This is a genomic window from Rhodococcus wratislaviensis (genome assembly GCF_900455735.1).
GTDB classification, from domain to species: domain Bacteria; phylum Actinomycetota; class Actinomycetes; order Mycobacteriales; family Mycobacteriaceae; genus Rhodococcus_F; species Rhodococcus_F wratislaviensis.
Map to the genome: position 1 here is coordinate 1 of NZ_UAUI01000026.1, position 57,671 is coordinate 57,671.

At 67.1% G+C, this 57,671-nt stretch carries 50 protein-coding genes (1 of these 50 running past the window's edge); 31 read left to right on the top strand and 19 right to left on the bottom strand.

Annotated elements, in window-relative coordinates; translation table 11 throughout:
• The 4 genes from treS to DTA22_RS30520 all read right to left on the bottom strand — a co-directional run.
• Window positions 1–1,950: maltose alpha-D-glucosyltransferase (gene treS, locus DTA22_RS30505; RefSeq protein WP_112301924.1), on the bottom strand; the 1,950-nt coding region annotated here is incomplete at its 3' end.
• A 98-nt stretch (window positions 1,951–2,048) separates the two neighbouring features.
• A complete protein-coding gene (locus DTA22_RS30510) occupies window positions 2,049–2,429 on the bottom strand; it encodes a DUF1937 family protein (protein WP_037241906.1) in 381 nt (126 codons plus the stop codon).
• A 47-nt stretch (window positions 2,430–2,476) separates the two neighbouring features.
• Window positions 2,477–3,265 (bottom strand): alpha/beta fold hydrolase, encoded by a 789-nt coding sequence (locus DTA22_RS30515; protein WP_112301925.1) that lies wholly within the window; start codon window positions 3,263–3,265, stop codon window positions 2,477–2,479.
• 1 nt (window position 3,266) lies between these two features.
• Window positions 3,267–3,785, bottom strand: coding sequence for an RbsD/FucU domain-containing protein (locus DTA22_RS30520; protein WP_037241914.1), 519 nt, complete (start codon window positions 3,783–3,785; stop codon window positions 3,267–3,269).
• 255 nt (window positions 3,786–4,040) lie between these two features.
• Here DTA22_RS30520 and DTA22_RS30525 point away from each other — a divergent pair, with 255 nt between their 5' ends.
• From DTA22_RS30525 to DTA22_RS30595, 15 genes are all read left to right on the top strand, one after another.
• Window positions 4,041–4,799, top strand: coding sequence for an SDR family NAD(P)-dependent oxidoreductase (locus DTA22_RS30525; protein WP_112301926.1), 759 nt, complete (start codon window positions 4,041–4,043; stop codon window positions 4,797–4,799).
• Window positions 4,800–4,924: 125 nt separating this feature from the next.
• Window positions 4,925–6,562 (top strand): GMC family oxidoreductase, encoded by a 1,638-nt coding sequence (locus tag DTA22_RS30530; protein WP_037241917.1) that lies wholly within the window; start codon window positions 4,925–4,927, stop codon window positions 6,560–6,562.
• Window positions 6,559–7,068: a hypothetical protein gene (locus DTA22_RS30535; protein WP_112301927.1), complete on the top strand. Its 510-nt coding sequence runs from the start codon at window positions 6,559–6,561 to the stop codon at window positions 7,066–7,068. The genes DTA22_RS30530 and DTA22_RS30535 overlap by 4 nt, the downstream gene beginning before the upstream one ends.
• 60 nt (window positions 7,069–7,128) lie before the next feature.
• Window positions 7,129–7,914 carry a GntR family transcriptional regulator gene (locus DTA22_RS30540; protein ID WP_037241922.1) on the top strand — a complete coding sequence of 262 codons (786 nt, stop codon included), beginning with the start codon at window positions 7,129–7,131 and terminating at the stop codon, window positions 7,912–7,914.
• Window positions 7,907–9,727 carry a putative nucleotidyltransferase substrate binding domain-containing protein gene (locus DTA22_RS30545; RefSeq protein ID WP_112301928.1) on the top strand — a complete coding sequence of 607 codons (1,821 nt, stop codon included), beginning with the start codon at window positions 7,907–7,909 and terminating at the stop codon, window positions 9,725–9,727. The genes DTA22_RS30540 and DTA22_RS30545 overlap by 8 nt, the downstream gene beginning before the upstream one ends.
• Window positions 9,706–10,368 (top strand): 3'-5' exonuclease, encoded by a 663-nt coding sequence (locus DTA22_RS30550; protein WP_112301929.1) that lies wholly within the window; start codon window positions 9,706–9,708, stop codon window positions 10,366–10,368. Before DTA22_RS30545 ends, DTA22_RS30550 begins: the two co-directional genes overlap by 22 nt.
• 199 nt (window positions 10,369–10,567) lie before the next feature.
• Window positions 10,568–12,031, top strand: coding sequence for an APC family permease (locus DTA22_RS30555; RefSeq protein ID WP_112301930.1), 1,464 nt, complete (start codon window positions 10,568–10,570; stop codon window positions 12,029–12,031).
• Window positions 12,032–12,075: 44 nt separating this feature from the next.
• The gene (locus tag DTA22_RS30560; protein ID WP_112301931.1) at window positions 12,076–13,515 is read left to right on the top strand and encodes an aldehyde dehydrogenase family protein; all 1,440 of its coding nucleotides are present in this window, start codon (window positions 12,076–12,078) and stop codon (window positions 13,513–13,515) included.
• Entirely contained in the window at window positions 13,512–13,760 is a 249-nt protein-coding gene (locus tag DTA22_RS30565; protein WP_037241945.1) for a hypothetical protein, read from the top strand. The genes DTA22_RS30560 and DTA22_RS30565 overlap by 4 nt, the downstream gene beginning before the upstream one ends.
• Window positions 13,761–13,795: 35 nt before the next feature.
• Window positions 13,796–15,229, top strand: coding sequence for an FGGY family carbohydrate kinase (locus DTA22_RS30570; protein ID WP_112301932.1), 1,434 nt, complete (start codon window positions 13,796–13,798; stop codon window positions 15,227–15,229).
• Window positions 15,222–16,661, top strand: a complete 1,440-nt coding sequence (locus tag DTA22_RS30575) for an NAD(P)/FAD-dependent oxidoreductase (RefSeq protein ID WP_112301933.1) — start codon at window positions 15,222–15,224, stop codon at window positions 16,659–16,661. The genes DTA22_RS30570 and DTA22_RS30575 overlap by 8 nt, the downstream gene beginning before the upstream one ends.
• Window positions 16,658–17,992: an NAD(P)/FAD-dependent oxidoreductase gene (locus tag DTA22_RS30580; protein WP_112301934.1), complete on the top strand. Its 1,335-nt coding sequence runs from the start codon at window positions 16,658–16,660 to the stop codon at window positions 17,990–17,992. The genes DTA22_RS30575 and DTA22_RS30580 overlap by 4 nt, the downstream gene beginning before the upstream one ends.
• Before the next feature lie 70 nt (window positions 17,993–18,062).
• Entirely contained in the window at window positions 18,063–19,403 is a 1,341-nt protein-coding gene (locus DTA22_RS30585; protein WP_112301935.1) for an MFS transporter, read from the top strand.
• Between the two features lie 180 nt (window positions 19,404–19,583).
• The gene (locus DTA22_RS30590) at window positions 19,584–20,483 is read left to right on the top strand and encodes a dihydrodipicolinate synthase family protein (protein ID WP_037241964.1); all 900 of its coding nucleotides are present in this window, start codon (window positions 19,584–19,586) and stop codon (window positions 20,481–20,483) included.
• Between the two features lie 187 nt (window positions 20,484–20,670).
• On the top strand, window positions 20,671–21,705 hold the full coding sequence (locus DTA22_RS30595; protein WP_037241965.1) for a proline racemase family protein: 1,035 nt from the start codon (window positions 20,671–20,673) through the stop codon (window positions 21,703–21,705).
• A 39-nt stretch (window positions 21,706–21,744) separates the two neighbouring features.
• On the opposite strand, the gene DTA22_RS30600 is transcribed toward DTA22_RS30595, so the two are convergent.
• On the bottom strand, window positions 21,745–22,629 hold the full coding sequence (locus tag DTA22_RS30600) for an LLM class flavin-dependent oxidoreductase (protein ID WP_112301936.1): 885 nt from the start codon (window positions 22,627–22,629) through the stop codon (window positions 21,745–21,747).
• A gap of 43 nt (window positions 22,630–22,672) precedes the next feature.
• Window positions 22,673–23,734 carry a LacI family DNA-binding transcriptional regulator gene (locus DTA22_RS30605; RefSeq protein WP_112301937.1) on the bottom strand — a complete coding sequence of 354 codons (1,062 nt, stop codon included), beginning with the start codon at window positions 23,732–23,734 and terminating at the stop codon, window positions 22,673–22,675.
• A gap of 203 nt (window positions 23,735–23,937) precedes the next feature.
• Between DTA22_RS30605 and DTA22_RS30610 the strand changes: the two genes are divergently transcribed.
• From DTA22_RS30610 to DTA22_RS30620, 3 genes are read left to right on the top strand one after another with little or no spacing between them, the layout of a single operon-like run.
• A complete protein-coding gene (locus tag DTA22_RS30610; protein ID WP_005244749.1) occupies window positions 23,938–24,603 on the top strand; it encodes a ThuA domain-containing protein in 666 nt (221 codons plus the stop codon).
• A 20-nt stretch (window positions 24,604–24,623) separates the two neighbouring features.
• Window positions 24,624–26,411: a thiamine pyrophosphate-binding protein gene (locus DTA22_RS30615; protein WP_112301938.1), complete on the top strand. Its 1,788-nt coding sequence runs from the start codon at window positions 24,624–24,626 to the stop codon at window positions 26,409–26,411.
• Window positions 26,408–27,994, top strand: coding sequence for a GMC oxidoreductase (locus DTA22_RS30620; RefSeq protein WP_112301939.1), 1,587 nt, complete (start codon window positions 26,408–26,410; stop codon window positions 27,992–27,994). Before DTA22_RS30615 ends, DTA22_RS30620 begins: the two co-directional genes overlap by 4 nt.
• 57 nt (window positions 27,995–28,051) lie before the next feature.
• Here DTA22_RS30620 and DTA22_RS30625 read toward each other — a convergent pair whose 3' ends face one another.
• The 3 genes from DTA22_RS30625 to DTA22_RS30635 all read right to left on the bottom strand — a co-directional run bounded on the left by DTA22_RS30625 (window position 28,052) and on the right by DTA22_RS30635 (window position 32,469).
• Window positions 28,052–29,287 (bottom strand): MFS transporter, encoded by a 1,236-nt coding sequence (locus DTA22_RS30625; protein ID WP_112301940.1) that lies wholly within the window; start codon window positions 29,285–29,287, stop codon window positions 28,052–28,054.
• 114 nt (window positions 29,288–29,401) lie between these two features.
• A complete protein-coding gene (locus DTA22_RS30630) occupies window positions 29,402–30,691 on the bottom strand; it encodes an MFS transporter (RefSeq protein ID WP_112301941.1) in 1,290 nt (429 codons plus the stop codon).
• Window positions 30,692–30,927: 236 nt separating this feature from the next.
• Window positions 30,928–32,469 (bottom strand): PucR family transcriptional regulator, encoded by a 1,542-nt coding sequence (locus tag DTA22_RS30635; RefSeq protein ID WP_112301942.1) that lies wholly within the window; start codon window positions 32,467–32,469, stop codon window positions 30,928–30,930.
• 132 nt (window positions 32,470–32,601) lie between these two features.
• On the opposite strand from DTA22_RS30635, the gene hisD reads away from it, so the two are divergent.
• From hisD to DTA22_RS30670, 7 genes are all read left to right on the top strand, one after another.
• Window positions 32,602–33,927, top strand: a complete 1,326-nt coding sequence (gene hisD / locus DTA22_RS30640; protein ID WP_037241989.1) for a histidinol dehydrogenase — start codon at window positions 32,602–32,604, stop codon at window positions 33,925–33,927.
• Entirely contained in the window at window positions 33,924–35,318 is a 1,395-nt protein-coding gene (locus tag DTA22_RS30645) for an aspartate ammonia-lyase (protein ID WP_112301943.1), read from the top strand. Before hisD ends, DTA22_RS30645 begins: the two co-directional genes overlap by 4 nt.
• 171 nt (window positions 35,319–35,489) lie before the next feature.
• Window positions 35,490–37,076 (top strand): GMC oxidoreductase, encoded by a 1,587-nt coding sequence (locus DTA22_RS30650; protein ID WP_112301944.1) that lies wholly within the window; start codon window positions 35,490–35,492, stop codon window positions 37,074–37,076.
• Between the two features lie 35 nt (window positions 37,077–37,111).
• The gene (locus DTA22_RS30655) at window positions 37,112–38,911 is read left to right on the top strand and encodes a thiamine pyrophosphate-binding protein (protein WP_112301945.1); all 1,800 of its coding nucleotides are present in this window, start codon (window positions 37,112–37,114) and stop codon (window positions 38,909–38,911) included.
• Window positions 38,912–38,923: 12 nt separating this feature from the next.
• A complete protein-coding gene (locus DTA22_RS30660; RefSeq protein ID WP_112301946.1) occupies window positions 38,924–39,763 on the top strand; it encodes a sugar phosphate isomerase/epimerase family protein in 840 nt (279 codons plus the stop codon).
• 175 nt (window positions 39,764–39,938) lie between these two features.
• The gene (locus DTA22_RS30665) at window positions 39,939–41,321 is read left to right on the top strand and encodes an NAD(P)/FAD-dependent oxidoreductase (protein ID WP_112302100.1); all 1,383 of its coding nucleotides are present in this window, start codon (window positions 39,939–39,941) and stop codon (window positions 41,319–41,321) included.
• Window positions 41,322–41,393: 72 nt separating this feature from the next.
• On the top strand, window positions 41,394–42,458 hold the full coding sequence (locus DTA22_RS30670; RefSeq protein ID WP_037242004.1) for a LacI family DNA-binding transcriptional regulator: 1,065 nt from the start codon (window positions 41,394–41,396) through the stop codon (window positions 42,456–42,458).
• Between the two features lies 1 nt (window position 42,459).
• On the opposite strand, the gene DTA22_RS30675 is transcribed toward DTA22_RS30670, so the two are convergent.
• A complete protein-coding gene (locus DTA22_RS30675) occupies window positions 42,460–43,353 on the bottom strand; it encodes a LysR family transcriptional regulator (RefSeq protein WP_112301947.1) in 894 nt (297 codons plus the stop codon).
• 112 nt (window positions 43,354–43,465) lie between these two features.
• On the opposite strand from DTA22_RS30675, the gene DTA22_RS30680 reads away from it, so the two are divergent.
• Window positions 43,466–44,956, top strand: coding sequence for a CoA-acylating methylmalonate-semialdehyde dehydrogenase (locus DTA22_RS30680; RefSeq protein WP_112301948.1), 1,491 nt, complete (start codon window positions 43,466–43,468; stop codon window positions 44,954–44,956).
• Between the two features lie 12 nt (window positions 44,957–44,968).
• Window positions 44,969–46,129 carry an iron-containing alcohol dehydrogenase gene (locus tag DTA22_RS30685; RefSeq protein WP_112301949.1) on the top strand — a complete coding sequence of 387 codons (1,161 nt, stop codon included), beginning with the start codon at window positions 44,969–44,971 and terminating at the stop codon, window positions 46,127–46,129.
• Here DTA22_RS30685 and DTA22_RS30690 read toward each other — a convergent pair.
• The 3 genes from DTA22_RS30690 to DTA22_RS30700 all read right to left on the bottom strand — a co-directional run bounded on the left by DTA22_RS30690 (window position 46,126) and on the right by DTA22_RS30700 (window position 48,826).
• On the bottom strand, window positions 46,126–46,947 hold the full coding sequence (locus DTA22_RS30690; protein WP_112301950.1) for a PhzF family phenazine biosynthesis protein: 822 nt from the start codon (window positions 46,945–46,947) through the stop codon (window positions 46,126–46,128). The genes DTA22_RS30685 and DTA22_RS30690 overlap by 4 nt on opposite strands.
• A gap of 74 nt (window positions 46,948–47,021) precedes the next feature.
• Window positions 47,022–47,516, bottom strand: coding sequence for a DUF3830 family protein (locus DTA22_RS30695; protein ID WP_009477605.1), 495 nt, complete (start codon window positions 47,514–47,516; stop codon window positions 47,022–47,024).
• A gap of 68 nt (window positions 47,517–47,584) precedes the next feature.
• Window positions 47,585–48,826 carry an aspartate aminotransferase family protein gene (locus DTA22_RS30700; RefSeq protein WP_112301951.1) on the bottom strand — a complete coding sequence of 414 codons (1,242 nt, stop codon included), beginning with the start codon at window positions 48,824–48,826 and terminating at the stop codon, window positions 47,585–47,587.
• A gap of 114 nt (window positions 48,827–48,940) precedes the next feature.
• Here DTA22_RS30700 and DTA22_RS30705 point away from each other — a divergent pair, with 114 nt between their 5' ends.
• The gene (locus DTA22_RS30705) at window positions 48,941–50,389 is read left to right on the top strand and encodes an NAD-dependent succinate-semialdehyde dehydrogenase (RefSeq protein ID WP_112301952.1); all 1,449 of its coding nucleotides are present in this window, start codon (window positions 48,941–48,943) and stop codon (window positions 50,387–50,389) included.
• Window positions 50,390–50,392: 3 nt separating this feature from the next.
• Here the strand turns inward: DTA22_RS30705 and hsaB are convergent, their stop codons facing one another.
• Genes hsaB through hsaA form a run of 4 tightly spaced genes read right to left on the bottom strand, consistent with a single transcriptional unit; the run spans window position 50,393 to window position 53,941 of the window.
• Window positions 50,393–50,980, bottom strand: a complete 588-nt coding sequence (gene hsaB / locus DTA22_RS30710; protein WP_005244804.1) for a 3-hydroxy-9,10-secoandrosta-1,3,5(10)-triene-9,17-dione monooxygenase reductase subunit — start codon at window positions 50,978–50,980, stop codon at window positions 50,393–50,395.
• Window positions 50,977–51,879: an iron-dependent extradiol dioxygenase HsaC gene (gene hsaC, locus DTA22_RS30715; RefSeq protein ID WP_112301953.1), complete on the bottom strand. Its 903-nt coding sequence runs from the start codon at window positions 51,877–51,879 to the stop codon at window positions 50,977–50,979. Before hsaC ends, hsaB begins: the two co-directional genes overlap by 4 nt.
• The gene (gene hsaD / locus DTA22_RS30720) at window positions 51,879–52,757 is read right to left on the bottom strand and encodes a 4,5:9,10-diseco-3-hydroxy-5,9,17-trioxoandrosta-1(10),2-diene-4-oate hydrolase (RefSeq protein ID WP_037242030.1); all 879 of its coding nucleotides are present in this window, start codon (window positions 52,755–52,757) and stop codon (window positions 51,879–51,881) included. The genes hsaC and hsaD overlap by 1 nt, the downstream gene beginning before the upstream one ends.
• A gap of 8 nt (window positions 52,758–52,765) precedes the next feature.
• Window positions 52,766–53,941: a 3-hydroxy-9,10-secoandrosta-1,3,5(10)-triene-9,17-dione monooxygenase oxygenase subunit gene (hsaA, locus tag DTA22_RS30725; RefSeq protein ID WP_005244809.1), complete on the bottom strand. Its 1,176-nt coding sequence runs from the start codon at window positions 53,939–53,941 to the stop codon at window positions 52,766–52,768.
• 190 nt (window positions 53,942–54,131) lie between these two features.
• Here hsaA and DTA22_RS30730 point away from each other — a divergent pair, with 190 nt between their 5' ends.
• The 3 genes from DTA22_RS30730 (at window position 54,132) to DTA22_RS30740 (ending at window position 56,184) form a co-directional block, all read left to right on the top strand.
• A complete protein-coding gene (locus tag DTA22_RS30730) occupies window positions 54,132–55,316 on the top strand; it encodes a Rieske 2Fe-2S domain-containing protein (protein WP_112301954.1) in 1,185 nt (394 codons plus the stop codon).
• A gap of 2 nt (window positions 55,317–55,318) precedes the next feature.
• Window positions 55,319–55,666: a hypothetical protein gene (locus DTA22_RS30735; RefSeq protein ID WP_037242045.1), complete on the top strand. Its 348-nt coding sequence runs from the start codon at window positions 55,319–55,321 to the stop codon at window positions 55,664–55,666.
• A 140-nt stretch (window positions 55,667–55,806) separates the two neighbouring features.
• Window positions 55,807–56,184, top strand: coding sequence for a VOC family protein (locus DTA22_RS30740; RefSeq protein WP_005574864.1), 378 nt, complete (start codon window positions 55,807–55,809; stop codon window positions 56,182–56,184).
• A 39-nt stretch (window positions 56,185–56,223) separates the two neighbouring features.
• Here the strand turns inward: DTA22_RS30740 and dmpG are convergent, their stop codons facing one another.
• Both dmpG and DTA22_RS30750 read right to left on the bottom strand, forming a co-directional pair.
• Window positions 56,224–57,261, bottom strand: a complete 1,038-nt coding sequence (gene dmpG / locus DTA22_RS30745; protein WP_112301955.1) for a 4-hydroxy-2-oxovalerate aldolase — start codon at window positions 57,259–57,261, stop codon at window positions 56,224–56,226.
• Window positions 57,258–57,671, bottom strand: partial view of an acetaldehyde dehydrogenase (acetylating) gene (locus tag DTA22_RS30750; RefSeq protein WP_112301956.1) — the end only. It continues 489 nt past the right edge of the window; 414 of the gene's 903 nt are visible here — the last part of the coding sequence; its start codon lies beyond the right edge, outside the window — the gene reads right to left on this strand; it ends in the stop codon at window positions 57,258–57,260. Before DTA22_RS30750 ends, dmpG begins: the two co-directional genes overlap by 4 nt.

A 57,671-nucleotide genomic window follows, 5' to 3' on the forward strand; every position in this document is an offset into this window, starting at 1 on the left:
GTGCGACACTGTGGGCACGTCGAGCTGGACCGCGGTGGCGATGCCGAACCGGTTGCGGACGTCGATGATGCGGGCGAGACCACGAGCGAAGGACGCCGGATCCTGCAGCTGCACCGGCAGACTCCCGTACAGGCTGGTACCCCGGGGGATGCCCGACTCCGACCGGGCGGCTTCGGGATTGACCCCCATGAGGTCGTGGGCGCCGCGGTTGATCCAGCGGGTGTCGCCCTCGGCCAGAAGGTCGGCGACGTCCTCGGACGGCACGGGCAGCAGCCCGCACAGATCCCAGCCCGACAGGGCGAACACACCGGGCTGGAGCGCATTGAACATCGCCAGGAGCAGATGCGCCTGCTTGACGGTGTCGATGTCGGCGGCATCCATCCTGTCGAGGTCGCGGATGCCGAGCGCAGCGGTGATGACGCTGGCGGTCGTGCAGGCGATCCCGTTCGTCGTGAACGTGCGGTTGTACGGGGCCCAGCGTCCGGTGAGCCGCTCGCACAGATCCTTCCGGATGCGGTCACCGAGATCGGACCCCGTGATCGACTCACCGCCGTACACGAATTCGTCGTCCTTGTGCAGCGTCGCGAAGTGGACCAGTTCGAACGTCAGCTCGTCGTGGTTCTGCAGGGCATGGACGAGCGATGCGGCATCGACACCGTGATCGCGGGCGAGGTTCATGGTGAGCCGGAGAAATTCGGTGTTCCCCATGACTAGGGCGTGGTGGTAGGCGGGACGATTGATGAAGTCGTAGGACAGGTCGGCTCCGGTCGTCCCCATCGCCTTGATGTCGTCGATCGTGAGGTTCAGTTCCTGGAACGTGAATCCCCCCATCTTCCGCACGATGCTGGCGATCAGGTGATTCGCCGCCTCCGACAGTGGATGTCCCTCCGACCAGCCGGGCAGTCCTTCGGTCCGGCGTTCGACTCCGAGGAAACCGTTGGCGTCCAGTCGAAGCGCGCCGGCACCGAGGTCCGCGATCGAGTGGCAGGCGTCCCCGATGACGAGGCGCATGCCCGCGAACGACGGATCCAGCCAGTTGATGGAGGGCTGCCCCGCCTTGAAATAGTGCAGGTACACCCACCTCCGCTCGATGCCGTCCACCCCCTTCACCGCGGGGGTGACACTCCAGTTGGTTTCCTTGACACCGAGTTCGTAGAAGATGACGCGCTGGAGTTGACCGATGATGTACCCGGCCCGGGCGAGTTGCGCCTCGGTGTCGGCGTCGATGTTGACCGAGTCCCGGCCTTCCGGCACACGGGGAAGCAGGTGCCAGTCCTGCTGTTCGATCTCCACCATGTGATAGATGCCGGGGTAGTCGGCGTACGCCATCTCGGCGAGCCGGAAGTCGGCGCCCTTGCCGGTGTGACCGGGGACGATGTCGTCGATGACGATGCCGTCGTACGCTGACGCGACGACGCAGAGCTTGCGGAACTCCTCCTCGGTTCCGAAGGCCGAGTCGATCTGCATGCTGATGCGGTCGAAATGGCCGTCCACCGAGGGCGTGGCCCGCCACCCGTTGATGCCGCCTGCCTGCTTCACCGGCCCGGTGTGGACCGCGGTCACCCCGATCTCGGAGAAGGCCTGCCACAGGGACTCGTCGCCGAGCGAACTCAGGAAACTCGCGCGCGGCGCCGTGATGATCGAAATCGGGTACGCCGTGAACCACACCGATCCCCGTTCCACCGCGGCGCGCGGATTCGGGTCGGCATACGGGTTCTGCCACATGCTGCCCTTGCCGGACAACTGCTCCGCGATCAACTTCGCATCGTGCAGGATCGACTGATTGATCAGCCATTCCACATAGTTCGGGTTGTCCGGCACCGGCTCACCCGTCTGCGCATCGACCCTGGTCGCACGGCGGACCGACGGTTTCAACGGCCGAGGGCGCGCCGGGTAGAACTGCTCGTCGTAGCTGATCTCGCTGGGCTCGTGATGGATCTCGGGGTTCATGGTCCTCCGTCGTCATCTCGTCTGCTCCGCCGCACCGGTCGGCTACCCGTCCACCGTCCCACGGAAACGACCGCCCGGCATGCGGAGTTGGATGACTGTCAGCGAACCGCGGACCTTTCGGGTGCGACGAACTCGGCGGAGGCCTCGGACCACAGGCTCACCCGCCTGTCCCGGCTCTCGAAGAACTCGATCTCGCGTCTGATGCCGGAACTCTGATCCCATCCGGGGAGGTCGAGGATGATCAGCTCCTCCATCGCGTCCATGAACACCCGGTCGACGGGTCCCCACATCGTGCCGATCGCGGTGGTGTCCTTTCCGGTGAAAGTCAGGTTGACGGGATGTGACATCGACACCTGGCTGAACACCGCATGGCCGGATTCGACGATGTATCCCGCTACTTCGTTGCTGGCGAGAAACCGCTCGTGTGTCACCGCCGGGTCGGCATGGCTGTAGGGGCAGGCCAGAAAGATCTTTCGCATGGTTCCTCGTGATTCGTGGGGCGCAGGCCCCGGTGCAGGGCGGCCGCTCATCGAGACCCCGCCGGCAGTGGATGCACGGTTGGGCACCATCCCGAGATCGCCTCGATCATCAGCGACGCGACCTCCCGGTGGGCGACGTCGTTCGGAATGTCGTGGTAGCCGCCCGGGATGACGACGCTCTGTCCGTGCTGCAGTTCTCGTGCGAATTCGGCGGCCCGGTCCGGAGTCGCGAACGCGTCGAATTCGCCGTTGACCAACAGGATCGGCATCGTCATCGCGGGCAGACACGCCCGCACTTTTCCTCCGGCCACGGTGAGCGCCTGCCAGAGGTTCGGTTCGGCGGGAGCTGTGTCGAAGCCGAGCGGATCGTTCTCGAGTGCATCGAGGTACGACCGGTCCTTCGCCATGACAAGGTCCGTCCGGCCCTCCGCCTCACGCGGCAGACCCCAGAGGGGTGCTCCCGTCATGATCAATCCGGTGCGCAGGGACGGGGTGCGAACCGAGAGAAGGGCCCCGGTCAGTGCGCCGAGCGAGTGGCCCAGGACGACCACCGGCAGGTCGGGCTCGTCGTCAGCCATGATGTCGACGAGAACTCCTGCATTGGAAGCGAGTTCGTCCACCGAGGGGAAGATCCCTGCCGGTCCGCCGGTGTGACCGTGGCCGAGATGATCGGGTGCCCACACGTCCAGACCGGCCGAATTCAACTGTCCCGCCAGCCGATGATAATGACCGGAGTGCTCACCGAATCCGTGCAGGAGCAGGATCTGCGCCCACGGCTGCGCGACTTCCCACTGCCGGTAGTAGATCTTGTTCCTGACACCGTCGAAGAAGGGCATGTCAGGCCTCCGGGCTTCCCGGATCGGTCGACGGCGGCGCGGCAGGCAGGTCCTCGAACCAGGTCGGTGACGTGAGCCAGTTCAGCGGAATCGGCGGGCTCGGGTAGCCCGCGACGAGAACGACGTTGCCGTGCACCGAGTAGTCGCCGGTCTGGACGAAGACCTTCACGCGGTCGCGGAGGTTGTAGAACTCGGGGAGGTACCGCAGCTCGTGGACGTTCTCCTCCCCCACCAATTCGGAGACGAACTTCCGGGCTTCGGGGTTGGCGGTCACCATGTCCTCGGTGACGATGGCAGCTTCGAAGTCGCCCACCTCGCACAGCACCGACAGCAGATCCCCGACCGACGGCAATCCTGGTGCGATGCCGAGATCGATGGTCTCGACCTGCGGTGACAGGGGAACGAGGCTCGCGGAAGACGTGCCGCTGCCCGCGTCCGCGACGTAGATCATCTCGCCGTGCCGGAGCTGGCTCACGACAGCGGCCAGGCGTTCGTGCAGCAATCGGGTTTTCGGTGCCATGGGATTCGTCCTTCGATCGAGGCCGTGAGGGATGTGCGGTGCGACGCACCGGGCACAGAATGTGCTCTAGTCGACAATCGACTAAAAATCTAGGACGCTCCCGCCCTGAGGTCAAGCGCTGAACGAATCCCGACTCGGCGCTTGACCGATCGTCGTGAATGGGCGCACACTGGCTTGGTCGATTGTCGACAAAGAGTCAATCGATTCCCCACGTCTACGCGCTTCCACATCCACACGACCCTCGAGGGAGAAACCATGGGCCAGCTGCTGCAGGGCAAGACAGTCATCGTTACGGGCGCAGGCGGAGGCATCGGCCTCGCCACGGCCTTGCATCTCCACGACGAGGGGGCACAGGTGGTCGCCACCGTGCACTCCGAGTCCAGCCTTCCCCAGCTGAAGGTCGACGACGATCGCCTGATCGGCCGCGTCGTCGATGTCACCGAAGAAGAGCAGGTCAAGGACCTCGTCGACTTCACGGTGGCGACGTTCGGCAAGCTCGACGGCATCGTCAACAACGCCGGCATCCTCAAGCCCGGCACCATTCTGGACGCGTCGGTCGCGGACTACCAGAAGACGTTCGACGTCAACGTGAAAGGCGTGTTCCTAGGGTCGAAGTATGCGATTCCCGAGATGCTGAAAGCAGGCGGCGGGTCGATCGTCAACTTCGGTTCCATCAACTCGATCGGCGCGGAGAAACTGCTCACGACGTACACGGCGAGCAAGGGCGCCGTGCTCACGTTGACCAAGGCCATCGCCCTGGACTTCGGCGCGCAGGGCATCCGCGCGAACACCCTCTGCCCGGGCTTCGTCGATACCCCGCTGAACGTGCCGCACTACACGGCACTCGGCGGCCGCGAGGAACTCGAGGCCGGGCTCCCCGACTTCCAGCCGATCGGACGCGCCATCCTCCCCATCGAGATCGCGCACTCCGTCGCCTTCCTCCTGTCGGACCACTCCACCGCCATCACCGGGACGGCATTCGTCGTCGACGGCGGCGTTCTCGCCGGGGCCTGAGCACCCAGTCTTGCGGCGGGGGCCCTGTCGCCTCGGGCTCCCGCCGCAACCCCATTTGACAGCCGACGTGACTCCCATCACTATTGATGTAATGTCGACAATTAGACGAAATGAGGTCGACCCCGATGACTTCCACTGACTCCGATGTCACCCAGCACGACGTTGTCGACGTGTTGGTGATCGGCGCGGGTCCGTCCGGCGCGGTGGTCACGCACACTGCCGCCACGGCGGGACTGAGCACCCTCTGCCTCGAGCAGGGTGACTGGGTCAACCCCAGCGACTTCCCCGCCAACCACCCCGAGTGGGAACTGCTCATCCAGCACGACTGGGCGCACGATCCGAATGTCCGGGCCCTGCCGTCCGACTACCCGGTCGACGTGACGGAATCCGACATGTGGCCGGTGATGTTCAACGCCGTCGGGGGAAGTTCCATCTTCTACGGCGCGGAGTGGCCACGGCTGCTGCCCTCGGACTTCCGGGTCAAAACGCTCGACGGTGTCGCGGACGACTGGCCGATCAGCTACGACGACCTCAAGCCGTACCACGACGAGGTCGACGAATTCATCGGCGTCTCCGGAGTCGACGGCGACACCGCCTACCCCGAGGGACTCGAATACCCGTTGCCGCCACACCCGTTGGGCAAGCCCGGCATGAAGGCGGCCGAAGCCGCGAACACGCTCGGCTGGCACTGGTGGCCGGGCACCAACGCGATTCCCAGTCAGAAGAACAAGACACTCGAGCAGTGCGGTCGCTGGGGCGTCTGCGAATGGGGTTGTCCGCAGGGCGCGAAGGCCTCGTTCGACTTGATCTACATGCCGCAGGCGCAGCAGGCCGGCGCCCGCGTGGAGACCGGTGCGCGTGTCCGCCGGATCGTCACCGGAGACGACGGCCGCGCCGCAGGCGCCGAATGGGTGGACCGCACCGGCGCCGTCCATTTCCAGCCGGCCCGGGCAGTGATCGTCTGCGCGAACGGCATCGGAACACCACGACTTCTCCTGCTGTCGGCCGACGAGAAGCATCCGGACGGCCTGGCGAATTCCTCGGGTCAGGTGGGCCGGAACCTCATGCTGCACCCCAACTGCACCGCCATCGGGTACTACGAGGACAACCTGGAGAGCTGGCGCGGTCCGGCCGGACAGCTCATCCACTCCATGCAGTTCTACGACACGGACACCTCCCGCGGATTCGTCCGCGGCGCCAAGTTGCACGCCCTCCCGACTCCGGGACCGCTGAACACGATCGAGACCCACCGGCAACTCGATTTCGACGACCTGTGGGGACCGGCCATCCACGACGTCGCGCGCGCGGCGTCCAACGGCATTCTCTGGGCGGCCAACGTGGAGGATCTGCCCGAGGAACACAACCGGGTCACCCTCTCCACCGAGGAGTTCGATGCCGACGGTCTGCCGGCGCCGAAGGTCGAGTACCGGGTCAGCGAGAACACCCGGAAGATCCTGAAGTACACCGTCGACCGGATGGTCGAACTCCACGAGGCGGCGGGCGCGAAGCAGATCTTCACGCAGGAACTGTGGGTCGACCAGCCAGGGCACCTCCTCGGGACGGCCCGGATGGGCGACGACCCGACGACGTCCGTGGTCGATTCGTACGGCCGCGCCCACGATGTCGACAACCTCTACATCGCGGACGGCAGCATCTTCGTCACGTCCGGCTCCGCCAACCCGACCTGCACGATCAGCGCCCTCGCCCTGCGCGTGGGCAAGAAGGTCGTCGACGACGTCACCGCACGGAAGGCATCGGCATGAGCACCACACCCCTCGACCCGCACTCGGCGCCGAAGCGGCGTCTGTCGGTGCCCGGCAGGCACACGGCTCCGCCGCGGCCGCTCACGGACTCCGAGCTGACGACGCTCCTGCGGATCGCGGACTGTCTGATCCCCGCGTCCGGTGAGAATCCCGCCGCCAGTGAGGCCGACGAGTACCTCCGCTATCTGAATCTGGCACTGGCCGCCCGGGCCGACGTCTTCGACGCGGTCCTCTCCGCGGTCGACAAGGCGGCCGGTCTCCGCGGTGACGACCTGCGCGCGGAGATCAAGCGGATGTGGGCCGAAGACAAGTTCACGTTCGATCCGCTGTCCTCGATCCTCGCCGGTGCCTACTTCATGACTCCCCAGGTCAAAGCGCTGATCGGGTATCCCGGCCAACATCGGGACGCCGCCGGTTTCGAGGATGCGGCCAACGAACTGGAAACCGGGATACTCGATCCGGTGCTCGAACGCGGCCACTTCTACGTGTCCGCGAACGGCGAATAGCCTGCTCGGACGCTCCCCCGTTCCGCGCTGTTGATCTATTGTCGACAAGAGGCTCCCGGCGTGGTCAACGTCGAATCAACCACCATCAGAAAGGACAACCCGATGACTCTGTCACCGAACCGTCCACCGGGATCGACTGTGGGTCGACGCGAGGACGGCGACATCTCCCTCGGACGGATCCATCAGCGCACCACTCCGGGCACGGTCGCGGGCGTCCTGCGCACGGCGATCCTCGACGGCACCCTGGCCCCCGGCAGTCAGCTCCGCGAGGCACACATCGCCGCCGACCTGGGCGTGAGCCGGGCGCCGCTGCGGGAGGCGCTGAGCATCCTCGCCGACGAAGGCCTCGTGGTGAAGATCGCGTACAAGGGGGCGTTCGTCGCCGAGGTCAGCGCGAAAGGGATGGCCGAGATCGCCAGCCTGCGCAAACGGCTCGAGCCCTACGCGATCGAGCTGGCACTGCCCCGATTGTCGGGTGCCGGCCGGACCAGGATCGTGCGGACCCTCCAGGACATGGCCCGGGGCGCCGACGACGGTGACCTGACCCGGACCATCGACGCGCACATGAGCTTCCACCGGGTGATCTACGAACTGTCCGAGCACGGCCTCCTGCTGGACCTGTGGCGCAGCTGGGAATCCCAGCTCCAGCTGTTCCTCTCGGCGGATCATCAGTCGTTCCCCGACCTGCACGACGTCGTCGCCGAACACGAGCGCCTGCTCACCATCATCGATACCGGCGACCTCGAGGCGATCACCCGCGAGATCGACCGGCACGTCCACGGTTCGACCGACGCTGCCCCGGCCGCAACCGCTGCAGTCGACGGTTCTCAGCCGTCGAATGCGTGAATACGTCGACTTCCTCGGCAGTCAGCCGCCCTACGACGCGCTGGATTCCGCCGACCTCGACGCCCTGGCGCGGACGGTGGAGGTCGAGTACTTCGTCGCAGGCGCACGGATCGTCGAGGCAGGCGAGGCCCCACTCGATCACTTCTTCGTAGTCCGCACCGGAGAGGTCGAGGTGATCGACCGCGGCCGGGTCGTCGATCTTCTTGGGCCCGGCGAAACCTTCGGGCAGATCTCGGTGCTGTCCGGTCTGCCGCCGCCTCTCGCGATCCGCGCCTCGGAAGACACACTCTGCTACCGCTTCCCGGACCCGCGGCCGGTGCTGCGGCACCCGCAGCGACTCCAGTTCGGGCATTACGGCACCCTCGTCACGCGGGAACGGTTGGCCCGCTCGGGGTTGGTCGATCAGGCGTTGCGTGCGGCCCGTCATCAGATGCGCCCCGTCGTCTGGTGCCCCGCCGATGCGACCGTGGGCGAGGCCGCGTCCGTGATCACGGAGGCAGGCCAGTCGTACGCGTTGATGGACCGGGGCGGCGCGATCGGGATCGTCACCGACAACGACTTCCGGCGGGCGTTCGCCGACGGGCACGTCGACGCGCACAGCCCGGCATCGGTCATCGCCTCGTTCCCCGCCCGGTCCGTCCCCGCCGAGACGCTCGTGGGCGATGCGTTCCTGACGATGGTCGAGTCGGGGGTACATCACCTGGTCGTGACCGGCACCGGTGAAAGACCGGTGGGGATTCTCCGCGTCGTCGACCTCGCTTCGGCCGAAGTGCGCAATCCCCTGGTCGTCCGCCGGGCGATCGACGACGCGACCTCGGTGGACGACCTGGCGTCCGCGGCGGCCCTGCTCCCCGGAACCTGGGTCGAGTTGTACGACACCGGTGCATCCGTCATGCACGTCGCGGGCCTGATGTCCGCGGTGATCGATGCGATCATCAGGCGGCTCGTCGAGCTGACCGACGTCGGCGCCGATCACGTTCCTCACCGGACGTCCTGGCTGCTTCTCGGGTCGGTGGCCCGGCGCGAACCACTCCCCAGGTCGGACGTCGATACCGGCCTGGTCTGGGAGGATCTGCCCGGCACGGACTCGCCCGCCCGGAAGTTGCAGAACTGGGCCGGGCGCGTCCTGGACAACATGGAACGCTGCGGCCTGCCCCGCTGCGCCGACGGCGCCAACGCGACCAACCCCCTGTTCGCGCGCTCGCGCACCGACGCGGTCGCCGCCGCGACGTCGTGGATCACGAACCCCACCCAGAAGAACGCTCTGCTGCTGTCGTCGATGATCGCCGACAGCCGACCCGTCAGCGGGATGTCGCTCGGACGTTCGGTGTCCGACGCCATGCTCGCGACCACCCGCAGTCGCGAGTATCTGTCGGCCCTGCTGCGCTTCACCACGTCCCGGCGACCTCCGGTCGGGTTCGTGCGCAACTTCGTGGTCGAGCACTCCGGCGCCAACCGCGGCCACCTGGACCTCAAGGCGGGCGGGCTCGTGCCCATCGCATCACTCGGCCGGTGGATCGCCGTGGTCACCGGGGACGATCGCGGCTCCACCCTCACCCGGTTGCGGCGCGGTCAGGCCGCCGCTCTGCTCACCGCGGACGAAACGGAGACGCTCGTGCGCGCGTTCGAGTACGTGTACGGGTTGATTCTGGGCCGCGAGATCGAGACCATCAAGGGCAGCACCGCCGCGACGACGTGGGTCGCGCCCAACCAATTGGACACGCTCACCCGCCGGTATCTGCGGGAATCGTTCCGTGCGGTGGCCGAGGTCCAGAACCGGTTGGAAAGTGAATGGGTGGCGCGTCTTCCATGAGGGCGCACCGGATGTTCCGCCGCCCCGACACGCTGTCGTGCCCGTGGCGTGACGCCGAGTTCGCGGTCGTCGATCTGGAAACGACCGGACTGGACCTCGCGCGGGACACCATCGTGTCCTATGGGGCGGTCGTCGTCCGGCACGGCCGCATCGTCATGTCGGAGAGCGTCTACGGACTGGTTCACCCCGAGTGCGACATCCGCCCGGAAGCCGTTGCCGTCCACACCCTCCGGGAGGCGGACGTGGCCGATGCCCCACCGGTGAGCGAGGCCGTCGGCGTCCTGAGACATATCCTCACCGACCGTGTCCTCGTCGCCCACGCGGCGTGGGTCGAGACGGCCTTCCTTTCCCGCGCCTTCCGCGACAGTGGGCTGAAGTTCCGGCCGACGGTCGTCGACACCGCTGCCCTCGCCCGTGCGGTGGGCGTGGCGCCGCGGCAACGCCCGCACGAGCCGAACCTGGAATGGCTGGCCGACACGCTCGGCCTGCCGGTCGTCGATCCCCACCACGCGCTGGGCGATGCCGTCACCACGGCACAGGTGTTCCTCGCGCTGGCCTCCCGGCTCGAGCACCTCGGTTACGACACCGCGCGCTCCCTCGTCGATCTGAGTGCCGGCGACCGTCGCCTCGGGCGCGGTTGACGCAAAGGTAATACGGCCGAAACAACTGGTGATTGAGGTCACACCGATTTGTGGTAGATTGTCGACAGTAGAACAAGCGCGACGCATCCCGTCGCCTTCTTCCACGACAACCGAACCTCGTCTCGGCACATCCCCCGCCGAGATACCCGCGACAGAGACCAGCGAGGTCACGATGGCCATAACCCCGGAAGAGCCCCCGGTGTCCACCCAACCGCCCACCGAGCCCGAACGTCCGCTCCTCGACTCCGGGGCGGACACCGATTCCGCATACCTGGAGAAGCTCGGCTACAAGCAGGAACTCAACCGAACGCTGGGACTGTTCTCCGCCTTCGGAGTCCAGTTCACCTCGATCGCGATCGCCTCCGGAATCTTCACGACCCTGATCGTCGGATTCGGATTCTTCGGGCCCGCGTCGTTCTGGTCGTTCCTCGTCGGCGGCGGCCTGCAGGTGTTCACCGTGGGACTCGCGGTCGCGCAGCTGGTCTCCGCCTACCCGCTGGCAGGCGGCGTGTACCAGATCACCGGGCGGATCACCGGAAAGCCGTGGCTCGCCTGGCAAACCGGATGGTGGCTGCTGATCGCCCACACCGTCGCCGTCACCACCGTCGCCGTGAGCATCGCCCCCTTCGTCGCCGGCTGGTTCGGCGTCACGTTCGAGGACAACACCGACGCACTCCCCTGGGCGCTCGGCCTGATCGTGCTCGGCACCGTCATCAACATCGCCGGAGTCAAGGTCGCTGCCGTACTCAACAACATCGGCGTGGTGGCGGAAGTGCTCTGCGTCGTCGCACTGGTGGCGGTACTGCTGATCGTGAAGCATCCGACCCAGCCGCTGTCGTTCCTGAGCGAGTCCGGTGGAACGACCACCGGCGGCAACTGGTTCGTACCCTTCCTTCTCGCGATGATCCTTCCCGCATATGCGATCTCGTCGTTCGACGCGACCGGAAACGCCTCCGAGGAAACCAAGGACGCCGCCCGCAAGGCGCCGATGGCGTCGGTGATGGCCAACGTCTCCTCCTACGTCGTCGGCATCTTCATGGTCGCGTTGATCATGCTCGCCATCCAGGACCTCCCCGCGGTCATGGAGAGCACCACCCCGGTCAAGCTGATCCTCGACACCGCGGTCGGCACCGCATTCGCGAACATCTTCGAAGCCGTCGCGATCGTCGCCCTGTTCGCCGCTCTGGTCATGCTGCAGCTCACCGGCATTCGCGTCCTGTGGTCGCAGGCACGCGACGGCCAGATCCCCGCGGCCTCCTGGCTGCGCAAGGTCAGTGCCCAGCGGATCCCGATCAACGCGACCCTCACGATCTTCGCGATCTCCGTGGTGTTCGCACTGTGGTCCTCGCTGCTGTCCGTGCTCGCAGCGATGACGGCACTCGCCTGGGGAATGGCCTACGGTGTCGTGGTCGTCGTCGGCTTCTACGGACTCGTCAAGCGCAAGTTGCCGTCCCACCCGTGGCACTACGGCATCGTCAGCCCGGTCATCTTCGTCCTGGCGATCGCGTGGTCGGTCGTGCTCTGCGCACTCCTGATCTACTCCGACCCCACCCACGTCGGCCTCGGCATGCTGCTGGTCATCGCGTCGGGCGCCGTCATCTACATGATGATCCCCAAGAGCAGGCGCGGTAAGTCCATCGACACCCAGGCCGGACACCTCTGACAATCCACTCCCCCGAGAACCGATCCACCTTCGAAAGGAACTTCATGTCATCCACGCTTCGTTCCGTCACCAACATCATCGACGGCAAGGCCGTGGCAGGATCCTCCGAGCAGGTGCGACAGGTCCGCAACCCGTCCACCGGCGAGGTCGTCGCCGAACTCCGGGAATCGACCGTCGAGGACGGCTACCGCGCCGTCGATGCAGCCCGCGCGGCCTTCCCTGCCTGGGCCGCGAAGACGCCCGGCGAACGCTCGCAGATTCTGCACGACCTCGCCAACCTCCTCGAGACGAACCTGGACGAACTCGCCGACCTCGAGACCCTCGATGCCGGCAAGCCGACGACGGCGGCGAAAGGTGACGAGCTTCCCGGCATCGTCGCGGCGTTCCGGCACTTCGCCGGCGCGGGGCGGGCATTGTCCGCCCAGGCCGCCGGTGAATTCACCGCCGGCAACACCAGCTTCGTCCGGCGCGAACCCCTGGGCGTCGTACTCGGTATCACGCCGTGGAATTTCCCTCTCTGGCAGGCGATCTGGAAGCTGGCACCCGCACTGGTCGCCGGCAACACCGTGGTCGTCAAGCCGGCCGAGCTGACCCCGCTGGCCACGACCCGGTTCGCGGAGCTCGCGCAGCAGCTGCTGCCCCCGGGTGTTCTCAATGTCGTGCACGGCAAGGGCAGTGTGGTCGGAGACGCTCTCGTTCGTCACCCCGACGTCAACCTCGTGTCCTTCACCGGTTCGACGTCGGCCGGACAGCGGATCGCCGAAGCTGCGGGTGCCACACCCAAACGGCTGGTGCTGGAGCTGGGCGGGAACGCTCCCGTCGTCGTCTACGACGACGTCGACCTCGAGGCCGCACTCCCGATCCTCACCAACGGCATCCTGTTCAACGCCGGCCAGGAGTGCATGTCGGCAACCCGGCTGCTGGTGAGCGAGACCATCCACGACACGTTCGTCGCGGCGTTGGCCGACAGCCTGAGGGCGGCCCGGATCGGTGATGCGGCCGACAGTTCGACGGTTCTCGGACCTCTCATCTCGGAGGGCCAGCGGGCCCGCGTCGCAGAGCTCGTCGACGGCAGGCCCGACCACGCACGGGTCGTGACCGGCGGCAAGATCGTCGACGGCCCCGGCTACTTCTACGAGCCCACCCTCATCGACGGCCTGCAGCAGGACGATCGGCTGGTGCAGGAAGAGATCTTCGGCCCGGTGGCGACGGTCCAGACGTTCACCGACGAGGCGGACGCGCTGGAGAAGGCGAATGCGGTCGAGCAGGGTCTCGCCGCGTCCGTCTGGACCCGCGACATCGGTCGTGCGCTGCGGAACGTCAACGCGATCGAGTCCGGGGTCGTGTGGGTCAACAACCACATGGCGGTCGGCCCGGAAGGACCGCTCGGCGGCTTCAAGGGCTCGGGCTACGGCAAAGAGGGCGGCGCGGCCGGTCTCGAGGAATTCACCCGGGTCAAGCACGTCATCGTGAGCCTGTCGTGACGGCGCCGAGCCGCCACGACACCGCGTGGGGCACGTGGGAGCCGGAAGACGCGGTCGGACGGGCCATCCGGCGGATCGACCTGCGCAGCGGTACGGCCTCGCCCTGGGCGCACGCCACCATGGTCGTGCCGTCGCGCGGGCGCGAGTGCTGGTTGGTGACGCTGTGGGACGGCAACGTCGACGTGTGGCGGGTCGACGACACGACTGCGAGATACGAGTTCGATTCTCGCACTCGGACCGGCTAGATCCGGTCCACCCCTCCGATTCGAAAGGAAAAGCTGTGACAGTCCTTGCCATCGACCAGGGCACGTCCGGCACGAAGGCTGTCGTCGTCTCCGAGGACGGCGACGTCCTCGCGATCGCCGAAACACCGGTCCGTCCGGCATATCTCGCCGCCGGTGGCGTGGAGCAGGACCCGATGGAACTGCTGGGCTCGGTCCTCGAAGCGGGACGGAGCGCGGTCGCGAAGGCCGGTGTGCCCGTGTCCGCAGTCTCGCTCGCCAATCAGGGTGAGACCGTCCTGGTGTGGGACCCGGACACCGGCCGCCCGCTCAGCCAGGCCGTGGTGTGGCAGGACCGCCGGTCGGACCAGCTGTGCCGCGACAAGTCCGAGTCCAAGGCATGGGTCGAACAGCGGACGGGCCTCGTGCTGGATCCGTACTTCTCGGCGCCGAAGATGCAGTGGTTGCGGCAGAACGCCACCGCATCGGGTGTGGTCACCACGACGGACAGCTGGATCGTGCACTACCTGACCGGGGAGTTCGTCACGGATTCCGCCACTGCCAGCCGCTCGCTCCTCACCGATCTCGACACGGTCGCGTGGGATCCGCAGCTCCTCGATCTGTTCGCGCTCTCCGCCGAACGGATGCCTGCCATCGTCGCCAACGACGTCGTCGTGGGAACCACCGATGTCTTCGGATCCGACGCTGCCGTGGGAGGTCTCGTCGTCGATCAGCAGGCGGCCCTCCTTGCGGAGCGGTGCTTCGACGCGGGCACTGCCAAGTGCACGTTCGGCACCGGGGCGTTCCTGCTCGCCAACACCGGCACGCTCCCGGTCCGGTCGGCCGCCGGGTTGGCGTCCTGTGTCGCGTGGAGCGTGCGCGGAAAGACGTCGTACTGCGTCGACGGCCAGGCCTACACCGCCGCCTCCGCCATCCGGTGGATCCAGGACCTCGGCTTGATCGAGTCGGCGCGCGACCTCGACAGTGTGGCCGCGCACGATTCCGGTGGAACGTATTTCGTGCCCGCACTGGCCGGTCTCGCCGCACCGTGGTGGCGGCCGGACGCGACGGCGTCGTTCTCCGGGATGACGTTGTCCACCGATCGGTCCCAGTTGGTGGCCGCCGTCCTCGAGGGACTGGCGGCGCAAACAGCGGAGCTGGTGTCTGCCGTCGAAGGTGACCTGGGCGCTCCACTCACCCGGCTGCGGGTGGACGGCGGGCTCACCCGGTCCCGCCGCCTCATGCAGGCCACGGCCGATCTGATCCAGATCCCTCTCGACGTCTATCCGTCGTCCCACGCCACCGCGCTCGGTGCCGCGGCCTGCGCCCGATTGTCACTGAACCCCGACCTGTCCCTGGAGGACGCGGTAGCCGACTGGGAACCGGCCACCACCTACGATCCGCGGTGGTCGGTCGACCGCGCGGCGGAATTCCGACACCACTGGCGGGCGGCCGCACGCGCGGCGCTGCCACAGGAGAAAAGCGATGACTGACACCCCTCCTCCCCCCGACTACGATTTCGTCGTGCTCGGTGCGGGCATCGTCGGCTCGGCGATCGCACGGGAGCTGGCCGGATACCCCCACACCGTGGCACTCGTCGAGGCGCGGGACGACGTGGGCGACGGGACGAGCAAGGCGAACACGGCGATCCTGCACACCGGATTCGACGCGAAGCCGGGCACGCTCGAATCCCGCATGGTGAGCCGCGGGTACACCCTGCTCTCCGAATACGCCCAGCAGACCGGGATTCCCGTCGAGCGGTCGGGCGCCATCCTCGTCGCGTGGAACGACGAGGAACTGGCCGCACTGCCGGGCCTGCGCGACAAGGCAGCCGACAACGGCTACACCCTCTGCGACATCATCGACGCCGACGAGGTGTACCGGCTCGTGCCTGCGCTCGGTGACGGCGCGCTCGGCGGGCTCACCGTCCCCGACGAGTCGATCATCTGCACCTGGACAACCAACCTCGCGCTGGCCACCGATGCCGTCGCCCGCGGAGTGACACTGCGGACGCGGACCCGCGCCGAGTCGGTGACCGTCCTGTCCGAGCGGACGATCCTGCACACGTCGAGCGGCGACATCAGCGCGCGATGGGTGATCAACGCCGCCGGGCTCGGAGCCGACTACGTCGACGGGGAATTCGGCTACGACCGATTCCACGTCACGCCGCGGCGCGGCGAACTGCTCGTCTTCGACAAGCTCGCGCGACCGCTGATCGACAAGATCGTGCTCCCCGTCCCGACGTCGCGCGGCAAGGGGGTTCTCGTCAGCCCGACGATCTACGGCAACGTGATGCTCGGCCCCACCGCGGAAGACCTCACCGACCGTTCCGCGACGGCGACGTCGGAAGCCGGCTTCGAATTCCTGCTGGGCAAGGGCGGCACGCTGATGCCCCGCCTGCTCGAGGAGGAGGTCACCGCCACGTATGCCGGCCTCCGTGCCGCCACCGACCACGGCGACTACCTCGTCGAGGTCGACCACGATCAGCGTTACGTCCTGGTCGGCGGAATCCGCTCGACCGGGCTGACATCCGGAATGGCGGTGGCCGAGTACGTCGGCGAACTGCTCATTAAAGCAGGCGTTCTCGACAGCGCACGCACCGAATTGCCGCCGCCACCCCGGATGCCGAACATCGGCGAAGCATTCACTCGCCCGTATCAGGACGCCGAACTCATCGCGTGTGACAGCGAATACGGCAGAGTCGTCTGCTTCTGCGAGCGCGTCACGGCGGGCGAGATCCGCGACGCGTACCAGTCGCTGATCCCCCCGGCCGGACTCGAAGGGCTCCGTCGCCGCACCAGGGCGATGAACGGCCGGTGCCAGGGCTTCTTCTGCGGCGCCGAGGTCGGTTCGCTCGTCGATGCACATCGATGCCCCGCCGGTTCGCCCGAGGCGACCGAGACCCGGAAGGAAGCCGTCCGATGAGCGCTCCCGACACCTCACGCACCGTGGTGACCGCCGACGTCGCCATCGTCGGCGCAGGTCCCGCCGGATTGGCTGCGGCCACGCAACTCGGAAACGCCCACGGGCGCCAGGCCCTCGTCCTGGACCGCGAGCACCGTGCGGGTGGGATCCCGCGGCACTGCGATCACCCCGGCTACGGCATCCGCGACATGCACACGTTCATCGGCGGCCCGGCCTACGCCGAACGCCTGGTGCGGCAGGCGAAGTCCGCGGGCGCCGACATCATGACGAACGCGATGGTGACGGCGGTGCATCCCGACGGCGCCCTCGACGTCACCTCACCGGCGGGTCTCCTCCGCATCGAGTCCCGGGCGCTCGTCCTGGCCACCGGTGCCCGCGAGCGTGCCCGTCCGGCCCGCATGATTCCCGGCGACAGACCGTCCGGGGTCTACACCACCGGACAGCTGCAGAACATCGTGCACCTGCACCACGGACGGGTCGGAAGACGCGCGGTGGTCGTCGGCGGCGAACTGGTGAGCTGGTCCGCCGTCATGACGCTGAAACACGCCGGGTGCAGGACCGTGCTCATGACGACGCAGTACCCGTCGCCGGAGTCCTACGCCGCCTTCACCATTCCCGGTAAGGCGCTGTTCCGGCTCCCGATCGCCACCCGCACCCGCGTCGTGCGGATCATCGGTCGCGGGAATCTGGAGGCGGTCGAGATCGAGAACCTCGACACCGGCGCACGCGAGATCGTCGAATGCGACACCGTCGTCTTCACCGGCGACTGGATCCCGGACCACGAACTCGCGCGCACGGCGGGTATCGCCCTCGACCCCGGAACGAAGGGGCCGCTGGTCGACACCGCTCTGCGCACCAGCCGGCCGGGCGTCTTCGCCGCGGGCAACGTGCTGCACCCCGTCGACACCGCCGACATCGCGGCCCTCGACGGCACGTTCGCCGCCGATCGGGTCGCGGCGTTCCTCGACGCCGGCGAAGTGATCGACCCGGGTGCGGCCGCGGTGCGCATCCTCGCGGCGCCGCCGTTCCGCTGGGTGTCCCCGGGACTGCTCCGGGCAGGCGATCCCGCCCCACCACGCCGGCGCCTGCTGCTGTGGACCGAACAGCTGGTCCGATTCCCGAAGGTGACTGTCTCGCAGCGGGGTCGCGTCGTCGCGACCACGCTGCTGCCGTGGGCAGCCTCACCGGGACGGGTCTTCCGGGTGCCGTGGTCGATCATGGATGCCGTCGACCCGACGCTGGGACCCGTGACCGTCGGGCTGGCCAACGCGCCTCGGCCGGACGCCACCCGCAACGCGGTCGGGGAATTCATCCCCTCACGCTGCAGCTGAGCACACATCACCGAAACTCGTTCGGCACCACCAGATTGTCGACAATAAACAACGACCGATCGGAAGACACATGACGGAAGTACAGGGCGGTTTGCACGGCCCCGAGATGCGGCGGGCCATCACGGCCGCCGCGATCGGAAACTTCATCACCTGGTTCGACTTCGCGGCATACGGATTCCTCGCCGTCCTGCTCGGCCAGATCTTCTTCCCCTCCGAGAATCCGGCGACGAGCCTGCTGGCGACGTTCGCCGCGTTCGGAGTCGCGTTCCTGATGAATCCGATCGGCGGCTTCGTCTTCGGCCGGCTCGGAGACAAGGTCGGCCGCAAGAAGATCCTTGCGACAGTGATCATTCTGATGTCGCTGTCGACCTTCGCGGTCGGCCTGCTGCCGGGATACGCCACCATCGGCCTCGCGGCCCCGGCACTGCTGGTGACACTGCGGATCATCCAGGGCTTCGCCGCCGGCGGCGAACCCGGCGGCGCGGCGACGTTCCTCGTCGAATCCGCGAAACGCGGCAGGCGGGCGCGCACCGTCAGCTTCTGGCACTGCTCGAGCTACCTGGCCAACGCGGCGGCGTCGGTTCTCATCCTCGGCCTCAACGCCGCACTGAGCGAAACGGCGATGTTCGAATGGGGCTGGCGAATCCCCTTCCTCATCGCGGGACCGCTCGGGCTGGTCGGTCTCTACATTCGCCTGAAGCTCAGCGACACAGCGGAATTCGAACGACTTCAGTCGTCGGGTGAAGTCAGCGAGTCCCCGGTCAAGGACGCCCTCGCGACCAGTCGCAGGCAGATCGTGCAGGTGGTCGGTTGCATTGCGCTGCAGGCCGCGGCCTTCTACTTCATCTTCGTCTACATGGAGACGTATCTGCAGTCGGAGGTGGGATTCTCGTTCGGCCTGGCCTCCGCGTCGACGGTCACGTGCCTGTGCTCGGCGGCGGTCGCCATCTTCGTGTTCGCCCGCTTCTCCGACCACTACGGTCGCAAACCGGTGATCATCCTCGGCGCCGTCTCGAGCACGCTGATCGTCTATCCCGCGTTCATGGCGTTCGCGACGGGGAATGTCCCCGCAATCGTCGTTGCGCACGCCACGATGGGGATCTGCCTCGCCATGTTCATGTCCGCGTCCGGCGCAGCGATGGTGGAGATCTTCCCGAGTCGTGTTCGGTACGCAGGATTCTCGATCGGATTCAACATCTCGGTCGCAGTCTTCGGCGGCACCGCGCCGTATGTGGCGACGTATCTGATCGCGGCAACCGGCAGTCCGTTGTCGCCTTCGGTCATCCTGATCGTGACGGGCGTGATGGCCATCGTGGCGGCGGCAACGCTCCACGAAACGGCAGGCCGGAAAGTCGATGCGAGGGTGGAGGCGGAACCCCTCCACCGCGATCCCATCACCGTCGGCGAATAGCGGCCGAAGAACCCCGGCCGATCCCTTGACACCACCGGGGATCGACCTTAGATTTGACATCGTTCTCTTGTCGACAATCGCCAATTTAACAATTGTCGAAGGCCAGAGCGAGTTCCCGGAAGTTCACCAGTCGAGGACCCCACAACGGGCATCGACCACCACCACCGAACAGGACACGACATGACCAAGAAGCTGGGTGGCATCCTCGCCGCCGTCTCCACTCCCTTCGCCCAGGACGGCTCCGTCGACGAAGGCGCACTGCGCAACCACGTCGACTTCCTGATCGAGAACGGACTGCACGGCCTGGTCCCCGGCGGCAGCACCGGAGAGTTCGCAGCCCTCACGCTCGACGAACGCAAGCTCGTCAACACGGTCGTCATCGACCAGGCCGCCGGTCGCGTGCCCGTCGCACCCCAGACCGGTTCCACCCGCACGGCGGAGGCCATCGAACTGTCCCGGCACGCAGCCGACGCAGGCGCCGACGCTGTCCTGCTGGTGCAGCCCTTCTACGAGGCCCCCACGCGCCACGAGGTCATCGAGTACTTCGCCACCGTCGGCGAAACGGCGAACATCCCGGTGATCGCGTACAACCTGCCCGGTGTCACGGGCATGAACCTCGACCGCCCGTTCTACCGTGAACTGCTCGAACGCACGGACGCCGTCAAGTACATCAAGGACACGTCCGGGTCGATCGAGCAGGCCTTCGACCTCATCTTCAACCTCGGCGACGCCATCGACACCTTCGTCGGCTGGGACACGATCGTGCTGCCCGCCTTTTCCGCCGGTGCCGCCGGTTCCATCTGGGGTGCGCCCAACTTCGCCCCCAAGGAGTGCGTCGCGATCTACGAACTCGCCAAGGCCGGCAAGTACACCGAGGCCCTCGAAATCTTCAAGCGGCTGTGGAACGTCCTCGACTTCCTCGGCAAGGAGGGCTACGCCGTGGCCACCAAGGCTGCCGCCCGGGCCGTCGGCGTGGACCTCGGAGTGCCCCGCGCACCGTACGGTGAGCTGCCCGCGGACAAGAAGGAAGAGCTCACCAAGCTCATCGCCGAGACCGGGCTCACCTACGCCCGCAGCTAGGGCGTGTGTCCCGATCCCAGACCGCGCGCGTTCATCACGGAGTGACCCTTCCCCGACACGTGCGCAGAGGCCGGCAGCAATCACCCCCGCTGCCGGCCTCGCCTCTCGCCGGCAGGCGAGGAGAAGTTCAGCCCTGGCAGGGTAGAACCAGGCCACCGCAACGCAGACGAATACACGGAGGAAGATCGTGCGCTGGAGTCGAGTAGTCAACGTAGTGAAGTGTCACGTCGGGGGCGAGATCAACAACGTCGTCACCGGCGGAATCGGCGACGTCCCCGGTGCCACGGTCTTCGAGAAGATGAAGCACTTCCGCGAGCATCGCGACGACCTCCGTCAGCTTCTGCTCCACGAGCCGCGGGGCTCGGTGACCCAGTGCGTCAACTTCGTCGTCCCGGCGACAGACCCCGAGGCCCAGATGGGCTACGTCATCGCCGAGTCCACGGAATACCCGGCCATGTCGGGGAGCAACACCATGTGTGTCGCCACCGCACTGCTCGAGACCGGCATGATTCCGATGGTCGAACCGGTCACCGACATCGTGCTGGAAGCACCCGCCGGACTCATCCGCATTCGCTGCACCTGCGAGAACGGCAAGGTGACGAGCGTCGAGTTCGAGAACCAGCCCGCGTTCGCCTACGAGGTCGGGGTGCCGCTCGAACTCGACGGCTACGGCACCCTCACCGTCGACGTGGCGTGGGGGGGCATGGCCTACGTGCTCGCAGACGCCGACCAACTCGGATTGAAGTTGCAACCCGACGAGGCGCGCGAGATCTGCGACCTCGGACAGAAGCTCAAGACCGCCGCCGCCGAGCAGATCCCCGCGGTGCACCCGACCAATCCGGAGTTCGCCGGAATCACCCAGACCGAGTTCGTCGGCCCGCTCTCCCGCACCGACGGGGTACTGACCGCCCGGAATGCCGTGGTGGTCTCCCCCGGCCGGCTCGACCGCTCGCCCTGCGGCACCGGCACGTCCGCTCGACTGGCGGTGCTGAAGGCGAAGGGCCTCATCGAGGTCGGGGAGAAGTTCGTGCACGAATCGGTGATCGGCAGTCGCTTCGAGAGCCGGATCGACAGACTGACGAAGGTCGGAACGTACGACGCCGTGGTTCCCCGCGTCAGCGGCCAGGCGTACATCACCGAACTCAGTCAGGTCGGACTCGACCCCGCCGACCCGTTCCCCACCGGCTACACCCTGTCCGACACCTGGCCGACCGCCACCTGACACGTGAGTGGCAAAGTGTGCCCGGGCACGCTTTGCCACTCACGTGGGGATCAGCGGTCTGACGTCGCGACCGAGGAACTCGACGAAGCCCAGCAGGTCCGGTTCGTCCTCGGTCGGTGCTAACGCCACCGACGTCGCACCCAGCCGGGCGAGCCTTCGCACCTCCGCGGCGACGGTGCCCGCATCGCCCGCGACCCCGATACCCCTGTCGGCCGGCTTTCCCCACCGCGCCACTTCCTCGTCCACCCGTTGCTGCGCACCGTCACCGGTGGCGGCGATCTTCGGCACGATCACCCGCTGCGCGGCGGCACCGTCGGCTCCGATTTCGTCCAGGATCAGGTCGCGGGTTCTCCGGATGTCGTCGTCGGCGACCGCGGAGGTGACGAGGTTGCCGTCACCCAGTCGTGCCGCCAGGCGAATCGACTTGGGGCCCTCGCCGCCCAGCATCAGCGGAACCCGCTCCGCGGGAGGCCAGTCGAGTTTCACGTCGTCGAGCCGGACATACCGGCCGTCCGTGCTCACCGACTCACCGTCCAACAGCGCCCGGAGCGCCACCGTGTACTCCTCGAGGAGCGTCATCGGCGACGCCGCCCGGGCACCCACCTGCTCCATCCATCCCTGCACTCCGTGTCCGATACCCGCGATCACTCGACCGGGGAACAACCGAGCGAGCGTGGCGATCTCCATCGCGGTGAGCGCGACGTTGCGCAGCGGGACAGGCATCAACCCGACACCGACGTGGATTCGCTCCGTCCACGCGAGTGCTGCGGCCGCCGAAGCCACGCCGCTCTCCTTGAAACAGTCTTCCCACAACCAGATCTCGTCGAGGCCACTGTCCTCGGCGGCCCGTGCGAAGTCCTTCAACCGCTCGGGTTCGATCGTCGGGATGAACGTCACGCCCAGTCGCGGCACCGCACTCGTCATCGATCCATCATGAGGGATAACGCCCGGCCGGTGCGGAGCATCGTCACATTTCGCGCGGCGGCGCGGTGCTGGCGCGGACGACCAGCGACGTCTTCATCAACGACCGTGTGCGGGTGCCGCCGCCCAGGCGATCGAGCAGGATCGTCGCGGCCGCGCGGCCCTTCTCGACGATCGGCTGATGAATTGTGCTGAGACCGAGAAGTTCTGCCACGGGTGCGTCGTCGAACCCGATGATGGACATGTCGCCGGGCACCGTCAGGCCGCGCTCGCGTAGTACCTGCCACGCCGCCACCGCGTGCACGTCGGACGTCGCTACGAGGGCGGTCGGCCGAGCGGCGTCGAGCAGGATCCGGGTGGCCTCGTCGCCGGCGGCGCGGTCGATGTTGCCCGCCACGACGATCGACAGTTCCTCCACCGGGAGGTGGTGGTCCCGGGCCGCGGCGAAGTAGCCGGCGAGGCGCTCCCGCGCGTTGCGTTCGGTCGCCGCGCCGACGTCGTCTGCCGTGACCATCCGGCAGTCGGAATCCTGGCCGAGCTTGTCGACGATGATCCCGATGCGTCGATGGCCCAGGCTCAGGATGTGGTCCATCTGCAGGTAGGCGCCGTGCCGGTCGTCGATGGCCACGAACGGTAGTCCCGCGCTTCGCGGCGAATCGACCACGACGGCCGGGATACCGCGCGCGATGATCGCCTCGACCAGAGGATGACCGTCGGGGACGTTGTGGATGACCACCCCGTCCACGAGTCCCCGGAGAACCAGCGAGTTCGGCGGTGAATCCGGGGATCCACCGCGTGAGGCCGGAAACAGGGTGAGGGCGATGTCGGCCGAGTTCCCGATCTCAGCGATGCCCTTCATCAGCAGGGTCACGGACGGATCCTCGAGCGCCTGCACCGGGGAGTCGGGCACGATCACGCCGACCGCGCCGATCCGCCCCGACCGCAGACTGCTCCCGGCGATGTTCGGGCCGGCGTAGCCGAGTTCCGCGGCGACGGAGTAGATGCGTTCCCGTTGTGTCGCAGAGACCTTCGACGATTTACTGAAGGCGTAGGAGACGGTGGCGACCGATACTCCGGCCGCTCGGGCGACGTCCTTCATCGTGACCAAGTCGAACTCCCTCGTCGGCGATCTTCGGCCACAACCGGCGCGCACCGCAGCGCACACATGGCGGGACCGATCCTAGCCCGCGTCCCGGCGCGCTCGACTCTCCCCTCGAATTCCCCCATTGACAGACCTCCGCTCGGTGATACGATTCACCACCATAAGTTAATCGTTTCACCATTCCGGCTTCACCATCCATGGGAGCACTCATGACCAAGGTCCTCTACCTCTACGGAGGCTGGCCCGGCCACCATCCGTACGACATCGCCGCATGGGCACGCGAACTGTTTTCCGAGCTGAACTACCAGGTCGAGGAGTCGCAGGACATCTTCACCCTCGATCGCGACCTGACCGGGTACGACCTGATCGTGCTCGGCTGGAACAACGCGCTCACCACCGAAGACCTGAGCGATTCACAGGAGAAGAACCTGCTCGACGCCGTCGCGGCCGGAACCGGGGTCGCGGCGTGGCACGGCGCCGCAGCCGCGTTCCGGGCTAGCCTCAAGTACCACTTCCTTCTCGGCGGCGACTTCGTCGAACATCCTGCGGGAGAGGCTTTCCCGCAGCCGTACAAGGTGAGCATCACCGACCGCGAGCACGAGGTGACCGCGGGTGTCGAGGACTTCGCCGTGGCGTCCGAGCAGTACTACATGCACGTCGACCCGAACAACCGGGTACTCGCGGAGACCGAGTTCAGCGGCGAGCACCTGCCCTGGCTGGAGGGCCTCCGCAGCCCGGTGGCGTGGGTGCGCCAGTGGGGCGCCGGCCGGGTCTTCTACCACTCGATCGGCCACACGCCGGCAGACCTGTCGGAGCCGAACGTGCGCCGACTGACCAAGCAGGGACTGCGCTACGCCGCCCGCGTAGCGAACTGACACAGCAAGGAGAAACGATCATGGCGAAATTGACCGGCGGGCAGGTGGTCGCCCAGGTCCTGAAGCAGTACGGCGTCGAGTACGTCACCGGCATTCCGGGCCACGGCATCTGGTCGCTCACCGATGCGTTCCTGGAGAAGGGGTCCGAGATCCCGTTCATCCAGGTCTACCACGAGCAGAGCGCCACCCACCTCGCGGACGGGTACTACCGGGTGTCCGGGAAGCCGATGGCCGCGGTGGCGTCGATCGGGGCGGGAGCGGCGAACACCGTGCTCGGTCTCGCGACCGCGTACAGCGACTCGACGAGCCTGCTGTGCATCACCGGCGGGCCGCCCACCCACATGCGTGGGCGCGGTCTGCTCCAGGAACTCGAGCGGCACACCGACAACGGCTTTCCGCAGGTCACCGACGCGGTGTCGAAGCGCAGCTGGGTCGCCACCCGCGTGGAGGAACTGCCGTTCATCATGCACCGCGCGTTCAGCACCATGCTGACCGGTCGCCCGGGGCCGGCGCACATCGAGGTGCCGATGGACGTGCAGGCCGAGGCCGCCGACGTCTCCCTCCACGACCTCGCGCGACGGCTGCCGGTCGGACTCCAGCAGCCCGACCCGCTGGCGATCGACAAGGCCGTCGACGTGCTCCGTGACTCACGCCGGCCGGTGATAGTCGTCGGCGGCGGCGCCATCACGTCCGACTCGGCCGGCGAAGTGCTCGCCCTCGCCGAGGCGTGGCAGATCCCCGTGGTCACCACGTGGAACGGCAAGGGCGCGTTCCCCGAGGACCACGCGCTGTTCGCCGGCAGCGTCGGCCAGACCGGAACGATCGTGGGCAACGCCGTCGCCTCCCGCGCCGATGTGGTGATCTCCATCGGATGCCGGTTCACCGACTGGTCCTCCTCCAGCTACGCGCAGGGAGTGACGTTCTCGATTCCGCCCGCCAAACTCATCCACATCGACATCGATCCGCACGAGATCGGCAAGAACTACCCGGCCGAGGTCGGCATCGTCGCCGACGCCAAGCCGACCGTCGCCGCGATCGTCGCCTCCCTCCCCCGCAGCAGCGCCGACCGGTCCGAATACCTCGCCGAACTCGAGCAGCTGAAGGCGGAGTGGGAGGCCAAGCTCGCCGGCCGGCGCGATTCCGACCGCTTCCCGTTCACCTCGCAACGCCCTCTCGGCGGCCTGCGCTCGGTGATGGAGCGGGACGGCATCATCGTCGCCGGTTCCGGCAACACCCAGGGCGCCGTGAAGCAGACGTTCCCGGTGTATCACCCGCGCACCCACCTGACGTCCGGCGGATTCTCGTCCATGGGCTGGGCCGTGCCCGCCGCGATCGGCGCCAAGCTCGCCGCCCCCGACCGGCAGGTGGCGTGTGTCGTCGGTGACGGCGACTTCCTCATGACGTCGCAGGAGATCGGTGTCTGCGTGCAGCACGACATTCCGGTGGTCTTCGTGGTCCAGGACAACGCGGGCTTCATGTCCATCCGCGGTGGGCAGCGCAAGCAGACCAGCCGGCACATCGGCACTGAGTTCAACCGCCCCGACGGCACCCCGTACAGTCCCGACTTCAAGGCGCTCGGCCAGTCCTTCGGACTCGAATCGTTCCGGGTGGACGACCCGGCCGACCTCGAGAGCACCTACCGGAAGGCCTTCGACTCGAAAGCGCCTGCGCTGATCGAGATCCCGACCGATCGCGATGCGGCGGGACCCTGGGTTCCCGGCTGGTGGGACTTCCCCGTTCCCGCGTACATCGAGGACGAGCGTCAGGACGAGTACTGGGCGACGCGAGCCAAGGAACAGCACCTGTGAGAACGTCGGGACACGATCAGATCGACGCGTATTCACCACTGCGCGAGGGCGCGGTGGTCGATGTGGGCGACTCCGACACGGTCACCGCCGATGTCGTGGTCGTCGGATCCGGGATGGGTGGCTCGACGCTGGCGTGGGCGCTCCGCGATCGGGACGTCGACGTCCTGGTCGTCGAGCGCGGGCGGTTCCTCCCCCGTGAGGTGGAGAACTCGCAGGCCGCGGAGATGTTCCTCGAGGGCCGGTACAAGACCGCGGAACCGTGGTTCGACGGCAGCAACGGAGAAGCGTTCCAGCCCGGCGTGTACTACTGGGTGGGAGGCAACACCAAGTTCTACGGCGGCAGCCTCCCCCGCTTCCGCGTCACGGATTTCGAGGAGACGCAGCACTACGACGGCATCTCACCGAAGTGGCCGTTCAGCTACGCCGATCTCGAACCGTTCTATGCCGAGGCGGAGCGCCTCTACCAGGTGCACGGCATCGACGGCGAGGATCCGACGGAACCGCCGCGGTCGTCTCCGTACCCGTTGCCACCGTTGCCGCACGAGCCGACGATCGAGCGATTCGCGTCCTCCCTCCGCCGGCAGGGACTGCATCCGTTCCACACACCGAACGGCATGAACCTGACCACGCAGGAGCATCGCCGGCAGTCGACGGCGTCGGACGGCACCCCGTCGCAGACCGATCACAAGAGTGAAGCGGAGAACCGCGCGCTGCGCCCGGCTCTCGAGTCGGATCGGGTGCGCCTGCTCACCGAAGCGAAGGTGACGCGTCTGCTCACCGACGCGAAGGGCACGCGAATCGTCGCCGCGGAGGCCGAGTTCCGTGGTCGCACGATCCGGATCACGGCCAACCAGTTCGTGGTCTCGGCAGGGGCGGTCAACACCGCAGCACTGCTGCTCCGCTCGGCCGACGAGCGGAATCCGGACGGCCTCGGCAACTCGTCGGGGCTGCTGGGCCGGAACTACATGGTGCACAACAGCACGTTCTTCATGGGCGTCAACCCGTTCCACAAGAACACGACTGCGTGGCAGAAGACGCTGGGCATCAACGACTGGTACGTCGCGGGCCCGAACAACGAGTACCCGCTCGGTAATCTGCAGATGCTCGGCAAGCTGCAGGCCGCCCATGTGAAGGGGGCGCGGCCCTGGGCCCCGCTGTGGGCGCTGAAGGCGGTGGTGGATCGCAGCCTCGACATCTACCTCACCACCGAGGATCTGCCGACGCGGGACAACCGGGTCCGGGTCGACGGCGACCGGATCGTCGTCGACTGGACACCCAACAACACTGCGCCGCACAGTGAACTGGTTCGCCGCGTCTCCGCCGCGGTCCGCAAGGCGGGGTATCCGATCATCCTCACCGAGCGGATGGGGATCGCGACGAACTCGCACATGTGCGGAACCGCGGTCGCGGGTACCGATCCGGCGGCGAGCGTCCTCGACCCGAACTGCCGCAGTCACGACGTCGACAACCTGTGGGTCGTGGACGGATCGTTCTTCCCGTCGTCGGCGGCGCTCAATCCCGCGCTGACCATCGCGGCCAACGCGCTGCGCGTCGCACCCCACATCGCCTCTGCCGCAGTGTGATGTAGCCCGACCACGTGATCGCCCGGCCTCGTTCTCGGAGGCCGGGCGATCACGTCGTCATTTCGAGCAGATCTGTTCCTCGGCGAGTGGAACCTCGTCGGTCTCGCGGGCTTCTCCGGCTGCACTCGCCACCAGCCCGGCGAGGACGGCGCCGGCCAGGACGACGTAGAAGGCCTGCAGGAGTCCGAACTGCTCCCCGAGCAGCCCGAGAAGCGGCGGCCCGACCAGAAACGCCATGTACCCGAGCGTCGACACCGCGCTGACGCGTCGCGCCGCGTCGGCATCCGAGTCGGCTGCCGCGGACAGCGCCAGCGGAAACCCCAGGGCCACACCGACACCCCACAACGCGCAGCCGACCGCGGCGAGTATCAGATTCCCCGCCAGGATGACCGTCAGGATCCCCGCCACCGCAAGCGCCGCGGACCAGCGGACGGTCACGGAGCGGCCGTACCGGTCGACGACGCGGCCGCCGAGCAGTCGGCCCGACGTCATCGCGGCCACGAACACGACGTAGAACGCGGCACCGGTGGCCGAGCCGACGCCGTATCCGTCGACGATCCCGAGCGGCAGCCAGTCGTTGGCGCTTCCCTCCGCGAACGCCATGCCGAGCGCGATCAGGCCGAGGAGAACGATTCGGGTGTCCCGCCAGACCGTCAGGCCGCCTGATATCCCTGCCCGCCGGCGCGGGCGCGTGATCTCGCGTCCGGTAGCCGGCGGTAGCAGTGCCACGACACTCCCGCTCGACACGAGGACCACGACGGCAAGCACCCCGAGATGCAGGGGCACAGGAATGTCGAACAGTTCGGCGATCGCCCCGAGGCCGGCGCCTGCGAGCGTTCCGAGACTGAACGCACCGTGCAGCGACGGCAGAAAGCTGCGTCCCATGCGCTTCTCGATCGCGGCTCCCTCGACGTTGAGGGCCACCTCGCACATGCCGAAGCCCGCACCCGTGAATGCGAGTCCCAGACCGACCAGGGCAGCGATCGCGACACCCGAACCGAGACCCACCGTGAACAGGCCGAGGCTCGCGACGGCGGCCGCGGCCGTGATGACGTGACGGGCACCGATCCGCGCGACGACGGGACTGGCGAGCAGCAGTCCCGCCATCGATCCGATCGACAAACCGAGAATGATCAGACCCATGTCGCCCGTGCCGACTCCCAGGGACGAGCGAATGGCGGGGGTGCGGGTCACCCAGGACGCATAGGTGATCCCCGTTCCGACGAAGATGACGAAAGTTGCTGTTTTCCAGCCACGTTCACCGTGCTTCAACGTCGGACTCTCGGTAGGCACAGCTGTCTCCTCATTCGGGTCGGGAATGGTTAATCGTATCAACAGGGACCGACACGAAACGCGGTCCGACACCTCGAAAGGTGCCGGACCGCAGTAACCGGAAGCGTGGACGACCTAGCCGGTCGCGACCTCGTGCCTGCTCGTCTCCGACGCCGGCTTGTGGTAGCGCGGCACCAGGCGCATCAGCGCGGGACCGCCGATCGCGATCAGCGCGAGAAGGATGGCCGGCAGAAGCGGCATCCATTCGATTCCGAGGTTGTCGACGACGACGGTGATCGCGGCCGGCCCGACCAGCATGCCCACGTAGCCGATTGCGTTGACCAGACCGATGTTCCGTCCCGCGTTCTCGGGATCGCGTCGCCCGGCCGCCGACAGCATGAGCGGCGCCATGCACGCCAGGCCGAGCCCCAGCAGCACGAAGCCGGTGAGCGCGAGTGGCGCCGAGCCGCCCAGCATCGCGAGAAGCGCACCGGCGGCACCGATGACACCGCTCGCGCCGACGATGAGTCGAGCACCGAAGTACTCGGCCAGCTTGTCGCCGAACAACCGGCCGACGAACTGAGCCCCCGAGTAGAGCGTGACAGCCGTCGCCGCCAGGCCTGCCGTGGTGCCGACCGCGCGGCGAACGAATTCCTGGCCCCAGTCCAGGACCGCGCCCTCGCTCAACATCGATCCGAGCAGGAGCACACCGAATCCGATCATCACGAGCAGCGTCGCCGTGGTGGCCGACCGCTTCCCCGGGTGCGCGGGGTCGGCGGCGCCCGGAATCTCGTCCTGCTCCGGAGGCAGCAACTCGTCGAGGGAGAGAAGCCACTTGCCGAAGACGACACCGAGGACCGATAGGACCACGCCGATCGAGATGTAGGCGACGGCCGGACTGTCGGTGAAGTGCCGGGCCAGGGCGCTGCCGACGAGGCCGAGAACGAAGCCGCCCGCCGGGTAGGCGGCGTGGAACGCGGACATGATGGGTCGCCCGTAGTACCGCTCGACCTGCACACCGTGGGTGTTGAACGCCGTGTCGAAGGCACCGCGGAGCAGTCCGATGAGCACGCCGATCACCATCGCTCCGACCAGGCCGTCGAGGAAGGCGAGGGGGATGTAACAGAGGGGGTAGACGACCATCGTGGGCATGGCCGTGTTTCGCGGGCCGTACCGATCGATGAAGGGGCCGATGGCGAAGCAGCCGACGGCTGCGCCGATGCCGATCGACAGCGCGAGGAGGCCGAACTGGGAGTCGCCGCCGTCGCCTTCCCATCCGAGGTGACTACGCAACGAGGTGGTGCTCGTCGACCACATCAACATCACGGCGCCGAGCTGGAAGAAGCCGAAGAATGTTGCGATTCGCGCCTTTCGCACGCGTGTATGGTCGAGCACGGGAGCGGTGCCTGCTCCATGTGTTGCCATGATTTCGTCCTTGCGGTAGGTCTCGGACCGCCGCGGATGCCTACGGGGGTAGGCATCCGTTCAGCGAGTAGCGAGTGCGTGAACTTTCGATCAACGCCGACTGGATGGCCGGAATCTCGAAGAAAACATTACGAAGGTGACGCGCCGCACAACAGGTACAGAGCGTGTACCTCCTGCGCGCAGACTGCACAGAATGAGAAGCCGGCGTCGGCCTCGTCATGGTCGCCCACTCCGAATCATGGTCGCCCGCTCCGCCGAGCCACGACCGACGACCCCTCGAGCAGATCCAGTCCCTTCACCGCGAGCAGCAGGCTTTGGCGAGTGGCGGCGTCATCCAGGGATTTGCCCAGGATCGCGGCGATTCGGTCGAGCCGGTTGTACAAGGTCCGGCGCTGGATGAAGAGTTTCTCCGCCGCTTCGGTCTTGCGGCCGTCGACGGAAAGGAATGCTCGCAGCGTCGGCAACAGCGGGGTCGTGGACTGCGCGTCCTTCGTGAGCAGTGGGCCGAGCTCGTCCTCGACGAAGCTGGCGAGCTCGGGACCCTGCGCCAATGTCACGAGCAGGCGTTCGACGCCGAGGTCGTCGAAATGCAGCACGGGTGAGGCAGGCAGGGAGCGCGACACCGCGGCGGCACTCTTCGCCTGCGTGACCGCGACCGGCAACATCGATGCGGGCACCGCGCGGCTCATGCCACCGCCGTGCTCCATTTTCCCGAGCAGGCCCGCGAGTTCGGCGCGGGTCCGGCCGGACTCCGCCGCCACGGCGACGACGTAGTCGCCCATGTCGGCGCTGATCGCACCCGTGTCGATCTGACGGCCGGCGCGCGGACCGGACGACTCGTCTCGGGCGTCCTTGTTCGCGATGACGACGACGATCTGACCCGACCCCAGCTGGTATCCGAGTCTGCCTGCCTGGTCGACGAATTCGGCCCCGGAGAGATCGCCGATCAGCAGTCGCGTGATCAGTGCCGTGCTCCGCTGATCGTCCCTCGCTTCCCGGCTCCGGTCCGTCAGCAACGAGATCGCGACTGCCGCGGCGGCACGCTCGGTCGCGAAGGCGGCGGTGGACCGTTCGGTCGCGGGCCGGTCGGTGAAGACGTGAATCCAGCCCCACGGCTGACCGCGCATCAGGACCGGCCTGCGGACGCATCCGCTGTCGTCGCTGTGGAGGCCCCGCGCGTGCCGGTCCCAGTCCTCGATGCCTGCCTCCTCGTCGAACTCGCCGACGTACGCCATCACGCGATGCGCGATGTTCTCGAGCACCACCGTGCCGTCGGTGAGTTCGGCCAGCGTCTGCACGATCGAGAGGTAGTCGGCGCCGTCCAGGAGAAGGTTCGAGAACGTGGACTCGACTTCCCTCTCGTGCGTGAGCGCCTGCAGGCGCTTGCCGGTCAGGATCTCGTGCACCTGCGACGAGACACCGGCGAACGACACCTCGCGGGCGAGGGCGATGATCGGCAGGTCGCAGGCCTGCCCTTCGGCGACTACGGCATCCGGTACGCGGTCGAACATCCGTCCCGACTCCTCGATGACGAGAGCGGCGGCCCCGGCATGGGCGGCTGCGCGCACGAACACCCGCTGAAGAGCGTCCGTCCTGCCCATTCCGAGCCCGGCGGTCAGCAGTAATTCTCCACCCCGGAGGAAGCGGGCGATATCCGAGATCTCCGACGAATGCACCCAGCGGACCTCACGATCGAGGCTGCCCGATCCGGTCAGGACTCGGGCTCCCGCATCCTTCAGGAGATCGATGTCGAGAGCGTCGGCGACGGTGAAGACCATGCTCAATGGTACACAGAACGTGCATGAACCGACGTAAACAGTTCCCACAATGCAACTGTCGGAAACACAGGTGGCACCCCGATGCTGAGTGACAACAGATCCAGCCCCTCGCTCATCCGAAGGAAGCATCCCATGTCATTCGTTCTCAAGGCCGCCGTCGGTGAACCAGCGCAGCGGGCGAGCAACCCCGCCGTGGTCGACACCGTCGCCGCCGTCATCGCCGATGTCCGCGCGAACGGCGACGAGGCCGTCCGGAAGTACTCCGAGAAGTTCGACGGCTGGTCCCCCGAATCGTTCCGGCTGAGCGAGGACCGCGTCGCGGACATCGTGAAGTCCGTTCCCGAGACCGTCCTCGACGATCTGCGATTCGCGCAGCGTCAGATTCGCGACTTCGCCCAGGCGCAGCGGGACTCCATCCAGGACCTCGAGGTCGAGACCCTGCCGGGCGTGTTCCTCGGGCACCGCAACGTCCCGATCGACGCGGCGGCCGCCTACGTCCCCGGCGGGCGCTACCCACTGACCGCGTCCGCGCACATGACGGTGCTCACCGCGAAGGTCGCGGGTGTCGACCGCGTCGCCGCGACGACGCCCCCGAATGCAGGCGAGCCACCCCAGATCAGCGTCGCAGCGATGCACCTCGCCGGCGCCGACGAGATCTTCGTCCTCGGCGGAGTACAGGCCGTCGCCGCACTCGCGCTGGGCACCGAAACCATCGACCCGGTGTCCATCCTCACCGGCCCCGGCAACGCCTACGTGGCCGAGGCGAAGCGCCAGCTGTTCGGCGAGGTCGGGATCGACCTCTTCGCCGGACCGACCGAAACGCTCATCGTCGCCGACCACCTGGCCGACCCGTTCACCATCGCCGTCGATCTGCTGAGTCAGGCCGAGCACGGCCCCGATTCGCCGTGCGTGCTGATCACCACGTCAGAGTCCGTGGGACGAGCGGTGATCGACCACATCGAGGCCCTGCTCCCCGGCCTGGTGACAAACGCCATCGCCGGTCCCGCGTGGCGTGATCACGGTCAGATCCACGTGGTGGACACCCTCGACGAGGCATACCGGCTCGCCGACGTCTTCGCGTCCGAGCACGTCCAGATCCTCACCGAGGACCCCCGTCAGGCCCTGACCTCCATGCGGAACTACGGCGCCCTGTTCCTCGGCGAAGGAACGTGTGTTCCTTACGGCGACAAGCTGATCGGCACCAACCACGTCCTCCCGACGCTCGGTGCGGCCCGCTACACAGGCGGTCTGTGGGTGGGCAAGTTCCTCAAGACGCTCACCTACCAGGAGGTGCGCGACCTCGGCAGCAGCGCCAAGCTCGGCGAGGTCTGCGGCCGCCTGTCGCGCCTGGAGAAGTTCGAGGGACACGCCCGCTCCGGAGACCTCCGCGCCGCCAAGTTCGGCAACGCCCCGCTCCCGTGGGGCGATCTCCCGACCCGCGTGACGTCCGAACGATGACCCGCATCGAACACGACCTCCTCGGCGACCGCGAGGTCCCCGACGACGCCTATTACGGCATCCACACTCTGCGGGCGACGGAGAACTTCCCGATCACCGGCATCCCGCTGGCCAGCCATCCCGACCTCGTGTCGGCGCTGGCGGCCGTCAAGCAGGCGGCGGCGGAGACCAACGCCGGCCTCGGCCTGCTGCCGCGGCGCGAGGCGGACGCCATCGTCGCGGCGTGCGAGGAGATCCGGGCCGGTGCACTGCGCGACCAGTTCGTCGTGGACGTCATCCAGGGCGGTGCCGGCACGTCGACGAACATGAACGCCAACGAGGTGGTGGCCAACCGGGCGCTGGAATTGCTCGGCCACCGGCGCGGCCACTACGAGTATCTCCATCCGCTCGAGCACGTGAACCTGAGCCAGAGCACGAACGACGTCTACCCCACCGCGATCAAGGCCGGCCTGCAAACCGCCCTGACCAGGCTGCGGGCGGCCATGCAGGACTTGGCGGCGGCGTTCGCGGTGAAGTCGACGGAATTCTCCGACGTCCTCAAGGTCGGCCGCACCCAATTGCAGGATGCGGTTCCGATGACCCTCGGCCAGGAGATCGCGACGTTCGCTCTCATGATCGACGAGGATTCTCAGCGGCTCGGCGAGGCGGCGACGCTCATCTCCGAGATCAATCTGGGCGGAACCGCGATCGGGACCGGTCTCAACGCGCACCACGAGTACGCGTGGCGGGTGCGCGAGCATCTTGCCGCGATCACCGGGATCGAGGTGACGACGGCGTCCGACCTGATCGAAGCCACCCAGGACGTCGGGGCGTTCGTCCAGCTGTCCGGGGTGCTCAAGCGCACCGCGGTGAAGCTGTCCAAGATCTGCAACGACCTTCGGCTCCTGTCGTCGGGGCCGCGCGCCGGCTTCGGTGAGATCACGCTGCCGCCCGTGCAGGCGGGGTCGTCGATCATGCCGGGGAAGGTGAACCCGGTGATCCCGGAGGTGGTGAACCAGATCGCCTACCGGGTGGTCGGCAACGACCTGACCGTGACGATGGCGGCCGAGGGTGGGCAGCTTCAGCTCAATGCTTTCGAGCCCGTCATCGCGCACAGCCTGTTCGAGACGATCGAACTGCTCACCCGCGGATGCACCGTCCTACAGCAGCGCTGCGTGGTCGGCATCGGCGCGAATATCGACCACCTGAAGAGCATGGTGGACGCGTCGATCGGCGTGGTCACCGCCCTCAACCCGCACATCGGGTACACCGCCGCCACCGCGATCGCGGCCGACGCCCTCGCCACCGGGCGCACCGTCGCCGCGCTCGTACTCGAGCGGGGTCTGCTCAGCCGAGAGCAACTCGACGACGTGCTCCGGCCGGAGAACCTCACCCGACCGCTCGTGCCCTGACGGTCGCGGGCAGCTCATCCCCGCCGGGATGAGTTGCTCGCGTGGGGTTGACATCCACCACACTGCCGCTAACCTTTAGTTATACGTATAACCAATTCATCGGCTGCCGGTTCGCGTCGACTCGCCCGGCAGGACCGTGACACCACTTTCTACGACCGAGGAGCAGGACCCATGAGAGACGCATCCGTGGGGGAGCCCACAGGCCCGAGCAAACACAGCTACGACGTCGTCATCGTCGGCAGCGGAATGGGCGGCGGAACGCTCGCCTATGCGCTCGCGGACTCGGGAGTCGATGTGCTTCTGATCGAGCGCGGCGACTTCCTGCCGCAGGAAAAGCAGAACTGGGACCCGCAGGAGGTCTTCGAGGGCCACCGGTACGCGAACGCCGAGCAGTGGTACGACACCGAGGGCAGACCGTTCAGCCCCGGCACGTACTACTACGTCGGCGGGAACACGAAGCTGTACGGCTCGTCGCTGGTGCGGTTCCGGCGTGAAGACTTCCAGTCGACGCAACACGAGGCCGGCGAATCTCCCGAGTGGCCGTTCTCGTACGACGACTTCGCTCCGTATTACGCACGGGCAGAAGAGGTGTACCGGGTCCACGGCGATCACACCGACGACCCGACCCTTCCTCGCGACGAGCCGTTTCCCTACCCGGCGATCGGACACGAGCCACCGGTGCAGGAGGCAGCCGACGCACTGCGGCGTCTCGGGTACACGCCGTCGAACATCCCACTGGGCATCGACCTGCGGGACGGCGGCGGCTGCATCCGATGTCAGACCTGCGACGGATTCCCCTGCCGGTTGCTGGCGAAGTCGGACGCGGATGTGCGTTGTGTCCGGCCGGCCGTCGCGTCCGGCTCGGTGGAACTGCTGACCAACGCGTACGCCGAGCGCGTGCTCACCGACGAGAGCGGGAAACAGGCCACCGGCGTACGACTTCGGCACCGCGGTACCGAAGTCGTCGTCGACGCCCGCACCGTGGTGGTGTCCTGTGGGGCCGTCAACTCGGCGGCACTGCTGCTCCGGTCGGCGAACGCCGCGCACCCGGACGGTCTCGCCAACTCCTCCGGCATGGTCGGACGAAACTACATGGTGCACAACAACTCCATCATGGTCGGCATCAACCCGCTGAAGAAGAACACGTCCGAGTTCCAGAAGACGTTGTACATCAACGATTTCTACACTCACGGCACCGATGACCACCCCTACCCGCTGGGGCACGTGCAACTCATCGGCAAGTTGCAGGGTGAGATGATCAAGGGCCAACGACCGCTGATCCCCAAGTGGGCGCTGAGCCAGGCCACCGCCCGCAGCATGGACTGGTGGCTGTTCACCGAGGACCTGCCCGATCCGCACAACCGCGTCACCCTGACCGAAGAGGGGAACATCCAGATCGCCTGGACCCCCAACAACACTCGCGCCCACGAGGTCCTCGTCCGCGAGGTGCGGAAGATCCTCCGGAAGATCGGCTATCCGTTCGTCTTCAGCCAGGGCACCGGCATCGAGGTCAATTCCCACCAGGCCGGCACCGTGCGGGCGGGAACCGACCCCGCGACCTCCGTGCTCGACGCCGACTGCCGCGCCCACGACGTCGACAACCTGTACGTCGTCGACTCCTCCTTCTTCCCGTCCCTGCCCGTGATGAACCCTGCCCTGTCCATCGCGGCCAACGCCTTCCGCGTCGCCGAGAGCATCGCCGACCGAATCGGCAAGACCCGTTCCCACGACACCCCGACCCAGTCCGCGTCCCTGTGACGCTTCGCCCCCACCACACCCAGAAAGCCTCTTCGATGACAACACAGAAACTCACCGGCGGACAGATGGTCGTCGACTTCCTCATCCGCGAGGGAGTCGAGAAGGTCTTCGCGATCCCCGGACACGGCAACACCGCCCTCCTCGACGCGTTCGTCGACCGCGCCGACGAGATCGAACTGGTGCCGGCCATGCACGAACAGGGCGCCGCCCACATGGCCGACGGCTACTACCGGGCCTCCGGCAAGATCGCCGCGATCTGTACCTCCATCGGACCGGGCGCGACCAACACCCTCACCGGACTCGCGACCGCCTTCGCCGACTCGATGCCGATGCTCCTGATCACCGGCGCCGTGCACACCTACATGGAGAACCGCGGGGTGCTCCAGGAGATCGACCGCCCGCACGGCAACAACTTTCCCCGCATGGTCGAACCGGTGGTCAAGCGCTGGTGGCAGCCCAGCCGCCTCGAACAGCTGCCGGTGGCGCTCGCCCAGGCGTTCAACACCATGCACGAGGGCAGGCGCGGACCCGTGCTCGTCGACATCCCGCAGGACCTGCAGGCCGAATACGGCGACTACACCCCCGACACCGGTGCCCGCAGGCCCGCCACCCGCGCAACCGGTGACCCGGCCGTGATCGCCGAGGCCGCCCGCCTGCTCGCCGGCGCGAAACGTCCCGTCATCGTGGCCGGCGGCGGCGTCATCCACGCCGAGGCCGCCGCCGAACTGATGGCCGTCGCCGAGCACCTCGGAGCGCCGGTGACGCACTCGTTCCAGGGCAAGGGCGCGTTCCCCGCCGACCACGACCTCTACGCGTGGCCGTGCGGCGACATGGGTTCGATCCCCGGCAACGGCGTGACCCGCACAGCCGACGTGATCCTCGCGGTCGGCTGCCGGTTCAGCGACCGCATCACGTCGTCGTACCGTCCCGGCGTCACGTTCGACATCCCTGACACCAAGCTCGTGCAGATCGACATCGACGGCTTCGAGATCGGCCGCAACTACCCGGTCGAGGTCGGCGTCGTAGGTGACGCGAAAACCTCCCTGCAGAGCCTGCAGGATGCACTCGCCGACCTCGGCCCCGGACGCGACTACCGCAGCACCGAGTACTTCGCCGAACTGCAGGACCTCAAGGCGCAGTGGGACGAGCACCTGCGGCCGATGCGGACCACCGACTACCTGCCGATGACCAACTCGCGTGCGATGGTCGAGATCCGCAAGGCCCTTCCGCGCGACGGCATTCTGGTCACCGACTCGTCCAACCCCGCGAACCAGGCGTTCAACGAGTTCCCGATCTACGGCCCGAAGACCAACATCGTGGCCGGCGGCTTCTCCGGTATCGGATTCGGTGTGCCCGCCGCGATCGGCGCGCAGATCGGTGCCCCGGACACCCCGGTCCTGGCGATGGTCGGCGACGGCAGCTTCCTCCAGACCGGCACCGAGATCGCGACCGCCGCGATGCTCGGAGTGCCGCTGGTGATCGTCGTGCTCAACAACGGCGGCTGGGAGGCAATCAAGGACCTCCAGATCAGCCTGTTCGGTGAGGAACGCGAAATCATCTCCGGGTGGAAGAACCTCGACGGGACACCGTATTTCGCCGACATCACCCGGTTCGCCCAGTCGCTCGGCTGCAGCGCCGAGCGCGTCGAGGATCCGGAGAAGCTGGCCGACGCGATCGAGCGCGCCTTCGCGACGCCGGGCCCGGTGATCATCGAGGCGATGAGCGCCCACGAGTTGCCGTGGACCGAGACGCACCCGACCGGCTGGTGGGACATCACTGTTCCCGCCTACCACGGCGAGGTCCGTGACGACTACGTCGCGCAACGCGGATTCTGATCGGAGACCGGCATGGGAGAGATCAAGCTCGGCCTGAACCTGGAGTTCGCCCGATTCGAGAACGGGTCGTTCGACTGGGCCATGGACCAGGCCGCGGAGATCGGCTACAAGTACGTGGAGCCGATGGTCTACTGGGGCCGCGAGTTGCTGAGCACGGCCGGGTACTTCCACACCCGGTCGATGCTCGACGACCCGCTCCTCATGCGGGACGCCGCCGAATCACGCGGGCTGACCATCTCGTCGCTGTCCAGTCATGCACCGCTGGCCAAGCCGGACGTGAGCGTCGACTATCTGAAGCAGTCGATCCGCTACGCGGCCGAGGTCGGTTCCCCGATGATCATGGTCGACGACGGGCCACTGCCGACGTGGACCACCGAGGCGGAGAACTACACGCTGATGCGGTACACGCTGCAGGAGGCGGCGAAGGTGGCCGAACCGCGCGGCATCAAGATCGCGATCGAGACGCACGGCGAGTACACCGCGACCCCGGAGCGCCTCGAGAAGATCATAACGCTGATCGACAGCCCTGCGTTGACGATCAACCTCGACACCGGCAACAGCTATCTCAGTGAGAACGACCCGCACGAGTGGCTCGAGCAGATCGTCGGCGGCGTCACACACCTGCACGCCAAGGACATCGGCGTCGAGGACGCGAAGAGACTGCGGGGCAAGGTCCGCGGCATGCTCGGCTGCGCCTGCGGCGACGGCGTCATCGACTGGGAACGGATCGTGAAGACCCTGCACGACGCCGACCACGACGTCGTCCTGTCCGTCGAGTGCGGTGGCCTCGATGCCGCGAAGAAGAGCTACACCTACCTCACAGATCTGATCACCCGCATCCAGGGCAGCTGACAACGGCGTCGACTGTCCTGCAGGTGATCTCGCGGCACGCTGGGTCCTGAACCGACATTCGAGTATCCGGTGCGTCGTGTCCACCGTGCCGCCCGACACCCCGTGTGTCGGGCGGCACGCTTCACCCCAACCAGTAGCGCGGATGGCGATCGACGCGATCCGGGAAGAGCTTGTCATGAATACTCCTGCCCGCACCGAGGCACGTCATCGCGTGGTGATCATCGGTTCCGGATTCGGCGGTCTGTTCGCCGCGAAGGCGTTACGCCGGGTCGACGTCGACGTCCTCGTCGTCGACCGCACCAGCCACCACCTGTTCCAGCCGCTGCTGTACCAGGTGGCGACGGGAATCCTGTCCGAGGGAGAGATCGCACCGTCGACCCGGATGGTGCTGAAGAAGCAGTCGAACGCCTCGGTGATGCTCGGGGACGTCACCGACATCGACCTGACCGCGCGCAGGATCACGTCGACCCACCAGGGCAGAACGACCACCACCGGGTACGACAGTCTGATCGTCTCGGCCGGAGCCCGGCAGTCGTACTTCGGTAACGACCACTTCGCCGAACACGCCCCCGGCATGAAGACCATCGACGACGCACTCGAACTCCGTGGCCGGATCCTGCGCGCGTTCGAACGCGCCGAGCTGTCCATGGACCCCGAGGAGCGAGCCCGCCTCCTGACGTTCGTGGTCGTCGGCGCGGGTCCTACCGGGGTGGAAATGGCCGGTCAGATAGCCGAACTGGCCCACCGAACCCTCGTCGGCGCGTACCGGAACATCGACACCCGCGACGCCCGGATCGTCCTGCTCGACGCCGCGTCCGCGGTGTTGCCGCCGTTCGGCGACCGGCTCGGGTCCACCGCCGCCGAGCGCCTCGAGAAGATCGGCGTCGAGGTGCGGCTCGGGGCGGCCGTCACCGACGTCGACGCGGACGGCGTGACGATCAAGGACGGGCGAGGCGAGACCGTCCGCATCGAATCCGCGTGCAAGGTGTGGTCGGCGGGTGTGGAAGCCAGCCCGCTGGCCAGGCAGCTGGCCGAGCAGTCGGGAGCCGAACTCGACCGCGCCGGGCGGATCGCCGTCCGCGAGGACCTGACGGTGCCGGGACACCCCGAGGTGTTCGTGATCGGAGACATGATGGCGCGCGACCGCCTTCCCGGGGTGGCGCAGGTCGCGATCCAGGGTGGCCGCTACGCGGCGCGACAGATTGCGGCCGGCGCCCGACGGCGTGACTCCTCACCCGACCGCATTCCCTTCCGGTACCGGGACAAGGGGTCGATGGCGACGATCACGAGATTCCACGCGGTCGTGAAGGTCGGGGGCATCGAACTCGCGGGACTGCCGGCCTGGATCCTGTGGCTGGCCGTCCACGTCGTCTACGTCGTCGGGTTCCGCAGCCGGCTGTCCACGCTCATGTCATGGACGTGGACCTTCCTCGGGTCGTGGCGGGGACAGATGACCGTCACCGATCAACAGGTGGTGGCACGCAACGTCATGGGCAAACTCGTTCTCCTCGATCGGTGTGAGGACGACGATGACACCGCTGTCGCCAGAGCGAGCTGACGCCCGGGGGACGCGCGCGGCCCGGCCGATAAGCTGGGCTCGGTAACCGTGCGACGGAGAGGATCGGCATTCGTGACCACGATGCACGACGTCGCCCGAGCGGCAGGCGTGTCCCAGGCCGCGGTCTCGTACGCGTACAACCAGCCCCACAAGCTGTCCGCAGCCCGGCGCGCCCACATCTTCCAGGTGGCCGCGGAACTCGGCTATGCCGGCCCCAACCCCGCGGGACGCAACCTCCGCACCGGGCAGGTCGGTGCGCTGGGGCTGATGATCACCGACTCATTGCGCTACGCGTTCGACGATCCGGCCACGTCGCAGTTGCTGAAGGGCATATCGGAGGTCGGTGAACTCGCCGAGGTCGCGCTGACGCTGCTGCCCTGCCCACTCGAGTCGACCCGGGTGGCCGAGGGGTCCGGCGTGCTCGTTCGGGGCGCGGTGGACGGCTTCCTCGCGTACGCGATGCCGGACGGTCACCCCGGAATGCAGACGGCGATGAGCCGCCGGCTGCCGATAGTCGTGATCGACGGCCCCAATCCTGGCGGACTGCCGCGGGTCGGAATCCGGGATCGGCAGGCCGCCAAGGAGATCGCGGAGCACGTACTGTCACTCGGACACCGGCGTGTGGGATTTCTCGTCGACCGGCTCGTGCCCGACGGCAAGGGTGGTCCCGTCGACGCCGCCCGCACCCGGGCCGCACGAGACCACGTGATGAAGGAACGCCTCGCCGGATACGCGTCCGCCTGCCGTAAATTCACGGTGCCGTGGTCGTCCGCCGTGGTCGTCGAAGCAGGCGGGTTCGACTACGAACTGTCGCGCACCGCCGTCGAGACGCTGCTCGATGCCGGTCCCGTGACGGCCGTCATCGCAGCCTCCGACCTGCTGGCCCTCGCGGCCATCGACGTCGCACACGAACGTGGTCTCCGGGTGCCGCAGGATCTGTCGGTGGTCGGGTTCGACGACATTCCCGCGGCCCGAGCCGCCGGACTCACGACGGTCCGGCAACCACTCGTCGGCAAGGGCCGCGAGGCCGCGCAACTGCTGCTCGACATCATCGGCGGCGGAGCGGGACGGGAAATCACACTCCCCACCGAACTCGTCGTCCGCGAGAGCTCCGGACCCGTTCCCGCGGATCGGTGAGTTATCCTGCTGCGCCACGCAGTTCGGGATTGCCGTCGACGATGGAGTAGAGCGCCTCGGTGATCGCCTTCACCCGCGCGAGTCGTGTCAGTTCACGCGGCACCACCAGCCAGTAGGTGCGGTGGGCGATGAAGTCGTCGTGCAGTACCGGCACCAGATCCTCGTCCAGCGCCCCGATGTAACTCGGCAGCGGCGCGATCCCGACGCCGTGCTTCACTGCCTGGTAGTGGCCCGCGATGTTGTTGGTCTGGATCTGGGCCTGGAAGTCCGGGATCAGCGCGTCGAGGATACGCAGCGGTTCGACGTCGAGGAACGCATCCACATACCAGATGAGCGTGTGGTGCCGGAGATCGTCGAGCGACGTGATGGGGTCGTGTTCGTCCAGGTAGCGCCGTGACGCGTACAGACGGAGGTCGTAGTCGGCGAGTTTGCGGACCACGACGGACCGCGGCGACGGACGCTCGAGGGTGACTGCGATGTCGAAGTCGCGCCCGGTGAGCAGGTCGTGGGTCGTCGACGTGACGAGTTCGGTGAACAGGTCGGGGTGCTCGGACCGCAGTGCGGCCAACCCCGGCACCAGCACGAACGACCCGAAGCCGTCCGGAGTGATGATGCGGACGGTGCCCGTCAGCCCACCCAGGGACGAGGTTTCGTCGAGAGCGGCGAGAACCGCGGATTCGACCGCCTCCGCGTGGGGAACCAGTCGCCGGCCCGCCTCGGTGAGCTGCCACCCCGACACGCCACGATCGAACAGTCTCGTGCCCGTGTCTTTCTCGAGTCGGGTGATTCTCCGCGAGACGGTCGTGTGATCGACACCGAGCCGCTTCGCCGCATCGGCGAGGCGGCCGGTTCTCGACAACTCCAGCAGGTAACGCATGTTGTCTGCGGTGAACATCGCCCTCATCCCTCGTGCAAAAGTGCAGTCCGAAGTGCCATTTTACTCGTTGACGCAGGCATTGTTGCCCAGCAGACTCGTGGGCACCCCACCTTTCCCAGGAGTGAACCCCATGGCCGTTATCTCGCATTGGCTCAACAACAAGTCCTACCCCGGAACGCGTGTCGATACCGCTCCGGTCACCAACCCGGCCACTGGTGCCGTGACCGGTCAGGTCGCCCTGGCCAGCGTCGAGGACGCCCGCGCCGTGATCGACGGCGCCGCGGCCGCGTTCCCCGCCTGGCGCGACACCTCCCTCGCCAAGCGTTCCTCCATCATGTTCAAGTTCCGGGAACTGCTCAACGCCCGCAAGGGCGAACTCGCCGAGATCATCACCGCCGAGCACGGCAAAGTCGTCTCCGACGCACTCGGTGAGGTCTCCCGCGGCCAGGAAGTCGTCGAATTCGCCTGCGGCATGCCCCACCTGCTCAAGGGCGGCATGACCGAAAACGCCTCCACCAACATCGACGTCTCCTCCATCCGCCAACCCGTCGGCCCCGTCGGGATCATCTCCCCGTTCAACTTCCCCGCCATGGTCCCGATGTGGTTCTTCCCCATCGCCATCGCCGCCGGCAACACCGTGGTGTTGAAGCCGTCGGAGAAGGACCCGACCGCCGCGATCTGGATGGCCGAACTCTGGGCCGAGGCCGGACTGCCCGCCGGGGTGTTCAACGTCCTGCAGGGCGACAAGACCGCCGTCGACGAGTTGCTCACCAACCCCGCCATCAAGGCCATCTCCTTCGTCGGCTCCACCCCCATCGCCCAGTACGTGTACGCCACCGGCACCGCCCACGGCAAACGCGTCCAGGCACTCGGCGGGGCGAAGAACCACGCCATCGTCCTGCCGGACGCCGACCTCGACCTCGCCGCCGACGCCATGGTCAACGCCGGCTTCGGCTCCGCCGGCGAACGCTGCATGGCCATCTCCGCCCTGGTCGCGGTCGGCGACATCGCCGACGAACTGGTCGCCAAGATCACACAGCGCACCGACACCCTCAAGATCGGCGACGGCACCCAGGACTCCGACATGGGCCCGCTGGTGACGAAGGCGCACCGCGACAAGGTCGCCTCCTACATCGACGCCGGCGAACAGGACGGCGCCACCATCGTCGTCGACGGGCGGACCGTGCAGGCGAATGGCGGTGCGGACGGGTTCTGGCTCGGACCCACCCTGATCGACCACGTCACCACCGACATGAGTGTGTACACCGACGAAATCTTCGGCCCCGTCCTCTCCGTCATCCGCGTCGAGTCCTACGACGAAGCCCTGGAACTGGTGAACTCCAGCCAGTTCGGCAACGGCACCGCCATCTTCACCAACGACGGCGGCGCCGCGCGCCGGTTCCAGAACGAGGTCGAGGTCGGCATGGTCGGCATCAACGTCCCCATCCCCGTCCCCATGGCCTACTACTCCTTCGGGGGCTGGAAGAACTCCCTGTTCGGCGACAGCCACGCCCACGGCACCGAAGGCGTCCACTTCTTCACCCGCGGCAAAGTCGTCACCACCCGCTGGCTCGACCCCAGCCACGGCGGCCTCAACCTCGGATTCCCCCAGAACAACTAAGGAACCTCTCCCATGACCGCACACCTCTCACTCCCCCGATTCGCCAGGATCGGGGCCGGAGCAGTAGACGAGATCGGCTCGGTCGTCGACCAATTGGGTCTGCAGAGGCCGGTTCTCGTCACCGATGCGTACCTGACCGGCACCGGCGCGGCCGACCGGATCATGAGCCTCCTCAGGTCGGCGGGCAAGGAGCCGGCACTGTTCTCCGGCACCGTGCCCGACCCCACCACCGATTCCCTGGAGGAAGGGCGGAGGATCGTCGCCGAGCACAACGCGGATTCGGTGATCGGGTTCGGCGGCGGTAGTCCGATGGACACCGCGAAGGCACTGGCCGTGCTGTCCGCGAACGGCGGTGAGATGCGGTCGTACAAGGCACCTCACGTGTACACCGGGAAGGCGCTGCCGATCATCGCGATACCGACCACTGCCGGAAGCGGCTCGGAGGCGACGCAATTCACCGTCATCAGCGACAGCGCTTCCGACGAGAAGATGCTGTGCCCGGGACTCTCCTTCCTGCCGATCGCCGCGATCGTGGATTTCGAACTCACGATGTCGATGCCGCCGCGGTTGACCGCCGACACCGGAATCGATGCGCTCACCCACGCCATCGAGGCTTACGTCAGCAGGAAGGCCCAGCCGTTCACCGACGGACTCGCGCTCTCCGCGATCCGCACGATCGGTAAGCACATCGGCACGGCGTACGCGGACGGTGAAGACCGCACCGCGAGAGAAGCGATGATGGTCGCGTCCATGCAGGCCGGTATGGCGTTCTCCAACTCGAGCGTGGCGCTGGTGCACGGGATGAGCAGGCCGATCGGTGCGCATTTCCATGTCGCACACGGACTGTCGAATGCCATGCTGCTTCCGGCGATCACGGCGTTCTCCCTGAAGGGAGCGGAGAGCCGCTACGCCGACTGCGCGCGTGCATTCGGCGCTGCACCGGAATCGGCGGGCGATTCCGTCGCCGCGCAGTTCCTCGTCGAGACCCTGAGCACGCTGTGTCACGACCTGAAGGTTCCGACGCCGCTCGCATACGGGATCGACCGCGACGCCTGGGACGGCCTTATTCCGTTGATGGCAGAGCAGGCGCTGGCGTCCGGATCGCCCGGCAACAATCCGGTCGCGCCCACCGCCGGTCAGATCGAGACGCTGTATTCGGAGGTCTTCAGCTAGAACTCGACGGTGCCCCTGAGGTACCGCCGGTAAGCTCCGGACAGGTGGACGCGGTCGCCGCGCACCTCGCAGTGCACGGTTCCTCCGCGCGCCGACAGTTGGCGTCCGACAAGGCTGTTCCGGCCCAGGACGTCAGCCCAGTACGGCGCGATCTGCGAGTGCGCGGACCCCGTCACCGGATCCTCCTGCACGCCGGCCGCGGCGCCGAACCATCGCGACACGAAATCGAGTCCCTCGGAGTCCGACGCCGCGGTGACGACGATGCCCCGCACCTTCAGGGGGCTGATCACGGCGAAATCGGGGGCCATCGACGCGATGTCGTGTTCGGATTCCGCGACGAACACGAGGTCGGTGGCCTTCAGGCACTCCCGCACCGGAATGCCGAGTGCCGCGACGATCCGGGGATCGGCCGCGGTCGGCGCCGGCGGCTCGGCCGGGAAATCCATGACCAGCGTCCCGTTCGGTCCCCGGTCGACGTGCAGCCAACCGCTGCGCGTCCAGAACTGGATGCGGTCGGCGTCCGGGTGCACGTCCTCGAAGATCTGTGCGGCGGTGGCGAGAGTGGCATGGCCGCACAGGTCCACCTCGACGGCGGGTGTGAACCACCGCAGGTGATAGGCGGGGTGGGCCGGGTCGTATTGCCCCGCGCCCACGGGAAGCCGCGCGGTGTAGAACGCCGTCTCGGACAGATTGTTCTCTTCGGCGAGTTGCTGCAGAACGGAATCGTCCAGCCAGTCGGTCAGCGGCATGACCGCCGCCGGGTTGCCCTCGAAGGGTCCGGCGGCGAACGCGTCGATCTGATAGATGTCCAGCTTCATAGCGTCCGATGGTGGTGGACGATCCGGCGCCCGTCGAGGGCCATCTCGCACACGCTGGACCGGTCGCGCCGACGTCAGGCTCGGGCGAAGCTCATCGTCTCGCCTTCGACCCCGCGCATCCACAGGTCGTTGCACGCAGCCGCCAATTCCGGCAGCCCCTCCTCGATGGCGGCGAACACGTTGCCCGGCACCCAGCCGACGTCGCCGTTGAGCAGGAGATTGTTGCGGCCGTAGAAGATCGCGAGGTCGGTGGCGCCCTGCGCGGCGTGCGCCTCGGAGCCCGGCTCGTACCCGTAGGCGGAGTTGCCGATCTCCCAGGGCTCGAAGTCGAACAGGCACACGTCACCGGGAATCGGTGTGACGGTGGGATTTTCCCGCCGCGGCGCCGCGGTGATCCGCGGGATCAGGGTGTACACCTCGTTGCGCGCGTACTTGGCGTGGTACGCGTCGCCGCTCTGCGGGAGCACGTTCCACACCGCGTCGCAGGTGAGCGGTGCGTCCTCGTCGAGAAGCCGGGCACGGCAGGTCACGCCGCGCTTGTCCAGGCTGATGGTGATGTAGCGAGCCACGATTCCTCCTTCGGAGCCCGTGAGTACTTCTTAACCGCCCGCGGTTAACAAGTACTCACGGGTGCTTGTCACACTTCGTCGAGTACCTCGGACCAGATCTTCAGGGCGTCCTCGATCTGTTCCGCCGTCACGATGAGCGGTGGAATCATCCGTACCACGTTCATGTGGGCGCCGCAGGTCAACAGCAGCAGCCCCTTCTTCGCGGCCAGCTGCTGCGCCGCAGACGCTTTCGCACGGTCCGCGCTGCCGTCGGCCGCCGTGAACTCGCTGCCCACGAGCAGTCCGAGACCACGGACGTCGCCGATTCCGTCGATGGCGCGCGTGCGCGCACCGTCGAGCAACTGGACGCCCCGCGCGGCGGCGTTGGCCACGAGGTCTTCCTTCTCGATCACCTCGAGTGTCGCGACCGCGGCCGCGCAGGACACGGCGTTGCCGCCGTACGTTCCGCCCTGCGACCCCGGCCAGCCCTTGGCCATGAGCTCCTCGGACGCCGCGATGCCCGACAGCGGGAATCCGCTGGCCAGACCCTTGGCGATGGTGATGATGTCGGGCCGGACGTCGAAGTGCTGGTGCCCGAAGAACTTGCCGGTGCGGCCGAATCCGGTCTGGATCTCGTCGATGACGAGCAGGATGCCGTACCGGTCGGCGCGCTCGCGGAGACCCTGGAAGAACGCGGTGTTGCCGGGCACGTACCCGCCCTCACCGAGAACGGGCTCGACGACGAACGCCGCCGTCTCGTTCGGCGCGGTGAGCGTCGCGAAGATGTAGTCGAGTTCCTTCAGCGCGAACGCGGTCGCCTCCTCCTCGGACCAGCCGTAGCGGTAGGCGTTGGGGAACGGTGCCACGTGCACGCCGCCCATCAGCGGGCTGAAGCCGGCGGAGAACCGGGTGCCGGACGTGGTCATCGTCGCCGTCGCGACCGTGCGTCCGTGGAATCCGCCGTGGAAGACGATCACGTTGGGGCGGCCGGTCGCCTGCCGCGACAGTCGCAGCGACGCCTCCACGGCCTCGCTCCCCGAGTTCGCGAAGAACAGCGAGTCGAGTCCCGGGGGCAGCACCGACCCCAGTCGATCGACCAGTTCGAGCATCGGCTGGTGCATGACCGTCGTGTACTGGCCGTGGATCAGGGAGCCGACCTGCCTGCGCGCGGCCTCCACGACGTGTGGGTGGCAGTGCCCCGTACTGGTCACGCCGATGCCCGCGGTGAAGTCGAGATAGCGCCTGCCGTCGGTGCCGTAGAGGTAGCACCCTTCACCGTGATCGACCGTCACGGGTGTGGCCTGTGCGAGCAGTGGAGATAGCCGAGTCACGAGAACCCTCCCACGCGTAGATGCCGGCGGATGTCGGCAAGTGCATTGTCAGATTGTTGACAATCTGTATAACATGGGGACCGTCCCTTCGGCAACGGAGAATGGGGAAAAATCATGCTCGAGGAAGCAGCAATCGCATCGGTGCAGACCGGCTTGTTCATCGGCGGCAAATGGCGCGACAGCGCCCGCACCATGCCGGTCCACGACCCGTCCACCGGACAGATCCTGTGCACGGTCGCCGACGCCGACGCCGACGAGGCCCGCGAGGCGCTCGACGCGGCCGTGGCAGCGCAACCGTCATGGGCGGCCACGACACCCCGCGAACGCAGCACCATCCTCATGAACGCGCACCGACTGCTGCTCGAGAACGTCGACCGGCTCGCGCTGGTCATGACGCTCGAGATGGGCAAGCCACTCACCGAGGCACGGGGCGAAATCGCGTACGCCGCAGAGTTCTTCCGCTGGTTCGCCGAGGAGGCCGTCCGCATCGACGGCGGCTACATGACGGCGCCCGGGGGCGGTTCGCGGTTCCTCGTCACCAAGCAGCCCGTGGGGCCGAGCCTGCTCATCACCCCGTGGAACTTCCCGATGGCGATGGGCACCCGGAAGATCGGGCCCGCGATCGCCGCCGGGTGCACGTCCGTCATCAAACCGGCGGCCCAGACGCCGCTGTCGATCCTCGCGCTCGCCGACATCCTCACCGAGGCCGGGCTGCCGGACGGCGTCGTCAACGTCGTCACCACGTCCAGCCCCGACGAGGTGATCACTCCCCTCATCCTCGACGGCAGGGCCCGCAAGCTCTCGTTCACCGGTTCGACCAAGGTCGGGAAGCATCTGCTCGAACTGTGCGCCCGCACGGTCATGCGCACGTCCATGGAACTCGGCGGCAACGCGCCGTTCCTCGTGTTCGACGACGCGAATCTCGACGACGCGGTCGACGGGGCCATGGCGGCGAAGATGCGCAACATCGGCCAGGCCTGCACGGCTGCCAATCGAATTCTCGTGCACAGTTCGGTCGCCGAGGAATTCACGCGCAAACTCACGCAGCGGATGGAGGCCCTGCCCGTCGGGCGCGGCACCGAGGACGGCGTCGTGGTCGGACCGTTGATCGACGAGGCGGCCGTCGAGAAGGTGAGCAGTCTCGTCGCGGATGCCGTCGAACGCGGCGCCTCGGTGCTCACCGGCGGCGCGGCACTCGACCGCCCGGGCAACTTCTACCCGGCGACGGTCCTGACAGGTGTGTCCGACGACGCCGAGATGTGCCACAACGAGATCTTCGGCCCGGTGGCCGCGATCAGCACGTTCGAGACCGAGGCCGAGGCCGTCGAACGGGCCAACGACACCCCGTACGGGCTGGTGGCCTACGTGTACACCGAGAGCCTCAAGCGCGGCATCCGCGTGTGCGAGGCGCTGGAGTCGGGCATGGTCGGACTCAACCAGGGTGTGGTGTCGAACCCGGCCGCGCCGTTCGGCGGTGTGAAGGAGTCCGGGCTCGGGCGCGAAGGCGGGACCACCGGCATCGACGAGTTCCTCGAGACGAAGTACATCGGTGTCGCCGTCTAGGAACTAGAGCCAGGTGTCTTCCGACGACGTCGTGAGGAACGCCTCGAGGTCGTCGCGCCACGGCGCAGGCACGGTCTTGTCAGGCTCGATGCCGGTGTACTGCCCGCGGTAGAACAACAGCGGTCGCTCCTCCCTGATCTCACTCAGGGAGGAGACCCGGCCGAACGCGACCCAGTGATCGCCGCCGTCGTGCACGCTCTCGAGCGAGCAGTCGATGTGGGCGAGTGAACCGGTGAGGATCGGTGAGCCCAGCGGCGACTCCGTCCAGTCGATCCCGGCGAACTTGTCCGGGTCCCGGGAACCGAATCGGGCGCACGTCGACTGCTGTTCTTCCGCGAGCACGTTCACGCAGAAGATGCCACTGCGCTCGATCGCCGCCCACGACCGCGACGTCTTGGTCGGGCAGAACAACACGAGCGGGGGTTCGAGCGACAGCGCGGCGAACGACTGGCACGCGAACCCCACGGGCACGCCGTCGTCGATCGTCGTGATGATGGTGACGCCGGTGCAGAACTGGCCCAGCACCGTCCGGAACCGTCGCGGATCGATCGCCTCGGCCGCGACGGCCCCGTCCCCGGTCACCTCGCTCACGGCTGCATCCCGACGCTGAAGTCGTGACCCCACAGGCTGACGGCCGTGCTCTCCCTCGCAATCCAGCTCTCGTCCTCCACCTGACGTCCCTCGCAACCGAATTCGACGTCGAATCCGCCGGGGGTCTTCATGTAGAACGACAGCATCAGGTCGTTGACATGGCGGCCGAGCGTGGCCGACATCTTCACCTTCTTGCGGAGCGCGCGGTCGAGGCACAAGCCGACGTCGTCGGAGTTCTCGACCTCGATCATCAGGTGCACGATGCCGCTGGGCGTGGGCATCGGCAGGAACGCGAGACTGTGGTGCCGCGGGTTACAGCCGAAGAACCGCAACCACGCCGGCTTGCCGTCGGCCGGCCGCCCGACCATCTGCGGGGGCAACCGCATCGAATCGCGCAGGCGGAAACCGAGGACGTCGCGATAGAAGCGCAGCGACGCCTCGTCGTCCGTGGTCGAGAGGACGACGTGCCCGAGGCCCTGCTCACCGGTGACGAACCTGTGCCCGTACGGACTGACGACGCGCCGGTGCTCCAGGGCCGCGCCGTGGAACGCCTCGAGCGTGTTGCCCGACGGGTCCTCGAACGTGATCAGCTCGTCGACCCTGCGGTCCTTCAGTTGCTCGGCCGTCCCCTCCTTGAATGCGACGCCGGCCGCCGACAGGTTGTCGCGGACCTCCTGCAGCTCCGCGGCATTGGCCGTCTCCCAGCCCGACACCGACAGCCGGTCGTGCTCCCCGGGGAAGATGACGAGACGCGCCGGGAAGTCGTCCATCCGCAGATACAGGGCGTCCGGGTCGGAGCCCTTGCCCTCGACCATTCCCAGCACCTTGAGACCGTATTCACGCCACGCGGCCATGTCGGTGGCCTCGATGCGCATGTATGCCAGTGAACGAATACTCATCACTTACCCCCGTCCAGAAGGAAATCGGTTGCCAGACGGTTGAACTCGTCGAACTTCTCCAGCTGCGCCCAGTGTCCGCACCCACCGAAGACGTGCAACTGTGCCCGCGGAATCATCTTCAGCGCCACCAGCGCCCCGTCGAGCGGGTTCACCCGGTCTTCGCGGCCCCAGATCAGCAGCACTCGCTGGCGCAGCTTGTACGCGTCGCGCCACAGCATGCCGAGCTCGAAGTCGGCCGAGGAGAACGACTTTCCCATCGCCTTGGCGGCGGCGAGCGACTCGGGTGTACTCGCCGCGGCGAAGCGTTCGTCGATCAGTTCGTCGGTGATCAACTTCTGGTCGAACACCATGATGCGCAGGAACGCCTCGAGGTTTTCCCGGGTGGGCTGGTAGCCGAACTTGCCGAGGTTCTTGACACCCTCGGTCGGGTCCGGGGCGAACAGGTTGACGCTGAGTCCGCCCGGGCCCATGAGCACCAGCCGGCCCGCGCGGTCCGGGTAGTCCAGCGCGAAACGCACTGCTGCACCGCCGCCGAGCGAGTTTCCGAGCAGGTGGACGCGTCCGCCGATGTCGAGGGTGTCGAGCAGATCCTTCAACGCGGACGCACTGTGCACGAAGTACTGCGGGTGCTCGGTCGGCTTGTCCGACAACCCGTATCCCGGCTGGTCGACGGCGAGGACGTGGAACTTCTCGGCGAGAACCGGGATGTTCCTGGCGAAGTTCGACCACGACGAAGCGCCCGGCCCGCCGCCGTGCAGCAGCACGATCGTGGTGTCGTTGCCGACGCCGGCCTCGTGGTAGTGCAACGTCAGGTCGGGCCGGACCTGGGCGAACTTCGAGGTGGACTCGAACGTGAGGGCCTCTTCGGTAGTCGTCACGTGTTCTCCTAGACCATCGTGTCGGTGATGGGCAGACCGAATTCGCCGGTGCCGTACATGACGTAGGCGCGCTCGGGATCGTTGGCCGCGTGGACGCGTCCGGCGTGCGCGTCCCGCCAGAAACGCTGCAGCGGCGTGCCGTTGGCCAGCGCGGTGGCCCCCGAGCTCTCGAACAGTTTGTCGATGGACGAAATGGCGCGGCCCGTGGCGCGCACCTGGTCCCGGCGTGCCCGCAGCCGCAGCTCGAACGGCACTTCCTCACCCGCGACGAGCAGTGCGTATTCGTCGGCGACGTTCCCGGACAGCTGGCGCCAGGCGGCGTCGATGTCACTCGACGCCTCGGCGATGCGGACCTTGGCGAACGGGTCGTCCTTCGCCTTCTCACCGGCGAACGCCGCGCGGACGCGCTTTCCCTGATGTTCGACGTGCGCGTCGTAGGCGCCGTAGGCCATCCCGACGATCGGCGCGGAGATGGTGGTGGGATGGATTGTTCCCCAGGGCATCTTGTAGACGGGTGCGGTGTTGCGCTCGAGCCCGGGTGCGGTGAGGTTGCTCATCGCCTTGAAGCTGAGGACGCGGTGCGTCGGGACGAAGACGTCCTCCACCACCACGGTGTTGCTGCCGGTTCCGCGGAGTCCCACCACATTCCACACGTCATCGATCCGGTAGTCCTCGCGGGGGATCAGGAAACTGACGAAGTCGACGGGGCGGCCGTCCTTGATGACCGGCCCGCCGAGCACCGCCCAGCTCGCGTGATCACAGCCGGACGACCAGGCCCAGGCGCCGTTGACCGTGTATCCGCCGTCGACGACCTGACCGGCACCCATCGGCGCGTACGAGGACGAGATCCGGACGTCGGTGTCGTTGCCCCACACGTCTTCCTGAGCCTGCTGCGAGAACAGGGCGAGGTGCCAGTTGTGGACACCGATAATCGACGAGACCCATCCGGTGGACCCGCAGGCGCTCGCGATCTTCCGCACCGCGGAGTAGAACAGCACCGGATCCGCCTGGTAACCACCCCACTGTTCGGGCTGGAGCAACCGGAAGAATCCGGTCTCCTGGAGCGCCTTCATGGAATCGTCGGGGATACGACGTAGATCCTCGGTCTCCTGCGCACGCTCTCGCAGCGTCGGCAGTAGTGCGTCGAGCCGCTGCATCACCTCGTGACTGTCATGGTCACCCACAGGACGCTCCTGTCTCGTTCGATGGTTCACTTGTCTTCTGAGACTAGAACACGTTCCCATTTATGTCGAGACACCGGCAAAGGTGCTGTTTGACGGCCCGGGTCTGGAAGAAAGGCTTCGAAAATCTGGCGGATCGTGTCGAAGTTCTATAACGTGTTCTACTAACAGCATGAAGGGATGTGAGGGCACAATGGCGCAGATTCGCGAGATCGATGTGGGCACGGTCCAGACCCGCTTCGCGCGTGGTTGGCACTGCCTCGGTTTGACCAAGACGTTCAAGGACGGCAAACCGCATTCGATCGAGGCTTTCGGCACCAAACTCGTCGTCTTCGCCGACAGCAAGGGCGAACTGAAAGTTCTGGACGCGTATTGCCGGCACATGGGCGGCGACCTGTCGCAGGGCACGGTGAAGGGCGATTCCGTCGCCTGCCCGTTCCACGACTGGCGCTGGGGCGGCAACGGCAAGTGCACCAGCATTCCCTACGCACGCCGGGTTCCCCCGATCGCCCGCACCCGCGCCTGGCTCACCCTCGAGCAGAACGGTCAGCTGTTTGTGTGGAACGACCCGGAGGGCAATCCCCCGCCGGAGAACGTGACCATCCCCCGCATCGAGGGCGCATACAGCGACGAATGGACCGACTGGACCTGGAACTCGATGCTGATCGAGGGCTCCAACTGCCGCGAGATCATCGACAACGTGGTCGACATGGCGCATTTCTTCTACATCCACTACGCGTTCCCGACGTACTTCAAGAACGTCTTCGAAGGCCACATCGCGACGCAGTACCTCAACACGAAGGGTCGCCCGGACGTCGGGATGGCGACGCAGTACGGCATGGAATCGCTGCTGCGCTCCGAGGCCGCCTACTACGGGCCGTCCTACATGATCAACCCGCTGTGGAACAGCTACGGCGGGTACGAGGTCGAGAGCGTCCTCATCAACTGCCACTATCCGGTGACGAACAATTCGTTCATGCTCCAGTACGGCGTCACCGTCAAGAAGCCGACCGGCATCGACGACGAAACGGCCGACAAGCTGGCCGCGAAGTTCACCGAGGGCATCGCCGAGGGATTCCTGCAGGACGTCGAGATCTGGAAGAACAAGACCAAGATCGACAACCCCCTGCTCTGCGACGAGGACGGTCCCGTCTACCAGCTGCGACGCTGGTACGACCAGTTCTACGTCGACGTCGCCGACGTCACCGACAAGATGACGCAGCGCTTCGAGTTCGAGGTCGACACCACCAAGGCCAACGAGGCCTGGCAGCACGAGGTCGAAGAGAACCTGGCCCGGCAGAAGGCCGAACGCGAGGCCGCCGAGGGCTCCGAGAACACGACTGCGGCGCGGTCCGAGAACAGGGAAGCGCAGGTCTGATCATGAGTGCCTCGATCGAATGGGCCAAAGCTCCCGACTTCGCCGGGCAGCCTGCTCGGCTCGAGGCCATTCATGCGCAAACGTTGGCCGACAAGGCCAACTACCTCGACGACGGCATGAACGAAGTCGAGTGCCGTACGTGCGGAACCTGTGTGCTGGTGCGCAAGAACAGCCTCAAGCACACGAGCGTCCAGTGGACGGACGACCCTGCGAAGACGTGCCCGACATTCCGGGACGCCGTCGGCGAGGGACAGTCCACCGCGCTCCGCGAGGGGTGCCCGCGACTGTGGGACAGCATCAACCACGCGGTGATGGAGGGGTTCATCGACGTGCGAGATCGCGTCGAATAGTCGTCGGTACCGCTGCGGCGGTTGCGTCGCCCAATGTGACATTCGTGCAGTCGGGCTACACGAATGTCACATTGGGCGCACGTGTTTTAGGCTGGACATGCCGTCGGATTCGGCGGTTCCAGCCGAACCGGAGGCGTGCCATGACAGGCCGAATCGTGCACTTCGAGATCCCCTTCGACGACGGTGACCGCGCACGAGCGTTCTATCGGGACGCCTTCGGGTGGGCCATCGCCGAGATCCCCGACATGGACTACAGCATGGTCACCACCGGACCCGTCGGCGAGAGCGGCATGCCCGACGAACCCGGGTACATCAACGGCGGCATGATGCAGCGCGGGGAGGTGACCTCTCCCGTGGTCACCGTCGACGTCGAGAGCATCGAATCCGCCCTCGAAAGGATCGAATCCCTCGGCGGCAAGACCGTCACCGGCAGGACCCCCGTCGGGAACATGGGATTCGCCGCATACTTCACCGACTCGGAGGGCAACGTCGTCGGGCTGTGGGAGACCGCCCGCTAACCTGTGAGTACTTATTAACCGCGGGCGGTTAATAAGTACTCACAGGCGCTCGCGTTGCAGTTCGAGGGCAATGTCGATGAGCTGGTCTTCCTGGCCGCCGACGAGCTTGCGCTTGCCGGCGCGGACGAGGAGTTCGGCGGACGAGACGCCGTACCGTTCGGCCTGGCGTTCGGCGTGCTTGAGGAAGCTCGAGTAGACGCCGGCGTATCCCATCATCAGCGCCTGGCGGTCGAGGAGGCATTCGGCGGGCATCGCCGGCCGCACGACGTCCTCGGCGGCGTCGGCGATCGCGAAGAAGTCGATGCCCGTCTTGACGCCGATCTTGTCGCACACGCCGACGAACGCCTCGACCGGCGCGTTTCCGGCCCCGGCGCCGAATCGTCTTGTGCTGCCGTCGATCTGCTTGGCCCCCGCCCGGACCGCGGCGATCGAGTTGGCCACACCGAGTCCGAGGTTCTCATGACCGTGGAAACCCACCTGTGCGTCCGAGCCGAGTTCCTGCACCAGCGCCTCGACGCGGTCGGACACCTGCTCGAGCACGAGCGCGCCTGCGGAGTCGACGACGTACACGCACTGGCAGCCGGCGTCGGCCATGATGCGGGCCTGCTTGGCGAGCTTCTCCGGTGCGATCGAGTGCGCCATCATCAGGAAGCCGACGGTCTCGAGTCCGCGGTCGCGGGCCAGCCCGAAGTGCTGGATGGACACGTCCGCCTCGGTGCAGTGCGTCGCGATGCGGCAGATCGAGGCGCCGTTGTCCTGGGCGACGATGATGTCGTCCTTGATGCCCAACCCGGGCAGCATCAGGAAGGCGATCTTCGCGTTCTTCGCCGTGTCGACGGCGATCGAGATGAGTTCCTGCTCCGGCACCTTGGAGAACCCGTAGTTGAACGAGGACCCACCGAGTCCGTCGCCGTGTGTCACCTCGATGACCGGGACCCCGGCGTTGTCGAGCGCACCGACGATGGCCCGGACCTCCTCACCGGTGAACTGGTGCCGCTTGTGGTGCGAACCGTCCCGCAGCGAGGTATCGGTGACGCGGATGTCCCAGCTGGCGTCGAAATGGACCATAGTGCTCATGCCTCCACACTCAGGAGCTTCTGGGCGATCTCTTCGCCCACCTTGGTTGCCGCTGCGGTCATGATGTCGAGGTTGCCCGCGTACGGCGGCAGGAAGTCGCCTGCGCCCTCGACCTCGACGAACGTCGTGACCGTCGCCTGCCCGCCCGACACGACGCTCGGGTCGTCGAACTGCGGTTCGTTGAGCAGCCGGTAGCCGGGGACGTACTGCTGGATGTCCGCGACGACGCGGTGGATGGAATCGGTGATGGCGTCGCGGTCGGCGTCCTCGGGGATCGCGCAGAAGATCGTGTCGCGCATGATCATCGGCGGGTCGGCCGGGTTGAGGATGATGATGGCCTTGCCGCGCTGCGCTCCGCCGATGGTCTCGATTCCGCGGCTGGTGGTCTTGGTGAACTCGTCGATGTTCGC

Excerpts from the sequence above, each read along its gene's own strand:
- DTA22_RS30510 (WP_037241906.1), bottom strand. The coding sequence starts at position 2,429 with ATGCGAAAGATCTTTCTGGCCTGCCCCTACAGCCATGCCGACCCGGCG.
- DTA22_RS30515 (WP_112301925.1), bottom strand. The coding sequence starts at position 3,265 with ATGCCCTTCTTCGACGGTGTCAGGAACAAGATCTACTACCGGCAGTGG.
- DTA22_RS30520 (WP_037241914.1), bottom strand. The coding sequence starts at position 3,785 with ATGGCACCGAAAACCCGATTGCTGCACGAACGCCTGGCCGCTGTCGTG.
- DTA22_RS30525 (WP_112301926.1), top strand. The coding sequence starts at position 4,041 with ATGGGCCAGCTGCTGCAGGGCAAGACAGTCATCGTTACGGGCGCAGGC.
- DTA22_RS30530 (WP_037241917.1), top strand. The coding sequence starts at position 4,925 with ATGACTTCCACTGACTCCGATGTCACCCAGCACGACGTTGTCGACGTG.
- DTA22_RS30535 (WP_112301927.1), top strand. The coding sequence starts at position 6,559 with ATGAGCACCACACCCCTCGACCCGCACTCGGCGCCGAAGCGGCGTCTG.
- DTA22_RS30545 (WP_112301928.1), top strand. The coding sequence starts at position 7,907 with ATGCGTGAATACGTCGACTTCCTCGGCAGTCAGCCGCCCTACGACGCG.
- DTA22_RS30550 (WP_112301929.1), top strand. The coding sequence starts at position 9,706 with ATGGGTGGCGCGTCTTCCATGAGGGCGCACCGGATGTTCCGCCGCCCC.
- DTA22_RS30560 (WP_112301931.1), top strand. The coding sequence starts at position 12,076 with ATGTCATCCACGCTTCGTTCCGTCACCAACATCATCGACGGCAAGGCC.
- DTA22_RS30575 (WP_112301933.1), top strand. The coding sequence starts at position 15,222 with ATGACTGACACCCCTCCTCCCCCCGACTACGATTTCGTCGTGCTCGGT.
- DTA22_RS30580 (WP_112301934.1), top strand. The coding sequence starts at position 16,658 with ATGAGCGCTCCCGACACCTCACGCACCGTGGTGACCGCCGACGTCGCC.
- DTA22_RS30585 (WP_112301935.1), top strand. The coding sequence starts at position 18,063 with ATGACGGAAGTACAGGGCGGTTTGCACGGCCCCGAGATGCGGCGGGCC.
- DTA22_RS30590 (WP_037241964.1), top strand. The coding sequence starts at position 19,584 with ATGACCAAGAAGCTGGGTGGCATCCTCGCCGCCGTCTCCACTCCCTTC.
- DTA22_RS30600 (WP_112301936.1), bottom strand. The coding sequence starts at position 22,629 with ATGACGAGTGCGGTGCCGCGACTGGGCGTGACGTTCATCCCGACGATC.
- DTA22_RS30610 (WP_005244749.1), top strand. The coding sequence starts at position 23,938 with ATGACCAAGGTCCTCTACCTCTACGGAGGCTGGCCCGGCCACCATCCG.
- DTA22_RS30615 (WP_112301938.1), top strand. The coding sequence starts at position 24,624 with ATGGCGAAATTGACCGGCGGGCAGGTGGTCGCCCAGGTCCTGAAGCAG.
- DTA22_RS30630 (WP_112301941.1), bottom strand. The coding sequence starts at position 30,691 with ATGGCAACACATGGAGCAGGCACCGCTCCCGTGCTCGACCATACACGC.
- DTA22_RS30635 (WP_112301942.1), bottom strand. The coding sequence starts at position 32,469 with ATGGTCTTCACCGTCGCCGACGCTCTCGACATCGATCTCCTGAAGGAT.
- hisD (WP_037241989.1), top strand. The coding sequence starts at position 32,602 with ATGTCATTCGTTCTCAAGGCCGCCGTCGGTGAACCAGCGCAGCGGGCG.
- DTA22_RS30645 (WP_112301943.1), top strand. The coding sequence starts at position 33,924 with ATGACCCGCATCGAACACGACCTCCTCGGCGACCGCGAGGTCCCCGAC.
- DTA22_RS30650 (WP_112301944.1), top strand. The coding sequence starts at position 35,490 with ATGAGAGACGCATCCGTGGGGGAGCCCACAGGCCCGAGCAAACACAGC.
- DTA22_RS30655 (WP_112301945.1), top strand. The coding sequence starts at position 37,112 with ATGACAACACAGAAACTCACCGGCGGACAGATGGTCGTCGACTTCCTC.
- DTA22_RS30660 (WP_112301946.1), top strand. The coding sequence starts at position 38,924 with ATGGGAGAGATCAAGCTCGGCCTGAACCTGGAGTTCGCCCGATTCGAG.
- DTA22_RS30665 (WP_112302100.1), top strand. The coding sequence starts at position 39,939 with ATGAATACTCCTGCCCGCACCGAGGCACGTCATCGCGTGGTGATCATC.
- DTA22_RS30675 (WP_112301947.1), bottom strand. The coding sequence starts at position 43,353 with ATGTTCACCGCAGACAACATGCGTTACCTGCTGGAGTTGTCGAGAACC.
- DTA22_RS30680 (WP_112301948.1), top strand. The coding sequence starts at position 43,466 with ATGGCCGTTATCTCGCATTGGCTCAACAACAAGTCCTACCCCGGAACG.
- DTA22_RS30685 (WP_112301949.1), top strand. The coding sequence starts at position 44,969 with ATGACCGCACACCTCTCACTCCCCCGATTCGCCAGGATCGGGGCCGGA.
- DTA22_RS30690 (WP_112301950.1), bottom strand. The coding sequence starts at position 46,947 with ATGAAGCTGGACATCTATCAGATCGACGCGTTCGCCGCCGGACCCTTC.
- DTA22_RS30705 (WP_112301952.1), top strand. The coding sequence starts at position 48,941 with ATGCTCGAGGAAGCAGCAATCGCATCGGTGCAGACCGGCTTGTTCATC.
- hsaC (WP_112301953.1), bottom strand. The coding sequence starts at position 51,879 with ATGAGTATTCGTTCACTGGCATACATGCGCATCGAGGCCACCGACATG.
- DTA22_RS30730 (WP_112301954.1), top strand. The coding sequence starts at position 54,132 with ATGGCGCAGATTCGCGAGATCGATGTGGGCACGGTCCAGACCCGCTTC.
- DTA22_RS30735 (WP_037242045.1), top strand. The coding sequence starts at position 55,319 with ATGAGTGCCTCGATCGAATGGGCCAAAGCTCCCGACTTCGCCGGGCAG.
- DTA22_RS30740 (WP_005574864.1), top strand. The coding sequence starts at position 55,807 with ATGACAGGCCGAATCGTGCACTTCGAGATCCCCTTCGACGACGGTGAC.
- dmpG (WP_112301955.1), bottom strand. The coding sequence starts at position 57,261 with ATGAGCACTATGGTCCATTTCGACGCCAGCTGGGACATCCGCGTCACC.